Source organism: Kitasatospora sp. NPDC008050 (assembly GCF_042957465.1).
In the GTDB taxonomy this organism is placed as follows: domain Bacteria; phylum Actinomycetota; class Actinomycetes; order Streptomycetales; family Streptomycetaceae; genus Kitasatospora.
The window spans coordinates 750,376-796,205 of the sequence record NZ_JBIBIJ010000001.1 but is presented as its reverse complement, the minus strand read 5'-3'; the positions used below and the strand labels follow the sequence as shown (position 1 = coordinate 796,205).

Here is a 45,830-nt window from a genome sequence, read left to right as displayed (position 1 = left end):
GGCTCCCAGTAGACGACTGGGTTGATAGGCCGGATGTGGAAGCCCTGTAAGGGGTGGAGCTGACCGGTACTAATAGGCCGAGGGCTTGTCCTCAGTTGCTCGCGTCCACTGTGTTGTTCTGAAACAACGACCCCACACCAGGTCACGGTGTGGTGCGGTTGACAGTTTCATAGTGTTTCGGTGGTCATAGCGTGAGGGAAACGCCCGGTTACATTCCGAACCCGGAAGCTAAGCCTCATAGCGCCGATGGTACTGCAGGGGGGACCCTGTGGGAGAGTAGGACGCCGCCGAACAATCATTCAGGAAAAGCCCCGCCCCGGGAAACCGGGTGCGGGGCTTTTTCGCGTTCATGACCGGTTCGCGAAGCCGGCCGGTACCGCCCCGGCATCCGGTACCGCCCCAGGCAGCCCCTAAGGGAAATCCTCGCCTGCGAACCGCCCGCGGACACCTGTTCGGGGTTACCGTACTGATCCATGTGTGACTGCCGGATGCCGGCGGATCGGGAGGGGACCGCACAGTGAGTCAGCAGAAGACCAGCACCACGCTCGCGCCCATGGTCGAGGTCGAGGACGTCTGGCGCAGCTTCGGCAGCGGTGACACCGCCGTGCACGCCCTGCGCGGTGTCTCGTTCAGCGTTCGGCGCGGTGAACTCACCGCGCTCCGCGGCCGCTCCGGCTCCGGCAAGACCACCCTGCTCAACCTGGTCGGCGGCCTGGACGGGCCCACCTCGGGCCGGATCACGCTGGACGGCGAGAACCTCGCCGAGCTGGACGAGGCCGGCCGCCTCGGGCTGCGCCGGGACCGGATCGGCTTCGTCTTCCAGTCCTTCGGCCTGATCCCGATCCTGACCGCGGCGGAGAACGTCGGCGTGCCGATGCGTCTGCGCAAGGTCCCGACGGCCCAGCGCGAGGAGCGGGTGGCCACCCTGCTTGCTCTGGTGGGTCTGGCCGACCACGCGGAGCAGCGGCCCACTGAGATGTCCGGCGGGCAGCAGCAGCGGGTGGCGATCGCCCGAGCGCTGGCGAACGAGCCGGCCCTGATCATCGCGGACGAGCCGACCGGCCAGCTCGACTCGGAGACCGGCCGCTCGGTGATGGAGCTGCTGCGCGCCGTGGTGCGCAGCGAGGGCGTGACGGTCCTGGTGGCGACGCACGACCCGCAGCTGATGGAGTTGGCGGACCGGGTGATCGAGCTGCGCGACGGCCACATCGTGGAGTAACGCGCGGGCGCGGGCCGTCATCGAACGCGTCTGCGAGAGCCCCCATACGTCGTCAAGATGCCGCTAAATCTGCCCTCCGACCAGCCCGATCGAAGGCTGGTCCCGCCTCACCCCGTAGTCTCGACTGCGCGAACAGGCGTCCGGGGGTGGTCCCGGGCGTTGGCACGATCAAGAATGGGACGCATGGCACGCGGAAGGCTGCGGATCTACCTCGGGGCGGCCCCCGGGGTGGGGAAGACGTACGCGATGCTCTGCGAGGCGCACCGGAGGCTGGCCCGCGGCACGGACGTGGTGGTCGGCTTCGTCGAGCACCACAACCGTGCCAACACCGCGGAGCTGCTGGAGGGCCTGGAGGCCGTGCCGCGGCGGGCGATGGATCACCGCGGTGCCGAGTTCACCGAGCTCGACCTGGACGCGCTGCTGGCCCGCAGGCCGCAGGTGGCCCTGGTGGACGAGCTGGCTCATACCAACGTCCCGGGCAGCCGCAACGCCAAGCGCTGGCAGGACGTCGAGGAGCTGCTCGCGGCCGGCATCGACGTGATATCCACCGTCAACATCCAGCACCTGGAGTCGCTGGGTGACGTGGTGGAGGGCATCACGGGCGTGCGCCAGCGCGAGACGGTGCCCGACGAGGTGGTCCGCCGGGCCGACCAGATCGAGCTGGTCGACATGTCCCCGCAGGCGCTGCGCCGGCGGCTGGCGCACGGCAACGTGTACGCGCCGGAGAAGATCAACGCGGCGCTCTCCAACTACTTCCGCCCCGGCAACCTGACCGCGCTGCGCGAGCTGGCGCTGCTGTGGACCGCCGACCGGGTGGACGAGTACCTGCAGACCTACCGCGCCGAGCAGGGCATAGACAGCACCTGGCAGGCCCGCGAGCGGATCGTGGTCGGCCTGACCGGCGGTCCCGAGGGCGCCACGCTGATCCGCCGGGCCGCGCGGATCGCCGCCAAGGGGTCCGGCAGCGAACTGCTCGCGGTGCACATCACGCGTTCCGACGGCCTGGCGACCGGTGGCTCCCCGCAGGCGCTGATCGAGCAGCGGGCCCTGGTGGAGAGCCTGGGCGGCAGCTTCCACACCGTGCTCGGCGACGACCCGGCCCACGCCCTGCTGGACTTCGCCCGCGGGGTGAACGCGACCCAGATCGTGCTCGGCTCCAGCCGCCGCAAGGCCTGGCAGTACATCTACGGTCCCGGCGTCGGCTCCACGGTGGCCCGTGACTCGGGCGACATCGACGTGCACATCGTCACCCACGAGCATGTGGCGCACGGCCGCGGCGGGCGGCTGCCGCTGCGCAAGGTGACCGACCTCGGCCGGCCGCGCGCCATCAGCGGCTGGCTGATCGGCGTGGCCGGGCCACCGCTGCTCGCCGTGCTGCTGACCCAGGTGCGCGACACCGGGCTGCCCACCGACATGCTCCTGTTCTTCTCGGTGACGATCTCGGCGGCGCTGGTCGGCGGCCTCTTCCCGGCGATCGCCTCCGCGGTGGTCAGCTCCACCGCGCTCAACTACTACTTCACCCCGCCGACCCACACCCTGACCATCTCGGATCCGCAGAACATCCTGGCGGTGGGCATCTTCACGGCGGTGGGCATCGCGGTGGCCACCGTGGTGGACCTGGCCGCCCGGCGCACCCACGAGGCGGCGCGCAGCCAGGCCGAGGCGCAGACGCTCAGCGCGTTGGCCGGCACCGTGCTGCGGGCGCCCACCGGAGAGGGGCTGAGCGCCCTGCTGGACCAGGTCAAGGAGACCTTCCAGCAGGACGCGGTGGCACTGCTGGAGCGCCTGGACGAGCACGAACCGTGGACCTGCACGGCCTCCAGCGGCTCCGCGCCACCGACCCGGCCCGAGGAGGGGGATGCGGACGTCCTGCTGGGTGAGAACCTCGCGCTGGTCCTCTCCGGTCGTGTACTGCCGGCCGCGGACCGCCGGCTGCTCGGCGCCTTCGCCGCCCAGGCCTCGGTGCTGCTGGAGCGCCGCCGGCTGGCCAAGGAGGCCGCGGCCGCCCGCCGCCAGGCCGAGGGCAACCGGATCCGCACCGCGCTGCTGGCCGCCGTCTCGCACGACCTGCGCACCCCGCTGGCCGGTATCAAGGCCAACGTCTCCTCGCTGCGGGCCGAGGACGTCCAGTGGGACGAGGCGGACGAGCAGGAGCTGCTCGCGGGCATCGAGGCGGGTGCCGACCGGCTGGACCACCTGATCAACAACCTGCTGGACATGAGCCGGCTGCAGACCGGCACGGTCACCCCGCTGATCCAGGAGGTGGACCTGGACGAGGTGGTGCCCTTCGCACTCGGCGGGGTCCCGCTGGAGTCGGTGCGTCTGGAGGTGCCGGAGACCCTGCCGATGGTGCCGGCCGATGCCGGGCTGCTGGAGCGGGCGCTGGCCAACCTGATCGAGAACGCCGTGAAGTACAGCCCGCCGGACGTGAAGGTACTGGTCAAGGCCGATGTGCTGGAGCCGGTGCCGGCCAGTCGTGGGGCAGCCGATGACTGGGGGAGAGTCGAGCTGCGCGTGGTCGACCGGGGCCCCGGGGTCCCCGAGGAGGCCAAGGAGAAGATCTTCGCGCCCTTCCAGCGCTACGGCGACGCTCCGCGCGGCGCGGGTGTCGGGCTCGGCCTCGCCGTGGCCCGCGGCTTCGTCGAGGCGATGGGCGGCACCATCACGGCCGAGGACACCCCGGGCGGTGGTCTGACCATGGTGGTCTCGCTGCCCGCCGCCGAACACCCGCCCGAGCCGGGGGAGGGCTCCAAGGGCTCCGACCAGGCGCCCGATCCGCCCTCCGAACCCTCGCTGACCACCTCTTCACTGGCCCCCCGAAAGACGGAGCTCGCATGACCCGGGTCCTCGTCGTGGACGACGAACCGCAGATCGTCCGCGCCCTGGTGATCAACCTCAAGGCCCGCAAGTACGAGGTCGACGCGGCCCATGACGGCGCCAGCGCCCTCGAACTGGCCGCCGCCCGCCACCCCGACGTGGTGGTGCTCGACCTCGGCCTGCCCGACATGGACGGGGTCGAGGTGATCAAGGGTCTGCGCGGCTGGACCCGGGTGCCGATCATCGTCCTGTCGGCCCGGCACGCCTCCGACGAGAAGGTCGAGGCGCTGGACGCCGGGGCGGACGACTACGTCACCAAGCCGTTCGGCATGGACGAGCTGCTGGCCCGGATGCGCGCCGCCGTCCGCCGGGCCGAGCCGGTGGCCGGTGAGGACGACTCCCTGGTGACGACCGAGGCGTTCACCGTCGACCTGGCGGCCAAGAAGGTCAACCGGGACGGCACCGACATCCGCCTCACCCCCACCGAGTGGCACCTGCTCGAAGTGCTGGTGCGCAACGCCGGCCGGCTGGTCAGCCAGACCCAGCTGCTGCAGGAGGTCTGGGGCCCGGCGTACCGGACCGAGACCAACTATCTGCGGGTCTACCTGGCCCAGCTGCGCCGCAAGCTGGAGGTCGACCCCTCGCACCCGCGCCACTTCATCACCGAGGCCGGTATGGGGTACCGCTTCGAACCCTGAGGCGAACGGGTCAGGGGGCCTCGGTGGCGGGGGTCGAGCCGGTAGCCTTTCACCATGAGTGGTAACAGCAGCGACCAGCCGCAGGGCCGCCTGCGCCGGATGATCAACCGGCTCACCTCCAGCCCGGAGGAGCTTCAGGCCGAGGAGCTGCGCCAGGACGCCGTGGTGTGCGGCTGCACGCCGATCGCCGAGTGCGGCGACCGCGATGTGGTCACCGTGGCGGGCACCCTGCGCACCGTCACGCTCCGCCCGCGGGCCGGGGTGCCGGCGCTGGAGGCCGAGCTCTTCGACGGGACGGACGCGCTGGACGTGGTCTGGCTCGGCCGCCGCTCGATCGCGGGGATAGAGCCGGGCCGCCGGCTCACCGCCAGCGGCCGGATCAGTCATGCACGCGGGCGCCGCGTGCTCTTCAACCCTCGCTACGAGCTGCGTCCGGTGGGACAGGGGAGCGATCACCAGTGACCAATCCGCCCGGTGGCGACCACGCCGCCCCGCACACACTGATCACTGAGAACCAGCAGTTCCCCCCGGGGGTCTCGCCCGACGCGGTGCTGACCGAGGAGGAGGCCCGCGAGCGGGCCGCCCAGGACGAGGCCGCCCGCAAGGAGGCCGCCGACTCGATCATCCAGGCCTTCGGCGGCGTCCGCGGCATGATCGACATGACCTTGCCGGGTCTGGCCTTCATCGTCACGTACAACCTCACCCACCAGGTGTCCACCGCCGCCTGGGGCGCGCTCGCCCTGAGCGCGGTCTTCGTGGTGATCCGGCTGCTGCGCCGGGAGACCATCCAGCACGCCTTCAGTGGCGTCTTCGGGGTGGCCATCGGCGCGTACATCTCGATGAAGACCGGCAAGGCGGAGAACTTCTACCTGCCCGGGCTGCTCTGGAACGTCGGCTACGCCCTGGGCCTGGCGGTCTCCGCGCTGGTCCGCTGGCCGCTGATCGGCCTGACGCTGGGCCCGGTGACCGGTGAGATGTTCACCTGGCGGACCCAGAACCCCGGCCGGCTGCGCGCCTACACCAAGGCCACCTGGGCCTGGGCCGTGATCATGGGCATCAAGCCGGTGATCCTCTTCCCGCTCTACTTCACCAACAACATCAACCTGCTGGGCTGGCTCAAGGTGGCGCTCGGCATCCCGCCGATGCTGCTGGCGATGTACGTGACCTGGCGGATCCTGCTCACCGCGCCGCCGCCGATCAAGGCGGAGCAGCCCGAGGAGTCCTGACCGCACAACATTGATCGCCCAGCACCGACCGCACAGCGTGAGGGCCCGCCTCCCCGATCGGGAGACGGGCCCTCACGTCCGTTCCTGTCCTACTGCGCGCCGGAGCCCGCCGAGAGCAGCGTCTCCAGCTCCTCCTCACGCTCCTGCGCGGCGACGAAGAGCAGCTCGTCGCCGGACTCCAGGGTGTCGTCCCGGGCCGGAACCAGCACCCGGCCCTCACGGATGATCGTCACCAGCGCGGTGTCGGTCGGCCAGCTGACGTCCCCGACCCGGGTGCCGACCAGCTCGGTGTCCGGCGCCAGGGTCAGCTCGACCAGGTTGGCGTTGCCCTGGCTGAAGCGCATCAGCCGGACCAGGTCGCCGACGCTCACCGCCTCCTCGACCAGCGCGGACATCAGACGCGGTGTGGAGACCGCCACGTCCACGCCCCAGGACTCGTTGAAGAGCCACTCGTTCTTCGGGTTGTTCACCCGGGCGACCACCCGCGGCACCCCGTACTCGGTCTTCGCCAGCAGCGAGACCACCAGGTTGACCTTGTCGTCGCCGGTGGCCGCGATCACCACGTGGCAGTGCTGGAGCGCCGCCTCGTCCAGTGCGGTGATCTCGCAGGCGTCGGCCAGCAGCCACTCCGCCATCGGCACCCGCTCCACCGAGATGGAGTTGGGGTTCTTGTCCACGAGCAGTACCTCGTGGCCGTTCTCCAGCAGCTCGCCGGCGATCGACCGGCCGACCGCACCCGCTCCCGCAATCGCTACCCGCATCAGTGACCCTCCTCCGGACCCTTGGCGAACGCGGCCTCGACCGTCGCCTGATCCGCCCGGCGCAGCATCAGGTGCACCAGGTCGCCTTCCTGCACCACCATCTGGGCGGTGGGCAGCACGCCCTCGCCGAGCCGGGTGATGTACGCCACCCGCGCGCCGGCCGCCTCCTCCAGCTCCGCGACCCGGTGACCGATCCAGGACGGGGCGAAGGCCACCTCGGCCAGCTGGACGGTGCCGCTCGGGTCCTGCCACAGCGGCTCGGCGCCGGTCGGCAGCAGTCGCCGCAGCATCTGGTCGGCCGTCCACCGCACGGTGGCCACGGTCGGGATGCCCAGGCGCTGGTAGACCTCGGCGCGGCGGGGGTCGTAGATCCGGGCCGCGACGTGCTCCACGCCGAAGTTCTCCCGGGCCACCCGGGCCGCGATGATGTTCGAGTTGTCGCCGCTGCTGACGGCGGCGAAGGCGCCCGCCTCCTCGATCCCGGCCTCGCGCAGGGTGTCCTGGTCGAAGCCGACACCGGTCACCCGGCGGCCGCGGAACCCGGCGCCCAGGCGGCGGAAGGCGGTGGGGTCCTGGTCGACGACGGCCACCGAGTGGCCCTGCTTCTCCAGGGCTCTGGCAAGTGCGGAGCCAACGCGTCCGCAACCCATGATGACGATGTGCACGGTGCTCTTACCTCACCCGGTCCGTTGGGGTCTTGACCTGCGCAAACACCGTTCATCATCCTTCCGTGCCCGGCGACCGGGGGCGAGTGGGGAGCCGCGTCCGTCGATCGGGAGCGGCTCGGCAACCGGAGTGTTGCCCGTAAGTTCGTCATCCGACACGCTATCCGGTTCATCAGACAAGGTCGCGGCGGGCGTGAGGTGAGCTGTGCCGGCGACGAATGAGCCCTTACGATTTCTTAACGTGCCCAGTCTGACCGAGGTCCCCAAGCGCATTCTGATCGGCCGCGCACTGCGCAGCGACAAGCTCGGCGAGACGTTGCTGACCAAGCGCATCGCACTGCCGGTGTTCGCCTCGGACGCGCTCTCCTCGGTCGCCTACGCGCCCGAGGAGATCCTGCTCACCCTCTCCCTGGCGGGCGTTTCGGCGATCCGCTTCTCCTGGCAGATCGGCCTGGTGGTGGCCATGGTGATGCTCGCCGTGGTCGCCTCCTACCGGCAGAACGTGCACGCCTACCCGAGCGGCGGCGGCGACTACGAGGTCGCCACCGTCAACCACGGCCAGAGCGCCGGGCTGGTGGTGGCGAGCGCGCTGATGGTCGACTACGTGCTGACCGTGGCCGTCTCCACCACCTCGGGCGTGGCGAACGTGGTCTCCGCGGTGCCCGCCCTGCGCGGCCACGAGCTGCTGCTGAGCGTCACCCTGGTGCTGCTGCTGATGGCGATGAACCTGCGCGGCGTGCGGGAGTCCGGCACCGCCTTCGCCGTCCCCACCTACGCCTTCATGGCCGGTGTGCTCGGCATGGTGGTCTACGGGGTGGTGCGCCACCTGGTCCTCGGCGCCACCATGCACGCCGAGAGTGCCGGTTTCCAGCTGCAGCCGACCCCGGGCAACGAGGCGGTGACCGGCTTCGCGCTGGTCTTCCTGCTGCTGCGCGCCTTCTCCTCGGGATGCGCCGCGCTCACCGGGGTCGAGGCGATCAGCAACGGCGTGCCGGCCTTCCGGGCGCCCAAGAGCAGGAACGCCGCCACCACCCTGCTGCTGATGGCCGTCGTCGCCGTCACCATGTTCATGGGGATCATCTACCTGGCTCATCTGACCGGTACCCAGATGGCCGAGGACCCGGCCCGCCAACTGCTCGGCGCCCCCGCCGGCTACCACCAGAAGACGGCGCTGGCGCAGATCTCCGAAGCGGTCTTCGCCAACTTCACCCCGGGCTTCTACCTGATCGCCGCCGTCACCGGCCTGATCCTGGTGCTGGCCGCGAACACCGCCTTCAACGGGTTCCCGGTGCTCGGCTCGATCCTGGCCCAGGACCGCTACCTGCCGCGCCAACTGCACACCAGGGGCGACCGGCTGGCCTTCTCCAACGGCATCATCCTGCTGGCCGCCGTCGCCATCGTCTTCATCGCGGCCTTCGGTGCCGACCCCAACCGGCTGATCCAGCTGTACATAGTCGGAGTCTTCGTCTCCTTCAACATGAGCCAGTCCGGCATGATCCGGCACTGGACCCGGCTGCTGCGCACCGAGACCGACCCCAGGGCCCGGCGCCGGATGCTCCGCTCGCGCGCGATCAACGCCTTCGGCCTGGTGATGACCGCGGCCGTGCTGCTGGTGGTGCTGGTCACCAAGATCGGCCACGCCTGGATCGCGATCGCCACCATGGCGGTGCTCTTCGTGCTGATGAAGGCGATCCGGCGGCACTACGACCGGGTGGCCGAGGAGCTGACCCCCGGCCCGCAGGCCGAGGCCGCCACGCTGCCGACCCGGATCCACGCCATCGTGCTGGTCTCCCGGCTGCACAACCCGGCGCTGCGGGCGCTGGCCTACGCCGGGCTGACCCAGCCCGACGCGCTGGAGGCGGTCACCGTCGACGTGGACCCGGCCGACACCCGGGCGCTGCGCGAGGAGTGGCTGGCCCGCGAGGTGGACGTACCGCTGCGGGTGCTGGAGTCGCCCTACCGGGACATCACCGGTCCGGTGCTGGCGTACGTGAAGAGCCTGCGCCAGGCCACCCCGGGCGCGGTGGTCAGCGTCCACATCCCCGAGTACGTGGTCGGTCACTGGTACGAGCACCTGCTGCACAACCAGAGCGCGCTGCGGCTCAAGGGGCGGCTGCTCTTCCGGCCCGGGGTGATGGTGACCTCGGTGCCCTGGCAGCTGGAGTCCGCCGAGCGGCGCCGGGCACCGCGCAGCTGGTCCGCACCCGGGGACGTCCGGCGCGGCGAACCGCGGCGGCGCACGGTACCGTCGGGTTCCGTCGAGAACCCCGGTCCGGTCCAGGACCGCGGTGCCGACGCACCCGCTTCATCTGTCGCAGTCGAGGACTCCGGTTCGGTCCGGTTCCCCGGTGCGGCCCAGAATTCCGCCGAACCCAGCAAGGACACCGCTTCGTGAGTCGCAACAACCCGCCCCGCTCCTCGGGCAAGTCTGGCAAGTCGGGCAAGGCCGGTAAGGCTGGGCAGCCCGGCAAGGTCGGCCAGGTCGCCCGGCCGCGCTGGGGGGCCAAGGCGGCGCGCCCGGCCGCCACCGACCGTGAGGGCTACACGGCTCAGACCGCGCCGCTGGCCCCGGGCGAGCCGCCGCGCGAGCCGCGCGACGGGCAGGCCGGCGGCCGGCCGAGTCCGGCGCCGGTCGGCCAGGTGCGGACCGGGGCGGTGAAGGCCTCGGGCGGCGGGGCGGCGAAGAAGGCTGCCGGGGCGGCCAAGAAGGGCGGCGCCAGGGAGGGTGGCGCCAAGGAGGGTGGCGCCAAGGAGGCGCGCGCCCCCCGCGCGCAGCGGCCGTCGCGCACCGCTCGGACCGCCGCGCCGCGGGTGCCCAAGGGCCCGGGCGGCGACCCGCTGGTCGGCGAGCGCTACGAGGTCGAGATCGGCGCGGTCGCGCACGGTGGCGGACACTGCGTGGCCCGGCACGAGGGCCGGGTGCTCTTCGTGCGGCACGCGCTGCCCGGCGAGCGGGCGATCGTCGAGGTCACCGAGGGCACCACCAAGTCGCGTTTCCTGCGCGCCGACGCCGTGGAGATCCTGCAGCCCGCCAAGGACCGGATCGAGGCGCCCTGCCCGTTCTCCGGCCCCGGCCGCTGCGGTGGCTGCGACTGGCAGCACGTCAGCCCGGGCGGCCAGCGCAAGCTCAAGGTCCAGGTGCTCACCGAGCAGCTGGCCAAGCTGGCCGGCCTCACCCCGGCGCAGGCGGGCTGGGACGGCACCGTGGAGCCGGTGGGCGGCAAGCTGCAGGCCGGCGAGGTGCCCGCCTGGCGGACCCGGGTGCAGTACACGGTGGACGGCGAGAGCGGCCAGGTCGGGCTGCGCAAGCACCGCTCGCACGAGGTCCAGCTGATCGACCGCTGCCTGATCGCCGCACCCGGCGTGACCGAGCTGGGCATCGAGGCCCGGGACTGGACCGGCCTCGCCGCGGTGGAGGCGATCGCTGCCACCGGCTCCTCGGACCGCCAGCTGATCCTGCGTCCGCTGCCGGGCGAGCAGCTGCCGCTCGTCGAGCTCGACAAGCCGGTCTCGATCTCCCGGATCGACGAGCAGGAGCTGCTGCACCGGGTGCACGGGCGCAACTTCGTGCGCGAGCGGGCGGCCGGGCGGACCTGGCGGGTGACCAACGGCGGCTTCTGGCAGATCCACCCCGAGGCCCCGGACACCCTGGTCGAGGCGGTGCTGACCGGCCTCGACCCGCAGTGGGGCGAGAACGCGCTGGACCTGTACTGCGGCGTCGGGCTCTTCGCGGGCGCGCTGGCCGACCGGGTCGGTGAGGACGGTGCGGTGCTCGGTATCGAGTCCTCGAAGCAGGCGGTGCAGGACGCCCGGCACAACCTGGCCGAGCTGGAGAACGTGCAGATCGAGTGCGACAAGGTGGAGACCCTGCTGCCGCGCACCGGGATCACCACCACCGACCTGATCGTGCTCGACCCGCCGCGGGCCGGTGCGGGGCGCGAGACCGTACAGCACCTGGCCGGCCTGGAGGCCCGCCGGATCGCCTACGTGGCCTGCGACCCGGCCGCCCTCGCGCGCGACCTGGCCTTCTTCGCCGAGGGCGGCTACCGCCCGGTCTCGCTGCGCGCGTTCGACCTGTTCCCGATGACGCACCACTTCGAGTGCGTGGCGATCCTGGAGCCGGTGGCCGGGGAATGAGCTGAGCGCGGGGCCCGTCCGGCGGATTCCGGTTCCGCCGGACGGGCCTCGCCGCCCCGGTCAGCTGTCGCTGACCCGCTTGGCCAGGTGGCGCATCCGCAGCGCGGTGGCGATCTCCACCAGCCCGACCGCCAGCAGCCAGCAGCCGGCGACCACGGTCAGCACCGTGACCGAGCGGATCGGCCAGCTGACCAGCACGATCCCGGCCAGCGCGTTGATCGCGCCCAGCAGGATCAGCCAGCCGCGGGCGGGCGTACCGGGGTCCGAGGCCGCCGCCATGATCTGGGTGATCCCGCGGAACAGCCAGCCGATGCCGATCCACAGGCCCAGCAGCAGGATCGACTCCAGCGTGCCGCGGAAGCAGAACAGGCCCAGCACGATCGACAGCGCGCCGCTGATGAAGGCCATCACCCGCAGCGCCGTCGCGGTGTGCGTACCGAAGGCGGCGGCGAGCTGAACCAGCCCGCTGACCAGCAGGAACAGCCCGAAGAGCACGCCGACGACAACCAGCGTCGCGTGCGGCCAGGCCAGCACCAGCACACCGAGCACCGCGGCCGCGAGCCCCGCCAGCAGCAGCGCCTGCCAGGCGGCCCGCGCCAGCTGCCGCAGCGGGCCGGGGAGGGGTTCGTTCGGAAAGAGAGTCATACCCTCCACCGTCCGAGCAGAACGGGCCGCTCGCGACTCGGGCCGGGGGCGCACGAGGTGGCCCGGTTCGCGCCCTTGTCGAGCTAGCACAACAGCGCTAGCTTCGAGGGCATGGGTAAGAAGCAGCTCAACGTGCGGGTGGACGCCACCACCGCCGAGATGGCCCGGGAACGGGCGGAGCAGCAGGGGATCAGCATGAACCAGTACATCGAGCGACTCGTCCAGCAGGACATGGGCGAGGCCGGACTGACGTTCGTGGACGCGGCGGCCCAGTTCATGAAGGAGTTCGAGCACGAGTTCCTCGCCGAGTTCGGCGAGCGCACTGCGGCCGACGAGCGGTCCGGCGGCCGTCGTTGAAGCTGGAGGTCGACCTGTCCTGGCTGCTCATGACCGCTGAGCAGTACACCCCCGGGGACCCACAGGTGACCGACTACGGCTCGCTGCTGGCGGCCGTCGCGCGGCACCAGGCGGAGATCTTCGACATCGCCGTCTACCCCGAGCCGCAGGACCGGGCCGCCGCGCTGATGCACCAGCTGATCCGGGTGCCGGCCTTGGAGCGCACCAACGAACTGTTCGCCACCGCGGTCGCCTACGCCTATCTGGTGGCCAGCGGCTGCCATGTCGCCACCACCGCCCGGGAGGTGCGCAGCCTGGCCAGGGCGATCCGCGAGGGCAGGCTGGGCGTCGACGGGGTAGCCGAGCGGCTGGGCGGCTGGGTGGTCGACGAGGCGACGGGCGAAGGGGTGCCGGGCGAGGACGGCGACGACGACACGGAGTGACGCAGGAGCGGTCGGGGGCGGGGGTCTAAGGTAGGTCGGTGCTCCGGGACATCGAGCGGTACCTGACCTGCCCCCACTGCGCCCTCGGCCTCGCGTTCGACGAGGCCGGGCGCACCCTGCGCTGCGCCGGCGGCCACGCCTTCGACGTCGCCAAGCAGGGCTACGTCAGTCTGCTGCCCGGCGACGCGCACACCGGCACCGGGGACACCACCGAGATGGTCGCCGCCCGCGCCGACTTCCTCGCCGACGGGCACTACCAGCCGATCGCGCGGGCATTGGCCGCCGCAGCCGCAGCCGCAGCCGCAGCCGCAGCCGCAGCCGCAGCCGCAGCCGCAGCCGCCGCCGCGGCCGCCGCCGCGGACGGGTCGGGCCGTCTGGTGGTGGACCTGGGCGCGGGCACCGGCTACTACCTGGCCCAGGTGCTCGACGCGCTGCCCGGCGCCGCCGGTGCGGCGCTGGACATCTCCAAGTTCGCCCTGCGCCGCGCGGCCAAGGCGCACCCCAGGGCCGGTGCCGTGGTCTGCGACGCGTGGCGCCCGCTGCCGCTGGCCGACGGCTGCGCCGACCTGGTGCTCAACGTCTTCGCGCCCCGCAACGGCGCCGAGATCCACCGGGTGCTGCGCCCGGGCGGCAGCCTGCTGCTGGTCTCGCCCACCTCGCGCCATCTGCGGGAGCTGGTGGAGACGCTGAGCCTGCTCTCGGTCGACGAGGAGAAGGACCGGCGGATCGACCGGAAGCTCAGCCCCTGGCTGGTCCCGGTGGCGAGCGAGGTGGTGGAGTTCGAGCTGCGCCTGGGGCACGCGGCCGCGGCGGCCGTGGTCGGCATGGGGCCCAACGCCTGGCACACCGATCCGGAGCGCCTGGCCGGGATGCTCGCGCGGCTGCCCGAGCCGGTGCCGGTGACCGGTTCGGTCCGGGTCGCGCGGTACCGGCGGGCCGGCTGATCCTGAGGACTCCGGAGCCGGCAGGTGCTGACGTGACATCGGGCGTCGGCTCCGTCGACTTCTGTATCCGAGGCGGCTCCCCGATGGGATGAATCGGCGCGCGCAGGCACGTTTCTTCGGCCCATGTACTGACGTGCCGTCAGTAGGGTCGGCTCGGTGACCAGCGAAGTCGTTCAGCGCCTTGCCGCCACCGCGCCCGCCACCCCGCCCGCCACCCCGCCAGCCGCTCCCGCCGCCGATGCGGCGGCCAGAGCCAGGCCGGAGCCCCGCCCGGCGCTGCGGCCCACCGTTGAGGAACTGCGTCTCACCTCCTTCAAGTCCTACCGCCGCGCCACCCTCCCGCTCTCCTCGCTCACCGTGCTGCACGGCCCCTCGGGGGTCGGCAAGTCGAACGCGCTGGATGCCCTCGCGGTGCTCTCCCGGCTGGCACTGGGCGAGGAGATCGGGCCCTCGCTGGACGGGACGGGCGGTTCGAGCGGTCCGCTCGCCGCCCCCATCCGCGGCGGGCTGCTGGGCTGCGTCCCGCACGGGCGCAACGCGATCATCCTCGGCTGCACCGTCCGCTCCTGTGCCGGACCGATCCGCCTGGAACTGGTCATCCGCACCGACGGGCGGGTCCGGGTGGCTCGCGAGTGGCTGGCCTGCGACGGCCGGACCCTGGTGGAGACCGGTGAGCAGGACGTGGCCGGTGGCCGGGTCAACGTCAGCTGGCACAACGACACCCGGCAGGGGGACATCCGGGCGCCGTTCCCCAGCGGCAGCCTGATCACCGCCCAGCTCCCGCTCCGGGTGGCCGGCTCCTCCGCGGGCGAGCGCAAGGTGCTGACCGCCGCCGAGCAGCTGCTCACCGCCCTGCGCGAGGTCTTCCCGGTGCACCCGGTCCCGGCGCTGATGCGCGGCTGGATCCGGCCCGATCCGCAGGCCAGGCTGCTGCCGAACGCCGCCAACCTGTCCGCGGTGCTGGCCCGGCTGCAGGGCGAGTGCCCCCGCCGGTACGGCCGGCTGCTGAAGGCGGTGCAGGCCGCGGCCCCGCACCCGCTGCTCGGGCTGGACGTGGCGCGGCGCGGCACCCAGGCGCAGGAACGACTGCTCGCGGTCTTCGACGAGGGCGTGCTCGGGCGCACCGGCGCGGACCAGGCCTCGGACGGCATGCTGCGGGTGCTCGCCTTCGCGGCCGTGCTGCTCACCGGGGCCGGCGTGCTGGACCTCGACGCGGCCATCGAGGTGCCCTGGGCCAGACGGCAGTTGGCGGTGCTCGCCGAGGACCTGGGCGCCGGCCTCGGGACCGAGCAGACGGCGTCCCTGCTGCGGCTGGCCCGGGAGATGTGCGGCAAGGAGCACCTCAGGATGCTGGCGGCGCTGCAGGACCCGGCGGCGGCCCACCTGGTGGACGGGATCGAGCTGGTGGAGTGCCGGCGCGATCCGACCAGCGGTCACAGCGTGCTGCGCTCGCCGGCGCACCGGGTGCCGCCCCAGCCCGGGGGCGAGGCGGCGCCGGGGGCCGAGGATGCGGTAGACCTGGACCAGTGACCGCACCTCAAGATCCGCAGCAGCCCGCTCCCACGCTCGTCGAACTCACCGGACGCCTGGCGGGGTTCGCCGCCGCGCGCCGCTGGCAGCCGTTCCACACACCGAAGAACCTGGCGGCGGCGCTCAGCGTGGAGGCGGGGGAGCTCCTGGAGATCTTCCAGTGGCTCACTCCCGAGCAGGCCGCCGTCGTGATGGACGACCCGAAGAGCGCGCACCGGGTGCGGGACGAGGTGGCCGATGTGCTCGCCTACCTGCTGCAGTTCTGCACGGCTGTCGGGGTGGACCCGCTGGCGGCGCTGGACGCCAAGATCGACCGCAACGAGCTGCGGTTCCCGGCGGCGCCCGACGAGTGAGCCGGGCCGTCCGGCGGCATCACCGGTGCGCGCGTGGCCGGTTGGCCCGACTGTGGCTCCGCTGATCCGATGATCATGTCGCGCGGTTGTCCACAGCCCCCGGGTTGTCCACAGCTTTGCGATGGTCGGCCGCGCGGGCTCGGTTTCGGCGACACCCTCGACTCCTGACGGGCCGTTCAGCGGAACGGCCCGAGGCCCACACCGGAGTGAAGGGCAGGCCGCCGCCATGGACGCACTGCGCTTGATCAAGACCACCCGCCGCGCGCTCGCCGAGGCCCGCACCGTGCCCGACGTGCTGTCCGAGGCCTGGCAGACGGTGGCGCTCACCCAGGCGCTGGCCGAGCGGATCTGCGGTCATCCGGTGGACGAGGTGGCCACCGCTGCCCGATTGCTCGCCCACGCCGGCGGCCATGCCGTCGGGCTGCTGGCGGCCGCGGCCGACCCGCCCAAGCCGGGGGATCAGGCCTTGGCCGGTCGGGCCGACCGGCTCAGCCGGGTCGGTGAACTCGGGCCGCTGCTGGAGCAGTTGCGGCTGCTGCTCGCGGAGTCCGCCGAGGCGCTGATCGCCATCGCCGGGTCCAGCGACTCGGTGGCGCAGGGGGCCTACTGGCTGGCGATCGACGGGCTCGACGCCAGCGCCGAATGCCGCTGCCTGGTCATCGAGCTGCTCCGGGTGCTGCGCCGACTCGCCCGTGAGGAGGGCCGGGCGGCCGACGGTGAGCCGGCTGGTGAGCCCGGTGGCGATCTGCGCGGCGCCGGTCCGGGTGCGGATCCACCGCGGGGTTCGGTCGGCACGCCGCCGGGGCGGCCGCCGGGCAGGGTGCTGCGGCGGGTGCCGATGGGTGTGCCGAGCGGCCGGGCCGACGGGCCGCCGACCGGGGAGACCGCGGCGGAGGAGGAACCGCTCGCGGGCGGAGCGGTCGCGGGTGAGGCCGATGGCGATCCCGGTGGTGACGACCTGGGCGACGATGAGCCCCGGCTGGTGATCACGCTGGCTCCGCCACTGGATCGTCCGGCGCCGCCCGCAGTGGGCTACCGGTCGCCGACCCGCAGGTCGCAGGCGGCCTCGGCCGAACCCGGGCGGTCCGCGGCGAGGGCACCGGAGGGCTCCAGGCCGGTCCCGAAGTCCGCGCTCTGCGCACCCCGGGCGGAGCCGAGGGCCGGGCCGGGAGCCACGCCCGGACCGGCGAGGTCGGCCAGGTCGGCGTTGACCGAGGCGAGGAGTTCCTGGAGCTGGTCCAGCAGGCTCTTGACAGGAGCGGCGGGCACGGCGGGGTGCTGCGTTGGTGACGGGGGTTCCCCCGGCCGAAGGCTGGGGGAGGGCGCCTCGTACCTGGGCTCGGACATGAGGGGACCCTCCGGCTCGGGAGTGCGATCTGATGCGTCGGGCGGCCACGACCGTGCGACCGGGCTCCGCGGGGGCGTGTCACCCCGTCAGCTCAACGACGGCCCGGCGGGGTGGGTCACCGCCGACCACCCGATGCGGTCCACCTCCGGCCATGGGTCAGTCTCCCGAGTGATCCGGGCTTGCCCCGTCCCGGTCCCCTCGACTATGCCCCGGGCCGACGCCGGCCGCCTCGGCCCGGTGTTCCCGGCCCCCGCCCGCCTTGGCCCCGCGCTCTCGCTGCCCGACCCGTCGACGCGGCGGCCCCGGGCGTGCCGGGTGGCACGGCCGGGGCCGCGGACCTCATCTGCTGGGAGGTCAGTTGTGCGCGTGAAGATCGGCGTTCAGGCCGCCCCACGAACCGGAGCGGGCGATCACCTCGACGGCGCCGGACTGCGAGTTGCGGCGGAACAGCAGATTGTCCTGGCCGGAGAGCTCGACCGCCTTGGCGACCGTGCCGTTCGGGGTGGTGACCCGGGTGCCGGCGGTGACGTACAGGCCGGCCTCGACCACGCAGTCGTTGCCCAGCGAGATGCCGATGCCCGCGTTGGCACCGAGCAGGCAGCGTTCGCCCACCGAGACGACCTGCTTGCCACCGCCCGAGAGGGTGCCCATGATCGAGGCACCGCCGCCGATGTCGCTGTGGTCACCGACCACGACGCCGGCGCTGATCCGGCCCTCGACCATCGAGGTGCCGAGGGTCCCGCCGTTGAAGTTCACGAAGCCCTCGTGCATCACCGTGGTGCCGGAGGCGAGGTGGGCGCCCAGCCGGACGCGGTCGGCGTGCGCGATCCGCACGCCGGTCGGGGCGACGTAGTCGGTCATCCGGGGGAACTTGTCGATCCCGTAGACGGCCAGCGCACCGCCTTCGGCGCGGACCGCGAGCCGGGCCCGCTCGACCGCGTCCACCGGCACCGGGCCGATGCTCGTCCAGGCCACGTTCGCCAGCAGCCCGAAGATGCCGTCCAGGTTCTGCCCGTGCGGCTGGACAAGACGGTGGCTCAGCAGGTGCAGACGAAGGTAGACGTCGTGTGTGTCCAGCGGCTTCTCGTCGAGCGAGCCGATCGTGGTGCGCACGGCGACGACCTCGACCCCACGGCGGGCGTCGGTCCGCAGCGCGGCGCCGGCTCCCGCGCCGAGTTCGGCCTCGGCCTGCTCGGCCGTCAGTCGTTCGGTGCCCGACGGGCCGGGCTCGTCGGTCAGCGCGGGGGCGGGGAACCAGGTGTCCAGAACGGTGCCGTCGGCAGCGATGGTCGCCAGGCCGACCGCGGTGGCACCACGGAGGCGGGAGGGGGTCGTTTCAGCAGTCACACCGTGCACGGTAACCAATTCCGGCCGGCCCTGCCGAAACCGCCCATGCAGCGGACGGGTGCGGCGGCCCGCGGCAGAGCCCCCGGGGCGCGTCGGCCGGATCGGTGTGGCCTGCGGAATGGGCCGGTGCCAGCGCAAAACCATGTGCTCGGGGCCGTACGGAAGAGGAATACTCGAGCAGGTGTTCATCTCGATCTCCACCACAGGAACTGCCGGGCACCCGGCCACCGATCTGGGCTTTCTGCTGCACAAACACCCCGAGAAGGCACAGCGCTTCAGTACCTCCCATGGCGAGGCGCATGTCTTCTACCCCGAGGCGAGCGAGCAGCGGTGCACTGCGGCCCTCCTGCTGGATGTCGACCCGATCGCGCTGGTCCGGCGCAGCCGGGGCAGGGGGCGGGCCGGCTCTCCGGACTTCGCCCTCTCGCAGTACGTCAACGACCGCCCGTACGCGGCCTCTTCGCTGCTCGCGGTGGCTCTGCGCACGGTGTTCCGGACAGCGATGAAGGGCGTCTGCGAGCTGCGGCCCGGGCTGGCCGAGCGACCGCGGCCGCTGACCGTGCTGCTTGCGGCGGTGGCGGTGGGCGGCGGGGGAAGCCGACCGGACGAGGAGCTCCCGCTGGTCAACCGGCTCTTCGAGCCGCTCGGCTGGCAGGTCAAGGCTTCCGCGATCCCGCTGGACGAGGCCTTCCCCGCCTGGGGGGATTCGCGCTACCAGCGCCTGGAGCTGACCGGCACGCTGGTGCTGGCGGACGCACTGCAGCAGCTCTACGTGCTGCTGCCGGTGCTGGACGGCGCCAAGCACTACTGGGTGGCGCCCGACGAGGTCGACAAGCTGCTCGCCGCGGGCGACGGCTGGCTCGCGGACCACCCGGAGCGCGACCTGATCACCCGCCGCTACCTGCACCGGCGCTGGTCGCTGGCCACGGAGGCGCTGCGCCGTCTGGAGCTGGCCCGGCTGGCCGAGGCCGACGACCGCGAGGCCGAGGAACTGGACAACGCGGTGGTCCTGGCACCGGCCACGGCCGACGCTGCCGACGCGGCCGAGGACGCCGTAGCTGCCGAGGAGGTCGCCGAGGAGTCGAAGCCCGTCCCGCTGTCCCGGCAGCGCCGGGAGGCGATCACCGAGCTGCTGCGCCAGGAGGGCGCGGCTCGGGTGCTCGACCTCGGCTGCGGCCAGGGCGAGTTGGTCGGCGCGCTGCTCAAGGAGAAGCGGATCACCGAGATCCTCGGGGTCGACGTCTCCGTGACCGCGCTGGCGGCCGCCACCCGCAAGCTGCGGCTGGACCGGCTGCCGGAGCGTCAGGCCGCTCGGGTGCGCCTGGTCCAGGGCGCGTTGACCTACACCGACGCCCGGCTCAAGGGGTATGACGCCGCGGTGCTCAGCGAGGTCATCGAGCACCTGGATCTGCCCAGGCTCCCGGCGCTCGAACACGCGGTGTTCGGTGCGGCGCGCCCGGTGACCGTGATCGTCACCACGCCCAACGCCGAGTACAACGTCCGCTGGGAGACCCTCCCGGCGGGCCACCACCGGCACGCCGATCACCGCTTCGAGTGGGACCGCGCCGCGTTCCGCCGCTGGGCGGAGCGAGTGGCGGCGAACTACGGGTACACGGTGGAGGTCCGGCCGGTGGGCCCGGACGACCCGGAGGTGGGCCCGCCCACCCAGCTCGCCCTGTTCCGCCGCGGCACCGAACGCACCGAGCACACCGAGCACACCGAGCACACCGAACGCACCGAGCAGGCCGAACGCACCGAACGCACCGAGCAGGCCGGCACCAGCACGACCACGAACCCCGAGAGGAGCGCGAACCGATGACCGACGAGACGCAGCACACTCCTGACGGCGCCGCCAAGCCCCGGCGCCTGCCCGTCACCGACCTCTCCCTCGTCGTGTTGATCGGTACCAGCGGGTCGGGCAAGTCCACCTTCGCGCGTGAACACTTCGCGCCCACCCAGGTGATCTCCTCCGACTACTGCCGAGGCCTGGTCTCGGACGACGAGAACGACCAGTCCGCCTCCGCCGACGCTTTCGAGCTGCTGCACTTCATCGTCGGCAAGCGGCTGGCCGCCGGCCGCCTCACCGTGGTCGACGCGACCAACGTGCAGCCGGCCGCGCGCAAGCAGCTGGTCACGCTCGCCCGCGAGCACGACGTGCTGCCGATCGCGATCGTCCTGGACGTGCCGCCCGGCGTCTGCGCCGAGCGCAACCGCTCCCGTCCGGACCGCGACTTCGGCGGGCACGTCATCCCGCGTCAGCACCGCGAACTGCGCCGCTCGCTCAGCGGGCTGGAGCGCGAGGGATTCCGCAAGGTGCATCACCTGCGCGGGGTGGCCGAGGTGGCGGCCGCCGAGATCGTGCTGGAGAAGCGCTGGAACGACCTGCGCGAACGCACCGGCCCGTTCGACCTGGTCGGCGACATCCACGGCTGCCGCGCCGAGCTGGAGACCCTGCTCACCCGGCTCGGCTACCACCTCACCCGCGACGACCAGGGCCGTCCGGTCGACGCCGAGCACCCCGAGGGCCGTACGGCCGTCTTCGTCGGCGACCTGGTCGACCGCGGGCCCGACACCCCGGGCGTGCTGCGCCTGGTGATGGGCATGGTGGCGGCCGGCCACGCGCTCTGCGTGCCGGGCAACCACGAGAACAAGCTCGGCCGCGCGATGGCCGGGCGTCAGGTCACCGTCGCGCACGGCCTCCAGGAGTCGCTGGACCAGCTGGCCGCCGAGCCGGAGGAGTTCCGCGCCGAGGTCCGGGCCTTCATGCGCGACCTGGTCAGCCACTACCTGCTGGACGGTGGCCGGCTGGTGGTCTGCCACGCGGGTCTGCCGGAGAAGTACCACGGCCGCAACTCGGGGCGGGTCCGCTCGCACGCGCTGTACGGCGACACCACCGGTGAGACCGACGAGTTCGGCCTGCCGGTCCGCTACCCGTGGGCGGAGGAGTACCGGGGCAAGGCGCTGGTGGTCTACGGCCACACCCCCGTCCCGGTGGCGAGCTTCCTCAACAACACCATCTGCCTGGACACCGGCTGCGTCTTCGGCGGCAGCCTCACCGCGCTGCGCTACCCGGAGCGCGAGGTGGTCAGCGTCGCGGCCGAGCAGGAGTGGTACGCGCCGGTGCGGCCGATGCTCACCGACGCCCCGGGCGCCCGGGAGGGCCGCCCGCTGGACCTCGCCGATGTGGCGGGCCGCCGGGTGGTGGAGACCTCGCTGCACGGGCGGGTCTCGGTCCGCGAGGAGAACGCCGCCGCCGCGCTGGAGGTGATGAGCCGCTTCGCCCTCGACCCGCGCGTGCTCAGCTACCTGCCGCCCACCATGGCGCCGAGCGCCACCTCGCGCCGCGAGGGATACCTGGAGCACCCCGAGGAGGCCTTCTTCGCCTACCAGGCCGACGGCGTGCGCCAGGTGATCTGCGAGGAGAAGCACATGGGCTCGCGCGCCGTGCTGCTGGTGGCCCGCGATCCGCAGGCGCTGGAGAAGCGGTTCGGCCTGGCCGGGCCGGGTGCCATCTGGACCAGGACGGGGCGTGCCTTCCTCGGCGACGAACAGCTGGCCGAGGCGCTGCTGGACCGGGTACGGGCCGCCGCCGAGCGCTCCGGTCTCTTCGCCGAGCTGGCCACCGACTGGCTGCTGCTGGACGCCGAGCTGCTGCCCTGGTCGCTCAAGGCGGTCGAGCTGCTGCGCCGCCAGTACGCCGCGGTGGGTGCCGCGGCGCGTTCGGCGCTGCCCGAGGTACTGGCCGCGCTGGAGCGCACCAGCACCCGCGGCATCGACGGACTGGCCGAGCTGACCGAGCGTCATCGGCGTCGGGTGGCGGACGCGGAGGCGTTCAGCGCCGCCTACCGCCGCTACTGCTGGCCCACCGAGGGCCTCTCCGGGGTCCGGCTGGCGCCCTTCCAGGTGCTGGCCGCCGAGGGTGCCAATCTCGCGGTCCGGCCGCACGACGATCACCTCGCCTGGTTGGACCGCCTGGTCGCGGCGGACGAGCAGTGGGTGGACGGGCAGCAGGGGCAGGGCGGAGCGCAGAGCGGGCAGCGGCCCGAGCCGCTGCTGCGGGCCACCGGCCGCCTCCTGGTGGACACCGGGGACGAGGCCTCGATCGCCGCCGGCGTCGCCTGGTGGGAGGAGCTCACCGCCGCCGGCGGTGAGGGCATGGTGGTCAAGCCGCTCGCCTCCCTGGTGCGCACCGCGCCCGGCGAGGGGCGGCCCGGCGGTCTGGTGCAGCCGGGGCTGAAGGTCCGCGGCCGGGAGTACCTGCGGCTGATCTACGGTCCGGACTACACCGAGCACCTCGATGCGCTGCGCCAGCGGGCACTCGGCCACAAGCGCTCGCTCGCCCTGCGCGAGTACGCGCTGGGCCTGGAGGCGCTGGACCGGCTGGCCGGCGGCGAGCCGCTCTGGCGGGTGCACGAGCCGGTGTTCGCCGTCCTCGCACTGGAGTCGGAGCCGGTGGACCCGCGGCTGTAGCGGAAGGCCGGCCCGTCACCCTCCGGGCGGCGGGCCGGCGCGGTTCCGGGTGGTGCGACAGAACCGGCTGCATATAAATTCGAGTATTCGTATACTATTGCCAGGTCCCTCGTCTGTCACCCGTCCCGTCATCCCAGGAGCCCGGCATGGCCTTGAACCTCAGGAACCGGCACTTCCTCAAGGAACTCGACTTCACGGCCCAGGAGTTCCGCCTCCTGCTCGACCTCGCCGCCCAGCTCAAGGCCGCCAAGTACGCCGGCACCGAGCAGCCGCGCCTGCGCGGCAAGAACATCGCGCTGATCTTCGAGAAGACCTCGACCAGGACTCGCTGCGCCTTCGAGGTCGCCGCCGCCGACCAGGGTGCCGCCACCACCTATCTGGACCCGTCCGGTTCCCAGATCGGCCACAAGGAGTCGGTCAAGGACACCGCCCGGGTGCTGGGCCGGATGTTCGACGGCATCGAGTACCGGGGACACGGTCAGGCGATCGTCGAGGAGCTGGCCGAGTTCGCCGGAGTCCCGGTCTGGAACGGACTCACCGACGAGTGGCACCCCACCCAGATGCTGGCCGACCTGCTCACCATCCAGGAGCACACCGACAAGCCGCTGACCGAGGTGACGCTCGCCTACCTGGGCGACGCCCGGTACAACATGGGCAACTCCTTGCTGGTCACCGGCGCGCTGCTGGGTATGGACATCCGCATCGTCGCCCCCGAGGCGTACTGGCCGACCGAGGAGATCCGCGCGTCGGCCGAGCAGCTGGCGGCGGTGAGCGGCGCCCGGATCACCCTCACCGAGGACGTGTCGAGCGGCGTGGCCGGCGCCGACTTCCTCTACACGGACGTCTGGGTGTCGATGGGGGAGCCCAAGGAGGTCTGGGCCGAGCGGATCGAGCAGCTGCTGCCCTACCAGGTCTCGATGGACACCGTCCGGGCCACCGGCAACCCGCGGGTCAAGTTCCTGCACTGCCTGCCGGCCTTCCACGATCTGGGGACGGCGGTCGGCCGGCAGCTGTTCGAGAGCACCGGCCTGGCCGAGTTGGAGTGCACGGACGAGCTCTTCGAGTCGTCGCACTCGATCGTCTTCGACCAGGCGGAGAACCGCCTGCACACCATCAAGGCGGTGCTGGTCGCCACCCTGGGCAGCTGAGCCGCTCTCTGGTCCTGACCCCTCTCATGGCCCTGACCCCTCTCATGGCCCTGACCCCTTCTCATGGTCCCGACCCCTCCTACCCGTCGGCGGCAGGCTTCGCGGCCGCCGACGGTCTGATCCCCCGGATCTCGCAGCGCGGCCCGCTGGCCCGGCTCAGTCGCAGGTCGGCGGTGACCAGCGGTGCCCCGAGCAGCTCCGCGACCGCGACGTAGGCGGCGTCATCGGGGGTCAGGTTGTCCTTCAGCTCCCAGATCCGGCCCAGCAGCGGCGCCAGCTCCACCTTGCGGAACACGATCGCGGGCAGCTCGGCGGCCACCTCGGCGACCTGCGCGGCACTGTTCTCGCCGGCCAGGTAGCGGCCCCGGAGCGACTGCATCACCTCGATCAGCAGGTGCTCCGGCGCGGCCCACTGCGAGTCCGCCGCGAGCGCGGCCCGGGCCGCCGTGCCGCGCTCACCCTGGTCCGCCAGCGCGAGCACCAGGGCGGAGGCATCCACAACGATCATGGGGGCTACGGTAGCGGGTCGGGCGGCTCCCGATGCCTGCCCGAACCGCGCCGGTGGGCGCCGGAACGCGGACGCGCCAAGGGGGTGCCTGAGGGCGCTCCGTGTCCACCCATGCACTATGGTTTATCTCGACATCGAGATAACTCCGCACTATGATTTATCTTGACGTCAAGATAACTGCCGAGAGGCGATCCGGGCTTCAGCGCGTGGTCCACCCGAGCCCATGCAGCCGCAGGAAGCACCTAGCACGAAGCACCTAGAAGGAGTCAGTCGTGTCCGCGAACAGCTTCGACGCCCGCAGCTCGCTGCAGGTGGGCGACGAGTCGTACGAGATCTTCAAGCTCTCCGCCGTCGAGGGTTCCGAGCGGCTGCCGTACAGCCTCAAGGTGCTGCTGGAGAACCTGCTGCGCACCGAGGACGGCGCGAACATCACCGCCGACCACATCCGCGCCCTCGGCAACTGGGACCAGAGCGCCGAGCCGAGCGAGGAGATCCAGTTCACGCCGGCCCGCGTGATCATGCAGGACTTCACCGGCGTGCCCTGCGTCGTCGACCTCGCCACCATGCGTGAGGCCGTCAAGGAGCTGGGCGGCGACCCGGCCAAGATCAACCCGCTGGCCCCGGCCGAGCTGGTCATCGACCACTCGGTGATCGCCGACAAGTTCGGCACCAAGGACGCCTTCACCCAGAACGTCGAGATCGAGTACGGCCGCAACAAGGAGCGCTACCAGTTCCTGCGCTGGGGCCAGACCGCGTTCGACGAGTTCAAGGTCGTCCCGCCGGGCACCGGCATCGTGCACCAGGTGAACATCGAGCACCTGGCCCGCACCATCATGGTCCGTGGTGGCCAGGCCTACCCCGACACCTGTGTCGGCACCGACTCGCACACCACCATGGTCAACGGCCTGGGCGTGCTGGGCTGGGGCGTCGGCGGCATCGAGGCCGAGGCGGCCATGCTGGGCCAGCCGGTCTCCATGCTGATCCCGCGCGTGGTCGGCTTCAAGCTCAACGGCCAGCTGCCGGCCGGTGCCACCGCCACCGACCTGGTGCTCACCATCACCGAGATGCTGCGCAAGCACGGTGTGGTCGGCAAGTTCGTCGAGTTCTACGGCGCCGGCGTCACCGCGATCCCGCTGGCCAACCGCGCCACCATCGGCAACATGTCGCCGGAGTTCGGCTCGACCTGCGCGATCTTCCCGATCGACGCCGAGACCATCAACTACCTCAAGCTCACCGGCCGCGACGAGCAGCAGCTCGCCCTGGTCGAGGCCTACGCCAAGGCCCAGGGCCTGTGGCACGACCCGTCGCACGAGCCGGTCTACTCCGAGTACCTGGAGCTGGACCTGGCCACCATCGTGCCGTCGATCGCCGGCCCGAAGCGCCCGCAGGACCGCGTGATCCTGGCCGAGGCCGCCGCCAAGTTCGCCGAGGTGCTGCCGTCCTACGCGGCGCAGGCCTCCAAGCCCACCCCGGTGACCGCCCCGGACGGGACGAGCTACGAGCTGGACAACGGCGCGGTCGTGATCGCCTCGATCACCTCCTGCACCAACACCTCCAACCCCTCCGTCATGCTGGGCGCCGCCCTGCTGGCGAAGAAGGCCGTGGAGAAGGGCCTGCACGTCAAGCCCTGGGTCAAGACCACCCTGGCCCCCGGGTCCAAGGTCGTCATGGACTACTACGAGAAGGCCGGCCTGCTCCCGTACATGGAGAAGCTGGGCTTCAACCTGGTCGGCTACGGCTGTGTCACCTGCATCGGCAACTCGGGCCCGCTGCCCGAGGAGGTCTCGGCCGCCGTCAACGCCTCCGACCTCGCGGTGGTCTCGGTCCTCTCCGGCAACCGCAACTTCGAGGGCCGGATCAACCCGGACGTCAAGATGAACTACCTGGCCTCCCCGCCGCTGGTGGTCGCCTACGCCCTGGCCGGCAACATGAACGTCGACCTCACCCGCGACGCGCTCGGCAAGGACGCGGACGGCAACGACGTCTTCCTCGCCGACATCTGGCCGACCGAGCTGGAGATCGAGGAGACCGTCGCCCGCTCCATCGACCAGGACATGTTCGCCAAGGACTACGCGGACGTCTTCGCCGGTGACCACCGCTGGCAGTCGCTGTCGATCCCGACCGGCAACACCTTCGAGTGGGACACCGAGTCCACCTACGTCCGCAAGCCCCCGTACTTCGAGGGCATGGCCAAGACCCCGAGCCCGGTGAGCGACATCGCCGCGGCCCGCGTGCTGGCCAAGCTGGGCGACTCGGTCACCACCGACCACATCTCCCCGGCCGGCAACATCAAGGCCGGTACGCCCGCCGCCCAGTACCTCACCGAGCACGGTGTGGAGAAGCGCGACTTCAACTCGTACGGCTCGCGCCGTGGCAACCACGAGGTGATGATCCGCGGCACCTTCGCCAACATCCGCCTGCGCAACCAGATCGCGCCGGGCACCGAGGGCGGCTACACCCGCGACTTCACCCAGGCCGACGCGCCGGTGGCGTTCATCTACGACGCCGCGCAGAACTACCAGGCCGCCGGCACCCCGCTGGTCGTGCTGGCCGGCAAGGAGTACGGCTCCGGCTCGTCCCGCGACTGGGCCGCCAAGGGCACCGCGCTGCTCGGCGTCAAGGCCGTCATCGCCGAGTCCTACGAGCGCATCCACCGCTCGAACCTGATCGGCATGGGCGTGCTGCCGCTGCAGTTCCCGGCCGGCCAGAGCGCCGACAGCCTGGGCCTGACCGGCGAGGAGACCTTCTCCTTCACCGGCGTGACCGAGCTGAACGAGGGCCGCACCCCCAAGACCGTCAAGGTCAAGGCTGTCGCGGCGGCCGGGAACGCTGTCGAGTTCGACGCGGTCGTGCGCATCGACACCCCCGGCGAGGCGGACTACTACCGCAACGGCGGCATCCTGCAGTACGTGCTGCGCAGCCTGATCGGCTGACCGTAGCCGGTCGCACCTGAACGAAGGCCGCGCTCCTCCTCCGGAGGGGCGCGGCCTTCGTCGTTTCCGGGGGATCTGGTTCGAACCTGTTGACCGGCGGGAAGAAACGGCGGGAAGAAACGGGTGGCCGAGCGGATGAGCCCCTGCGGACGCCGCTGGAAGCGCGCGGGAACACCGAGCCGGATGCGCAAAGCTGCTCGTTTCTATGTTCAAACGAGCAAAACGACGCTAATGTCTTGATCCACGGTGCATCAGACGGCGCGTGGCGCAAATATGCAGGCTCCCTGAACATTGCACATGCTGCACCGCCGACAACGCTTTGAGTGCTGCGGGCCGTTACCAATGGGGAGACTATTGCCGCCGGGTGAACAGTGGACTATACCTTTGCGCATCGACAAAACCCCCTCCTGACCGGCACCTTCGCCGCGAGGCACGGTTAAGGCACGGTTGAGGGAACAAGGTTGACGATCCATCAGATCTGACGCCGGGATCGTCGGTCGACCCGAAATCTTCGTCCGCGCGGCCAACCACTGTGGCCCGACGCGGAGTTCAACGCACCGTCGCTCCATCTGGACACTGAGGGGTTAGGGCACACATGGGCTCTGCAACTGAGTACAACCGCCGCGACATCTTCAAGCGCGCGGCCGCTGTCACCGTCATGGCAGCCGCCGGCGGCCCGCTGCTGGCCGCCTGCGCCGCCGGTGGCGGCAGTGGCAGCAACAGCGGTGTCGGCGCCACCGCCACCGGCTCCGCCACCAACCCGTTCGGGGTCAAGTCGAGCGACCCGCTGGACGTCGTCATCTTCAACGGCGGCTACGGCGACGACTACGCCAAGGCCATCGAGGGCATCTACAAGGCCACCTACACCGGTGCCACCATCGCCCACCTGGCCACCCAGGAGATCAGCGGCAAGCTCCAGCCGCGCTTCAACGCGGGCAACCCGCCGGACGTCATCGACGACTCGGGCGCCCAGCAGATGAAGATCGACGTGCTGGAGAAGGCGAGCCAGCTCACCGACCTCACCGTGCTGCTCGACGCGCCCTACCGGGACGACACGTCGAAGAAGATCCGCGACGTGCTGCTGCCGGGCACCATCGACCAGGGCACCATCGACGGCAAGATGTACTCGCTGAACTACGTCTACACCGTCTACGGCCTGTGGTACTCCAACAAGCTCTTCAAGGAGAAGGGCTGGACCCCGCCCAAGACCTGGGACGACTTCATCACCCTCTGCGGCACCATCAAGGCCGCCGGCATCGCGCCCTTCTGCCACCAGGGCAAGTACCCGTACTACGCCAACTACCTGATCCTGGACCTGATCGCCAAGCAGGGCGGCCTGGACCTGGTGAAGCGGATCGACGCGCTCGACCCGAGCGCGTGGGATGATCCGGCCGCGCTCGCGGGCGTCAGCGCGTTCTTCGAGATCATGCAGAAGGACTACCTGCTCACGGGCACCAACGGCATGACCCACACCGAGTCGCAGACCGCCTGGTGCCAGGGCAAGGCCGCCTTCATCCCGTGCGGGTCCTGGCTCGAGAACGAGATGATCAAGATCACCCCGGCCGACTTCGACATGGCCTTCCTGCCGGTGCCCTCGCAGAGCGGCGACAAGCTGCCGCAGGTCGCGGTGCGGGCCGGCGCGGGTGAGCCGTTCATCGTGCCGAGCAAGGCCAAGAACCAGGCCGGCGGCCTGGAGTTCCTGCGGATCATGCTGACCAAGGAGGCCTCGGGCAAGTTCGCCGCGGCCGCCAACTCGCTGACCGTGCTGAAGGACGGCATCGGCCCCGACGTGGTGCTCAAGCCGGGGACCAAGTCCTCGGCGACGGCGGTCACCGCGGCCGGCACGAACACCTTCAACTTCACCTACCCGGACCTGCAGACCGCCTTCGACCAGGCGCTGCAGAACGCCACCAACGAGCTGGTCAACAGCCGGATGACCCCGCAGCAGTGGATCGCCGCGGCCAAGGCGGCGACCTCCAAGAAGGTCTGACAGTCCCTGAGGCCCGAGCGGTCATCGGGCCGACGAGAGATGTCCACGGACACCGGGGGCCGCGACGCGGACCCCGGTGCTTCGGACGCTCTCGGGTGATACCCGCGGTACCAAAGCCTGTCTGACACAGGCTGTGGCGGACAGGAGCAGGCGCATGCGTCACCGCAAATACCCCTTCATCGTGGGGTTCCTCATCATCCCGGTCGTGCTCTACATGGTGCTGGTCATCTGGCCGTACCTGCAGACCTTCGGCTACTCCCTGACCGACTGGTCCGGGGTCTCGCAGACGATGCACTTCGTCGGCCTGCAGAACTACACCAAGCTGTTCGGCGACAGCGTCTTCCTCACCGCACTGGAGCACAACCTGCTCCTGCTGATCGTGTTGCCGGTCGTCACCATCGTGCTGGCGCTGTTCTTCGCCTTCATGCTCAACGTCGGTGGCCGGGGCGGCACCGGCGGCGTGCAGGGCGTGCGCGGCGCGGCCTTCTACAAGGTGGTCTTCTTCTTCCCGCAGGTCCTGTCGGTGGCCATCCTCTCGGTGCTCTTCCAGGCGGTCTACCGCACCGACGACGGCGGTCTGCTCAACGGCGTGCTGGTCAAGCTGGGCCTGGAGGACGCCGACCACCCCTTGCAGTGGCTCTCCGACCCCAACCTGACCCTGTGGTGCATCGTCGGGGTGCTGGTCTGGTCGGGCGTCGGCTTCTACCTGGTGCTCTTCTCGGCCGCGATGCAGAACATCCCCAAGGACATCTACGAGGCGGCGCTGCTGGACGGCGCCGAGCGCACCCAGACCTTCCTGAAGATCACTCTCCCGCTGCTCTGGGAGACCGTGCAGACCGCGTGGGTGTACCTGGCCATCGCCGCCATGGACGCCTTCGCACTGGTCTCCACCATGACGCCCGGCGCCTACTACGGCGGTGGTCCCAACAACCACTCCGAGGTCATGGCGACCTACCTGATGCGCAACTTCATCACCTTCGGCAAGGCCGGCTACGCCTGCGCCATGGGTGTGGTGATCTTCTTCATCACCATGATCCTGTCCGTCGTCTCGCTGCGTCTCACCCGCCGCGAGCGGATCGAGTTCTGAGCGGGGCCAGCCATGACCACCAAGACTGACGAGACCGGCACCAAGGTCCCGGCCCAGCGCGGCGGCGCCCCGGGCGCCGGGCGACCGGCCAAGGAAGCGCGGTTCGCCGACGGCGGAGGCGTGCTCAACGTCTTCTCGCACGGCTTCCTGGCCCTGTGGGCCCTGATGATCATCGCCCCGCTGGTCTGGATCGTGATCAGCTCCTTCAAGACCAACGCGCAGATCGGCGGCAGCGCCTGGAGCTGGCCCTCGCACTGGAGCTTCCGGGCCTTCGCCAGCGCCTGGGACAAGGGCATCGCCAACTACTTCCTCAACACCCTGATCGTGCTCGTGGGTTCGGTCACCCTGACGATGCTGCTCGGCGCGATGGCGGCCTATGTGCTGGCCCGCTACGAGTTCCCGGGCAACCGGATCATCTACTACTTCTTCGTGGCCGGCGCCATGTTCCCGGTCTACCTGGCGCTGGTGCCGCTCTTCTTCATGGTGAAGAACCTCGGCGACATCAGCCCGCTGCTCGGCCTGAACAGCTACCTGGGCCTGATCCTGGTGTACGTCGCCTACTCGCTGCCGTTCACCGTCTTCTTCCTGTACTCCTTCTTCCGTTCGCTGCCCACCGCCGTGCACGAGGCGGCGATGATCGACGGCTGCTCGCACACCCGGGCCTTCTTCCAGGTCATGGTGCCGATGGCGAAGTCCGGCCTGATCAGCGTCGGCATCTTCAACGTGCTCGGCCAGTGGAACCAGTACCTGCTGCCGGTGACCCTGATGCAGCAGCAGCACGGTGGCGATCCGGACCGCTCGATGCTGACCCAGGGGCTGCTGAACCTCGCCCAGCAGACCGGCTACGCCAGCGACTTCCCGGCGCTCTTCGCCGGCATGACGATCGCTATGCTGCCGGTACTGGTGGTCTACCTCTCCTTCCAGCGCCAGGTGCAGGCCGGTCTCACCTCGGCCACCCTGAAGTAGCTTGCCTGACACAGCCCATGACGAACGGCCCGCCCCCACCAGGGGAGCGGGCCGTTCGGCGTCAGGCCGTGCCGACCGATCAGGCCCGGTCGGCCGCCTGCGCCCGCAGCGCGCGGGCCAGTTCGTCGCGGGACTCCAGCACCAGCCGACGCAGCGCGGGCGCCGCGTCCTGGTGGTCCGCCAGCCAGGTGTCGGTGGCGGCCAGCGTGGCGTCATCGGTCTGCAGCCGCGGGAAGAAGCCGCCCACGAAGCGCATCGCGATCTCGATGCTGCGCTCGGCCCAGATGGCCTCCAGCAGCTCGAAGTACCGCGCCGCGTACGGCGCGATCAGCTCGCGCTGCCCGGCCTGGGCGAAGCCCGCGGTCTGCGCGCTGACCATCGCGTTGGGCAGCGAGTCGTCGTCGACCACGGCGGACCAGGCCGCGGCCTTGGCCTCGGCCAGCGGCCGGGCGGCCAGCGCCTGGGTGGCCTTCTGGTTGCCGCTGGCGGTGTTGTCCCGCTGCCGTTCGGCGGCCAGCTGCCCGGCGTCGGCCCGACCCGCGGCGGCCAGCGCGATCCACAGCGACCAGCGCAGGTCCTGGTCCACCTCCAGGCCGTCGATCCGGGCGGTTCCGGCCAGCAGACCCTCCAGCAGGGCCCACTGCTCCGCGTCGTGCGCGGTGCTCGCCAGGAACCGGGCCCAGGCGAGCTGGTGGTCGCTGCCCGGTGCGGCCGCGCGCAGCTCACGCACCGCGCAGTCGGCCAACTGCCGTGCGCTCTCGGCGTGGTGGGCGGGGGCGACGAAGAGGTCGAGGGCCAGCTTGGCCTGGGCGTGCAGCGTCTGCAGCACCCCGACGTCCGACTCGCGGCCGGCGAAGCGCAGCACCAGGTCGAGGTAGTCGCGAGCCGGCAGCAGCGCGTCCCGGGTCAGGTTCCAGCAGGCCGACCAGGCCAGCGCACGGGCCAGGGTGTCCTGGATGTCGCCGAGCGAGGTGCGCACGGTAGCCAGCGAGTCCGCGTCGAAGCGGATCTTGCAGTAGGTCAGGTCGTCGTCGTTGACCAGCACCAGCGCCGGGCGCGGGCGGCCGGCCAGCTCCTCGACCACGGTGCGGGGCCCGCTGACGTCCAGTTCGACCCGTGCGGTGCGCAGCAGGGTGCCGTCCGGCTCACGGTCGTAGAGGCCGACGGCGATCCGGTGCGGGCGCAGCGTCGCGCCGTCCTGGAGCACGGCCAGCTCGGTGATCCGGCCCTCGGCGTCCACGGTCAGCTGCGGGGTGAGCGCGTTGACGCCGGCCGTCTGCAGCCAGGCCCGGGACCACTCGGCCATCGCCTGCTCGCCGCGGCCCGAGGTGACGGCCAGCACCTCCAGCAGGTCGCCGAGCACGGTGTTGCCGAAGGCGTGCTGCTGGAAGTAGCGCCGGGCGCCCTCGAAGAAGGCCTCCCGTCCGGCGTAGGCGACCAGTTGCTTGAGGACCGAGGCGCCCTTGGCGTAGGTGATGCCGTCGAAGTTGAGCTTGGCGTCCTCGACGTCGCGGATGTCCGCGGTGATCGGGTGGGTGGTCGGGTACTGGTCCTGGCGGTAGGCCCACGCCTTGCGCTGGTTGGCGAAGGTCACCCAGGCGGCCTGGTACTTGGTGGCCTCGCGCAGCGCGAAGGAGCCCATGAAGTCCGCGAAGGACTCCTTCAGCCACAGGTCGTCCCACCACTTCATGGTGACCAGGTCGCCGAACCACATGTGCGCCATCTCGTGCAGGATGACGTTGGCCCGGCCCTCGTAGGCGGCCTCGGTGACCTTCGAGCGGAACACGAAGTCCTCGCGGAAGGTCACGCAGCCCGGGTTCTCCATCGCGCCGATGTTGTACTCCGGCACGAAGCACTGGTCGTACTTGCCGAACGGGTACGGATAGTCGAACTCCGCGTGGAAGAAGTCCAGGCCCTGCTTGGTGACCGTGAAGATCTCCTCGGCGTCGAAGTACGGCGCCAGCGACTTGCGGCAGGTGGCCGCGAGCGGGATCTCCAGGGTGCTGCCGTCGGGCAGTTCACGGCTCCAGTGGTCGCGTGCCACGTGGTACGGGCCGGCCACCACGGCGGTCAGGTAGGTGGAGATCGGCTTGGTCTCCAGGAAGTGCCAGGTCCTGACGCTGCCCTCGCGGGTCTCCTGCTCGGTGACCTCGCGCTCGGCGGCGTTCGCGTAGACGTCCCACGCGGCCGGGGCGGTCACGGTGAAGAGGTAGGGCGCCTTGAGGTCCGGCTGCTCGAAGTTGGCGAACACCCGGCGGGCCTCGGCGGGCTCGTAGTGGGTGTAGAGGTAGGTCTCGCCGTCCGCCGGGTCGGTGAACCGGTGCAGGCCTTCGCCGGTACGGCTGTAGGCGCAGTCGGCGTCCACCACCAGCAGGTTCTCGGCGGCCAGGTCCTCCAGCGCCACCCGGGCGCCGTCGAAGACCACGGCCGGGTCGAGTGCGCGGCCGTTGAGGGTGACGGCGCGCACGTTCGGCGCGAGCAGGTCGGCGAAGCTGTCGGCGCCCGGTTCGGCACAGCGGAAGCGGATCGTGGTGGTGGAACGGAAGGTCGCGTTGGCGGCGTGCGGAGCGCCGCTGACGTCGAGGCGAACCTCGTAGCCGTCCACGCTGAGGATGCCGGCGCGCGCGTGCGCTTCGTCCCGGCTGAGGTTCTTGCCCGGCACTGCGGTACTCCTTTGTCCGGCTCGCACGGTGCTGTGCAGGTGGCGGGGCAGATCCTGCCCCGGGGCATCCTTTCACGCGCCTGTGCGGGCGGGACTGGCCGGTTGCCCGCGGCCCCGGACCCGCCCGCACGGCCGCTCGGCGCACCGCGGTTGCCCGCGCCGCCCGCGGTTAGCCGCCCGCCGTCAGCCGCGCGCGGCCACCCGGCGCTGGCGCCAGTAGCCGGCACCGCTGAGCACGACCACCAGCACCCCGGCCGCGTACAGCTGGGCACGGTCGGCGGGCGTGGTGGTCATCAGCGCCAGCACCCCGACCACGGCCGCGAGCGCGATCCAGGTCAGGTACGGGTAGGCCCACATCCGCACCGTCAGCAGCTCGGGGCTCTCGCGCTCCAGCCGCTTGCGCATCCGCAGCTGGGCCACCGCGATGAAGACCCAGACCACCAGGATCGCCACGCCCGTGGTGTTCATCAGCCAGCTGAAGACGGTGTCCGGCCACCAGTAGCCGGCCAGCACGGCCGCGAAGCCGAACGCGCAGGAGGCCAGCACCGCCAGCCGCGGCACGCCGCCGCTCACCTTCGCCAGCGCGCGCGGGCCCTGGCCGCGGGAGACCAGTGAGAAGGCCATCCGGGAGGAGCCGTAGATGTTCGCGTTCATCGCGCTGAGCAGCGCGATCAGCACCACGCCCTGCATCACCTGGGCGGCGCCCGGCACGTGCAGGAACTGCAGCACCGTCACGTACGGGCCCAGCTTGACCACGTCGGGGTCGTTCCACGGCACCAGGGTGACCACCAGGGCCATCGAGCCGATGTAGAAGATGGCGATCCGCCACACCGCGGTACGCACCGCGTTGGCCACGTTGCGCCGCGGGTCGTCGGACTCGGCGGCCGCGATGGTCACCGTCTCCAGGCCGCCGTAGGCGAAGACCGAGGCCAGCAGGCCCGCGACCAGGCCGCTGCCGCCGTTGGGCAGGAAGCCGCCGTGCCCGGTCAGGTTGCTCGCGCCGGGCGCGCCGGAGCCCAGCACCCCGCAGACGCCGAGCACGCCGAGCACCAGGAAGGCCACGATGGCGGCGATCTTGATCGCGGCGAACCAGAACTCGAACTCGCCGAAGTTCTTCACCGCGGTCAGGTTGCTGGCGCAGAAGAAGGCCATGAAGACCCCGACCCAGGCCCAGCCGGGCACCGAGGGCAGCCAGGAGTTCATGATCGAGCCGGCCGCGGTGGCCTCGGCGGCCACTCCGCAGCAGAGCATCACCCAGTACATCCAGCCGGCCGTGACACCGGCCCAGGGGCCGATCTCCCGCTCGGCGTGCACCGAGAAGGAGCCGGAGGCCGGGTGGGCGGCCGACATCTCGCCGAGCATCCGCATGATCAGCATGACCAGCAGACCGGAGAGGGTGAAGGCGAGGATCACCGCGGGGCCCGCGGCGGCGATGCCGGCGCCGGAGCCGACGAACAGGCCCGCCCCGATCACGCCGCCGAGCGCGATCATCGAGAGGTGACGCTGCTTCAGGCCGTGGCTCAGCTGCGGACTGCCGGCGGGGGCCGTCGCCTCGGGGGCGGTGGGGGCCGCCGGCGGGGCGGTGGGAGTGGGCATCGAGCGGATCCAGACGTTCGGTAACCGGACTACCCATCTCACTATCCGGTTCGAGGGGGGTCGACGCCAAGGAGCTTCCCGATGGGCTCACCATCCGGAACGAACGGTGACGCACAGTGATGGGATACGTTCGTACAGCCGTTCCGCTGAGGAACCGTTCGACTACCGAAGACGACCAAGACGTAGGAGTCCCTGATGGCCCTCGCCACCGCGATACCGTCCCGCGCCGTGCTGGCCGACCTGCTGCCCGCCGCCGACAGCCGGCTCGGCGCCGCCCTGCGCGAGCTGAGCCTGGTGGCCGGCGGTGCCGCGCTGACCGGGCTGGCCGCCCAGCTCTCGCTGCCGGTGCCGGGCTCGCCGGTGCCGGTCACCGGCCAGACCTTCGCCGCCCTGCTGGTCGGCACCGCGCTCGGCGCCCGGCGCGGCGCGGCCGCGCTCGCCCTCTACCTGCTGGCCGGCGCCTCGGGGCTGCCCTGGTTCGCCGAGCACAGCTCCGGCTGGGCGCTGCCGACCCTGGGCTACGTGCTCGGCTTCGTGCTGGCGGCCGCCCTCACCGGACTGCTGGCCCGGCGCGGCGGGGACCGCACCCCGCTGCGGGTGGCCGGCGTGATGGTGCTGGGCAACCTGGCGATCTACGCGGTGGGCGTGCCGTACCTGGCCGCCTCGCTGCACGTCCCGCTGGCCAGGGCGGCCGACCTCGGCCTCTACCCCTACCTGCTGGGCGACGGCCTGAAGGTGCTGCTGGCGATGGGCGCGCTGCCGCTGGGCTGGCGGCTGCTGGGCGAGCGGCGCTCCTGAAGCCCGTACGTCGCGAACCGGTACGTCGCAGCGACGGACCTGACGTCGTACCGGCCCTTCAACGGCCCAGGGGCACGCGCATGCCAGACTTCTCCTCATGCGCGTGTACCTGGGTTCCGACCATGCCGGATTCGAACTGAAGAACCACCTTGTCGCGTGGCTCAAGGAGGCCGGCCACGAGCCGATCGACTGCGGCCCGCACATCTACGACGCGGTGGACGACTACCCGCCGTTCTGCCTGCGCGCCGCCGAGCGCACCGCGGCCGACCCCGAGGCGCTCGGCGTCGTGATCGGCGGCTCGGGCAACGGCGAGCAGATCGCCGCCAACAAGGTCAAGGGCGTGCGCGCCGTGCTGGCCTGGAGCGAGCAGACCGCCGCGCTCGGCCGCGAGCACAACAACGCCAACGTGATCAGCGTCGGCGGCCGGATGCACACCGAGGCCGAGGCGACCCGCTTCGTCGGGGTCTTCCTCAACACCCCGTACAGCAACGAGGAACGGCACACCCGCCGGATCGAGATGCTGACCCGCTACGAGGCCACCGGCGAGCTGCCGCCCATTCCCGAGGGGCACCCGCAGGGCTGAGCGTTTCGCCCCGCCTGCCGCACGGGCCGTCAGAACCCGTGCGGCAGCCAGGGCGCCACGTCCCAGGCGAAGGCCGCGGAGGCCTCGGCCAGCGCGCCGGGGCGCAGTTCGCGCACCAGCCCGGCCCCGGCCAGCGCCGCCAGCGTGCGGCCGCCCAGGTAGGCGGAGCCCAACTCCCGCACCGAGAGCGCCAGATCCGCCGGGGCGTCGGTCGGCTCGCAGACCGCCCCGGCCTGCCGCCCGGCACTGCGCAGCCGCCAGTGCCCGGCGTTCCACGGACAGAACTCGTCCGTGACCGCCAGCACCACGTCCACCGGCGCCGAGTACCGCCGGGAACCGAGCGCGTCGCCGACCTCCACCAGTCGCACGAAGAGCGAGTCGGAGAGCTGGGAGCTGAGCCGGCGCGGGTCGGAGACCAGGTGCAGCAGCGGGTCGTCCACCGGCAGGTTGGCCGCCTCCACGGTCTCGGTCAGGTCGAGCTCCAGCAGGTAGCCCCAGAGCGCGGCCGCCGCCTCGGGGTCGGCCGCCGTCACCTCGCGTACCCGCACCTGCCCGGCCGGCCCCGTGTGCTGCCAGGCCGCGCGGACCGAGTAGCGCGCGTAGCCCAGCAGTTCGCCGTCCCGCCGGTCCTCGGCCAGCACGCACTGCAGCGCGGTGTGCCCGTCCCGCTCGTCGGGGGCGTCCAGCAGTGGCAGTCGTTCCCAGCCGGAGCCGCGGGCCAGCATCCCGGGGCGCAGCGGCACCCGCCGCGCGTACAGCCGCTCGCAGGCCGCCGAGGCGCGCGCCGGATCGGCCAGCCGCAGCCGGATCCGGTCGTCCTGCGCCCCGGTGCGCACCACCCGCACCCGGGCCCGGTCGATCCGCACCGCGAGCTGCCAGGTGGCCAGGCCGTAGCCGTACCGGCCGTAGATCGCCGGCTGCGAGGCGGTCAGCACCGCCAGTGACTCGCCGCGCTCGTGCACCTCGTCCAGCTGGTGGCGCATCAGCGCGGTGAGCACCCCGCGCCGGCGGTGGGTGGGCAGCACGCCGACCATGGTGACCCCGGCGGTGGAGAGCAGCGCGCCGCCCGGCACCGACATCCGGAACGAGAAGGCGCCGGCCGAGCCGACCGCCGTACTGCCGTCCCAGACCCCGAGTGAGCGGTCCACCTCGGTCAGTGTCCGCCACAGCGCCCGGCGCTCGGGCGACTCCGTCTCGCCGAAGGCCACCTCCAGCGCGTCGTACCAGGCGTCCCAGTCGGCCGCGGCGAGCGGTCGCAGGCTGAGCGCTTCATGGGCGTCGGCAGGCTGTGTCATATGCCACAGCTATCACCCGGGCCCGAACGGTGCGAGCCGATTCTCGGACGGCGCGCTGGCGAATGCCCGCGCGCCCGGCGCACACTGCGGGGACGCGCCCCTGACCGCTTCGCTTGCCACAGAGGTGAGCCCCCACGTCGGCTCACCTCCCGGCCGAAAGCAAGCGCCCGCGCAGCCGAAATCGAGCCCCTGCGCAGCTCGTGGCGCACCGCCCGTCGACGTGGGCCGTCAACGCTGGATAGGGTCAAGCCCCATGGCTGGCACCACGCCGGGCACATCGCCCCAGACGAGTGCGACGGGGACCGCCGCGACCACGGCCGCGGACCCGCTGACGGCCCGGTTGCGCAAGCGCCTCTACCGGGCCCGCCGCACCCTGCGCCGCACCGGGGTGGACTACTTCCGCGGCGACGCCGCCGACTGGCTCGCCTTCGCGGTGCTGCTCCTGCTGGTCCCGCTGCTGGTCGCGTTCAACGTCTGGATCCCGGCCTGGGTCCCGCCCACCGCGCTGGTGCTGCCGATCCTGGTCGGCGCGCTGCTGCTGCGCCCGGTCTCGCTGGTGCTGCTCTACGCAACCGCCGCGCTGGGCCTGTCCACCGAGTCGGTGATCCACACCGGCGAGCGGGCGGCCAGCCGGCACCCCGACGCCTACGTCTTCGGCGTCACGCCGGGCGCGGCCCTGGTGGTCGGCGCGGTCGGGGTGGCCGGGCTGCTGCTGGCCCAGTTCCGCAGCCGGGTCGGCGTGCCCTGGCGCGGCGGCGGCTCGATGCTCTTCGACCTGCGCGAGCGGCTCAAGGTGCAGAGCCGGCTGCCGAATCTGCCCGAGGGCTGGCACGCGGACATGGCGCTGCGCCCGGCGGGCGGCCAGTCCTTCTCGGGCGACTTCGTGGTCGCGGCCCGCACCGGCGCCGGCCGGCGGATGCTGGAGGTCGTGCTGGCCGATGTCTCGGGCAAGGGGATGGACGCCGGCTCGCGGGCCCTGCTGCTCTCCGGCGCCTTCGGCGGCCTGCTCGGCTCGCTGCCCCCGCACGAGTTCCTGCCCGCCGCCAACGGCTACCTGCTGCGCCAGGACTGGGACGAGGGCTTCGCCAGCGCCGTCCACCTCGCCCTCGATCTGGACACCGGGGAGTACGAGCTGCTCTCCGCCGGCCACCTGCCGGGCATGCAGCGGCTGGCCGGGGCCGGGCGCTGGGAGGTCAAGGAGGCCACCGAGGGGCCGCTGCTCGGCCTCTACGACGGCGCCAAGTTCGAGGGCGTGCGCGGCCGGCTCGGCCCGGGCGACGTGCTGATGCTCTGCACCGACGGCATGGTCGAGGCACCGGGGCGGGACCTGTCCGAGGGCATGGACCGGCTGATGGGCGAGGCCGACCGGCTGGTGGCCGGCGGCCAGTTGGGCAGCGGCAGCGTGGGCGCGGCGGTGCGGCTGATCGAGACGGTGGCCAAGGACATCAACGACGACCGGGCCGTGCTGCTGCTCTGGCGGGCCTGAGACGGCCGAAACCGGCCCGCCGCACGGCCCCGCCCGCGGGACCGGGAGCGGCGGCGGTGTCAACGATCAACGGTGATCTTCGGCCAATTCGGTTCGGCCCGGCCGGCGGGTGTTCGGTGGACGAACGGCCCAGCTGGGAGAGGGGGCCGACGCGGCGTCAACTCCGGTGGGCTATCGTCTCGTCCGGCGGAAACTCGTCTCACATCGCAGAATGTTGGCCACAGGTCAGCGGCAAGTCCTTTACGCAGTCGGCACGGTCGACCACACTGAGTCGGGGCGGGACTGGCCGGATCTCGGGGGAACGGAGGTGGCGGCGGGTTGCGTCTCGGGACCGTCGGACAGGCCGGGGTCCGTTCCGCCACGACACGAGGAAGTGAGTCCGGGTGGCACTCTCCGTCTCCGCGCTGGTCCTGTTCGGCATCATTCTCATCATCTTCATCCGCAACAAGCAGATCAAGGTGCCGCACGCGATCCTGGCCGCGCTCTTCGGGTTCATGCTGAACCAGTCCACCGCCGCCAAGCCGATTCAGGACTTCCTGAATCAGGTGGCCAAGACCCTCTCCAACATCGGGACCTGACGCCCGGGCAGCCGACCGCGGCGCGGGCCACCGCCCCGCCGGACGGGCCACCCAGAGCTCAACTCCCGGCGCGCCTGGTCCGCCACCAACGGCCGATCGCCGCACGCCGCCGTGCCATCAGGCCGGCGGCGGCGGGGGAGTGCGCCCGCGGGTATGCCGCCGGCAACAGCAGCGGGTCCTCGGCCGGACGGTCCGTCACCGGCTCCTGCCCGTCGGCTGCCAGCAGGACGAACAGCCGCGCCCAGCAGAACCGTTCGGCGCGCGGCCAGTCCAGGCTGCCCAGCGCCCGGGAGGCGTCGTGCGCCACGGTGCCGTTCACCCGGACCTCGGCCACCTCGTCGCCGGACCGGCCGCCGAAGAAGAGCTTCACGCCGTTCAGCCGCTCGTCGGTCAACTCCCCGGCCAGTGACGGCGCCAGCTCGGCCAGCAGCTCTCGCTCGCCCAGCCAGCCGGACAGCCGCGCGCTCTGGAAACCGAAGACGGTGGCCGGCCCCTGCACCGCCTGCCAGCCCGGCAGCGCCGCCAACCGCAGGTGGTCGCCGTGCCGGCCCTGGCGCTCCAGGTGCTCGATCACCGCGGCGGCCGTGGTCGAGGCCCACATCCGCACCGCGCTGTCGAGCTTCTCCTCCTCCGTGGTGCCCAGGCCCGCCGTGCAGTCCCAGAGCACCGGCGCCTCCGCGCTGCCCAGGCGCAGCACGAAGCCGAGGTCGACATGGCCGCCGCCCTGGCCCGGGTGCTCGCGCAGCGCCACGGCGGTGCCGCCCGGGCCGTGCACCAGGGTGCCGTCCACGGTGAACTCCCGCCCGTATCGCGCCATTTCCCGCACCACGCCGCGCTGTATGACCGCCAGCCGCTGCTCGGGGTCCACCCGCCCTCCTTCTGTGTCGCACCGGGCATGCCCACGCACCCGGGCATGCCAAAGGCCCCGGCTCGCGAAAGCCGGGGCCTTGGTGACAGAGCGGGCGACGAGAATCGAACTCGCGTGACTAGTTTGGAAGACTAGGGCTCTACCATTGAGCTACGCCCGCATACGCGTCCGCACCCGGCCGATCGGCCGGGCTGGACGGGGATCAGCGTACCTGGTCGGGCGACCCGCGCGCACGTGACATCCCCCGAGCCACTCGCCCGGTGCCCACCACCTGAAATATCGCCGAGCGGAGCGGCCTCGGCGTGTACGCTTCCTCTCGCGAAGTGCGGGGTGTGGCGCAGTTTGGTAGCGCGTCCGCTTTGGGAGCGGAAGGCCGTCGGTTCGAATCCGGTCACCCCGACCATCACTGATTATGGTCTCGATCACGGCCATCGATCACAGCCATCTGCGATGTGGCTTTGTGGTACCGGTAGGATGGGCCGCTGGCGGAAGAGCCACCGCCCCTTCCCGCGCGAACCAGCCGGGGACGGGCCGCTCGCCGTCCACCCCATACGGGAGATGCCGCACCAGGTGGCTCATCACCCGTCTGCCCGGCCCGCGGCCCGTAAGGGCAACGGTCCGGATGCAGACAAGCCGACCGCAAGCCCCATAGGAGACCCAACCGTGAAGAGCGCCGTCGAGACTCTGAACCCGACCCGGGTTCGACTCACCGTCGAGGTGCCCTTCGAGGAGCTCAAGCCCAGCCTCGACGCGGCGTACAAGAAGATCAACCAGCAGGTCACGGTTCCCGGCTTCCGCAAGGGCAAGATCCCGGCCCGGGTCATCGACCAGCGCTTCGGCCGGGCCGCGGTTCTCGAGGAGGCCGTGAACGACGCGCTGCCGCGCTTCTACACGCAGGCCGTCGACGAGGGCAAGATCGAGGTCCTCGGCCAGCCCGACATCACCGACATCAAGGGCGTGGAGGACCTGGCCGCTGCCGGCCTGACCTTCACCGCCGAGGTGGACGTCCGTCCGGAGATCACCCTGCCGGAGTTCTCCGAGATCTCCGTCGAGGTCGACCCGATCGAGGTCACCGACGAGGACATCGAGAAGTCCCTCGAGCAGCTGCGCGAGCGTTTCTCCTCGGTCAAGGACGTCGAGCGCGCCGCGGCCGCCGGCGACATCGTGGTGATCGACCTGGAGGCCAAGGTCGACGGTGAGGTCCCCGAGGACGGCACCGCCACCGGCGTGAGCTACGAGATCGGCTCCGGTCGTCTGCTGGACGGCATCGACGAGGCCGTCGTCGGCCTGTCCGCCGGCGAGTCGAAGACCTTCGACACCGAGCTCAAGGGCGGCACCCAGGCCGGCAAGACCTCCGAGGTGACCGTCACGGTCACCACCGTCCAGGAGAAGGAGCTGCCCGCGCTGGACGACGAGTTCGCCCAGCTGGCCAGCGAGTTCGACACCCTGGAGGAGCTGCGCGGCGACTCGCGCAAGCGCCTGGAGCGGATGAAGGAGTTCGACCAGGCCACCCAGGCCCAGGAGCGCGTCCTGGACGCCCTGCTGGAGAAGGTCGAGATCGAGTACCCGGGCAAGCTGCTCGCGGACGAGGTCGAGACCCGCAAGCACAACCTTGAGCACCACCAGCTGGAGCCGATCGGCCAGAACCTGGAGGGCTACCTCGCCGCGCAGGGCAAGACCCGCGAGGAGTTCGACCAGGAGACCGAGGAGCAGGCGAAGAAGGGCATCAAGACCCAGTTCGTGCTGGACGAGATCGTGGCCAAGGAGGAGGTGGGCGTGAACCAGGAGGAGCTCACCGAGCACCTCATCCGCCGCGCCGCCGGCTCCGGCCTGACCCCGGACCAGTTCGCCCAGCAGGTCGTCCAGGGCAACCAGGTCTCGCTGCTGGTCGGCGAGGTCGCCCGCGGCAAGGCGCTGGCGCTGGTCGTCGAGGCCGCCACGGTCGCCGACACCACGGGCAAGGTCATCGACTTCGACGAGGAGGAGGAGACGGTCGAGGCCGTTACCGCCGAGACCGCCGAGACCGAGACCGCCAAGACCGAGGGCACCGAGCAGGCCTGATCCTGCCAGACCCCCTGTGACGGGCCCGGACGCCGACGTGCGTCCGGGCCCGTTCGTCTTCCTCGGCTTCCCCCGCCGCTACCCTGCGCTCACAGCGAACAGTTCAGCGTGGGGGATGGTCGGGCCCTACCTGCGCGTTAGGGTCAACGAGAGCAAGCATCAACAGCGTGGGCGGGGCGGCTCGACGTGGGTCCAGGCCCAGGAAGCCCAGCCCCGGACCCATATGTGACGTAGCGACGGTCGAAATAGAGGAACCGTCCGAATCGACTGAGCAGGTGGCTAAGTGACGTTCCCGCAGATGCAGATGCCTGGCCTCATGGCGCCGCGCGCCGCCGGTGGTGACGTGCTCGGCGGACTGGGCGACCAGGTCTACAACCGGCTGCTCAACGAGCGCATCATCTTCCTCGGCCAGCAGGTGGACGACGAGATCGCCAACAAGATCACCGCCCAGCTGCTGCTTCTGGCCGCCGAGCCGGACAAGGACATCTACCTCTACATCAACTCCCCGGGCGGCTCGATCACGGCCGGCATGGCGATCTACGACACCATGCAGTACATCAAGAACGACGTGGTCACCATCGCGATGGGCATGGCGGCCTCGATGGGCCAGTTCCTGCTCACCGCCGGCACTCCGGGCAAGCGGTTCTCGCTGCCGAACGCCAACATCCTGATGCACCAGCCCTCCGCGGGCCTCGGCGGCTCGGCCACCGACATCAGGATCCAGGCCGAGCAGCTGCTGCGCACCAAGCAGCGGATGTCCGAGCTGATCGCCAGCCACAGCGGCCAGACCTTCGAGCAGATCACCAAGGACTCCGACCGCGACCGCTGGTTCACCGCCGAGCAGGCCAAGGAGTACGGCCTGATCGACGACATCATGCACAGTGCCGCAGACGTCCCCGGCGGCGGTGGCACCGGGGCCTGAGCGCCCGCCCCGCACCCCATTACACGTCGGCACGCTTCCGGAGGCAGACCCGCAATGAACCCCCTTTACACCCCCCGCGGCGAGTACCAGGGCGCCCGCACCGAGTTCACTGCCCCGCGGGCAGAAGGTCGCTACATCGTCCCGCGTTTCGTCGAGCGCACCTCGCAGGGCATCCGTGAGTACGACCCGTACGCCAAGCTCTTCGAGGAGCGCATCATCTTCCTGGGTTCCCAGGTGGACGATGTCTCGGCGAACGACATCATGGCCCAGCTGCTCTGCCTGGAGTCGATGGACCCGGACCGCGAGATCCAGATGTACATCAACTCGCCCGGCGGCTCGTTCACCGCGCTCACCGCGATCTACGACACCATGCAGTACGTGAAGCCGGACATCCAGACCGTGTGCATGGGCCAGGCGGCCTCCGCCGCGGCCGTGCTGCTCGCCGCCGGTACCCCCGGCAAGCGGATGGCGCTCCCCAACGCCCGGATCCTGATCCACCAGCCGTACACCGAGACCGGCCGCGGCCAGGTCTCCGACCTGGAGATCCAGGCCAGGGAGATCTTCCGGATGCGCGAGCAGCTGGAGGAGATGCTCTCCAAGCACTCCAAGAAGCCGGTCGAGCAGGTCCGCGAGGACATCGAGCGCGACAAGATCCTCACCGCCGAGGAGGCCCTGGAGTACGGGCTGATCGACCAGATCATCTCGACCCGCAAGGCCTCGCTCACCGACTGAGTCCCGCCGCGGATCCGGGCGGAGCGTACCGACGAGTACGCTCCGCCCGCCGGGCTCCGGCCCACAGACTTCGCTCGGCCCGCCGGCATCTGTTCGGTATCAATTCGCCCAGGGCGTAGGGCAGAGCTGTCGAAGACGACGGATTCTGCGAGGTGGCAGAGTACCGTCGGTACCGAGACCTGCCGCCGCCTGTGGCGGCCGCGGTCCACAGCACCAGGCCCCGGACCCCCGCGGGGCCCCTGGCGAAGGGGAAGCACCTCGTGGCACGCATCGGAGACGGTGGCGACCTGCTCAAGTGCTCGTTCTGCGGCAAGTCGCAGAAGCAGGTGAAGAAGCTCATCGCCGGCCCAGGCGTGTACATCTGCGACGAGTGCATCGACCTGTGCAACGAGATCATCGAGGAGGAACTCGCCGAGTCCTCCGAGGTGCGCTTCGAGGAGCTTCCGAAGCCGCGCGAGATCTACGAGTTCCTGGACCAGTACGTGGTCGGCCAGGACCTCGCCAAGAAGGCGCTCTCGGTCGCGGTCTACAACCACTACAAGCGGGTGCAGGCCGGCGAGGCGGGGCGCGGCAGCGGCCGCGAGGACGCCATCGAGCTGGCCAAGTCCAACATCCTGCTGCTCGGCCCCACCGGCTCCGGCAAGACGCTGCTCGCGCAGACCCTGGCCCGGATGCTGA

The 45,830-nt window shown here is 71.4% G+C and carries 37 protein-coding genes, 2 tRNA genes, 2 rRNA genes and 1 pseudogene (1 of these 42 running past the window's edge); 31 read left to right on the top strand and 11 right to left on the bottom strand.

Annotated features, from left to right (window positions below; translation table 11 throughout):
* The 7 genes from ACFZB9_RS03455 to ACFZB9_RS03425 all read left to right on the top strand — a co-directional run.
* Positions 1-93: ribosomal RNA gene (locus ACFZB9_RS03455) — 23S ribosomal RNA — on the top strand; the annotation flags it as partial.
* An 83-nt stretch (positions 94-176) separates the two neighbouring features.
* Positions 177-293, top strand: a 5S ribosomal RNA gene (rrf, locus tag ACFZB9_RS03450).
* Positions 294-553: 260 nt separating this feature from the next.
* Positions 554-1,219: an ABC transporter ATP-binding protein gene (locus tag ACFZB9_RS03445; RefSeq protein WP_391443330.1), complete on the top strand. Its 666-nt coding sequence runs from the start codon at positions 554-556 to the stop codon at positions 1,217-1,219.
* A gap of 183 nt (positions 1,220-1,402) precedes the next feature.
* Positions 1,403-4,057 (top strand): ATP-binding protein, encoded by a 2,655-nt coding sequence (locus tag ACFZB9_RS03440; RefSeq protein ID WP_391443294.1) that lies wholly within the window; start codon positions 1,403-1,405, stop codon positions 4,055-4,057.
* Positions 4,054-4,734, top strand: coding sequence for a response regulator (locus ACFZB9_RS03435; RefSeq protein WP_327069175.1), 681 nt, complete (start codon positions 4,054-4,056; stop codon positions 4,732-4,734). The genes ACFZB9_RS03440 and ACFZB9_RS03435 overlap by 4 nt, the downstream gene beginning before the upstream one ends.
* A 54-nt stretch (positions 4,735-4,788) precedes the next feature.
* The gene (locus ACFZB9_RS03430) at positions 4,789-5,196 is read left to right on the top strand and encodes an OB-fold nucleic acid binding domain-containing protein (protein ID WP_391443293.1); all 408 of its coding nucleotides are present in this window, start codon (positions 4,789-4,791) and stop codon (positions 5,194-5,196) included.
* The gene (locus tag ACFZB9_RS03425) at positions 5,193-5,960 is read left to right on the top strand and encodes a DUF3159 domain-containing protein (RefSeq protein ID WP_391443292.1); all 768 of its coding nucleotides are present in this window, start codon (positions 5,193-5,195) and stop codon (positions 5,958-5,960) included. The genes ACFZB9_RS03430 and ACFZB9_RS03425 overlap by 4 nt, the downstream gene beginning before the upstream one ends.
* Positions 5,961-6,049: 89 nt before the next feature.
* Here the strand turns inward: ACFZB9_RS03425 and ACFZB9_RS03420 are convergent, their stop codons facing one another.
* Together ACFZB9_RS03420 and ACFZB9_RS03415 are read right to left on the bottom strand one after the other, a co-directional pair.
* On the bottom strand, positions 6,050-6,721 hold the full coding sequence (locus tag ACFZB9_RS03420; protein WP_391443291.1) for a potassium channel family protein: 672 nt from the start codon (positions 6,719-6,721) through the stop codon (positions 6,050-6,052).
* Positions 6,721-7,386 (bottom strand): potassium channel family protein, encoded by a 666-nt coding sequence (locus ACFZB9_RS03415; protein WP_391443290.1) that lies wholly within the window; start codon positions 7,384-7,386, stop codon positions 6,721-6,723. Before ACFZB9_RS03415 ends, ACFZB9_RS03420 begins: the two co-directional genes overlap by 1 nt.
* A gap of 241 nt (positions 7,387-7,627) precedes the next feature.
* On the opposite strand from ACFZB9_RS03415, the gene ACFZB9_RS03410 reads away from it, so the two are divergent.
* A complete protein-coding gene (locus tag ACFZB9_RS03410) occupies positions 7,628-9,781 on the top strand; it encodes an APC family permease (RefSeq protein WP_391443289.1) in 2,154 nt (717 codons plus the stop codon).
* A gap of 416 nt (positions 9,782-10,197) precedes the next feature.
* Entirely contained in the window at positions 10,198-11,523 is a 1,326-nt protein-coding gene (locus tag ACFZB9_RS03405) for a class I SAM-dependent RNA methyltransferase (protein ID WP_391443329.1), read from the top strand.
* A gap of 60 nt (positions 11,524-11,583) precedes the next feature.
* Here ACFZB9_RS03405 and ACFZB9_RS03400 read toward each other — a convergent pair whose 3' ends face one another.
* Positions 11,584-12,168, bottom strand: coding sequence for an HdeD family acid-resistance protein (locus ACFZB9_RS03400; protein ID WP_391443288.1), 585 nt, complete (start codon positions 12,166-12,168; stop codon positions 11,584-11,586).
* A 111-nt stretch (positions 12,169-12,279) separates the two neighbouring features.
* Here ACFZB9_RS03400 and ACFZB9_RS03395 point away from each other — a divergent pair, with 111 nt between their 5' ends.
* The 6 genes and pseudogenes from ACFZB9_RS03395 to ACFZB9_RS03370 all read left to right on the top strand — a co-directional run.
* Positions 12,280-12,525, top strand: a complete 246-nt coding sequence (locus ACFZB9_RS03395; protein WP_391443287.1) for a toxin-antitoxin system HicB family antitoxin — start codon at positions 12,280-12,282, stop codon at positions 12,523-12,525.
* A complete protein-coding gene (locus ACFZB9_RS03390; protein ID WP_391443285.1) occupies positions 12,522-12,947 on the top strand; it encodes a fic family toxin-antitoxin system, toxin component in 426 nt (141 codons plus the stop codon). The genes ACFZB9_RS03395 and ACFZB9_RS03390 overlap by 4 nt, the downstream gene beginning before the upstream one ends.
* A 38-nt stretch (positions 12,948-12,985) precedes the next feature.
* Positions 12,986-13,891, top strand: a complete 906-nt coding sequence (locus tag ACFZB9_RS03385; protein ID WP_391443284.1) for a putative RNA methyltransferase — start codon at positions 12,986-12,988, stop codon at positions 13,889-13,891.
* A 156-nt stretch (positions 13,892-14,047) separates the two neighbouring features.
* Complete coding sequence (locus tag ACFZB9_RS03380) at positions 14,048-15,421, top strand: AAA family ATPase (protein ID WP_391443282.1); 1,374 nt, start codon at positions 14,048-14,050, stop codon at positions 15,419-15,421.
* Positions 15,418-15,774, top strand: coding sequence for a nucleotide pyrophosphohydrolase (locus tag ACFZB9_RS03375; protein ID WP_391443281.1), 357 nt, complete (start codon positions 15,418-15,420; stop codon positions 15,772-15,774). The genes ACFZB9_RS03380 and ACFZB9_RS03375 overlap by 4 nt, the downstream gene beginning before the upstream one ends.
* Before the next feature lie 121 nt (positions 15,775-15,895).
* Positions 15,896-16,435, top strand: a pseudogene (locus tag ACFZB9_RS03370) (DUF6099 family protein); the annotation flags it as partial.
* 371 nt (positions 16,436-16,806) lie between these two features.
* Here the strand turns inward: ACFZB9_RS03370 and ACFZB9_RS03365 are convergent.
* Positions 16,807-17,043, bottom strand: a complete 237-nt coding sequence (locus ACFZB9_RS03365) for a hypothetical protein (protein WP_391443279.1) — start codon at positions 17,041-17,043, stop codon at positions 16,807-16,809.
* Between the two features lie 433 nt (positions 17,044-17,476).
* A complete protein-coding gene (gene dapD / locus ACFZB9_RS03360) occupies positions 17,477-18,469 on the bottom strand; it encodes a 2,3,4,5-tetrahydropyridine-2,6-dicarboxylate N-succinyltransferase (protein WP_391443278.1) in 993 nt (330 codons plus the stop codon).
* 181 nt (positions 18,470-18,650) lie between these two features.
* Here dapD and ACFZB9_RS03355 point away from each other — a divergent pair, with 181 nt between their 5' ends.
* The 3 genes from ACFZB9_RS03355 to argF all read left to right on the top strand — a co-directional run bounded on the left by ACFZB9_RS03355 (position 18,651) and on the right by argF (position 24,087).
* A complete protein-coding gene (locus tag ACFZB9_RS03355) occupies positions 18,651-20,288 on the top strand; it encodes a 3' terminal RNA ribose 2'-O-methyltransferase Hen1 (RefSeq protein ID WP_391443276.1) in 1,638 nt (545 codons plus the stop codon).
* Positions 20,285-22,939 carry a polynucleotide kinase-phosphatase gene (locus tag ACFZB9_RS03350; protein WP_391443275.1) on the top strand — a complete coding sequence of 885 codons (2,655 nt, stop codon included), beginning with the start codon at positions 20,285-20,287 and terminating at the stop codon, positions 22,937-22,939. The genes ACFZB9_RS03355 and ACFZB9_RS03350 overlap by 4 nt, the downstream gene beginning before the upstream one ends.
* A gap of 146 nt (positions 22,940-23,085) precedes the next feature.
* Positions 23,086-24,087 (top strand): ornithine carbamoyltransferase, encoded by a 1,002-nt coding sequence (argF, locus tag ACFZB9_RS03345; RefSeq protein WP_391443273.1) that lies wholly within the window; start codon positions 23,086-23,088, stop codon positions 24,085-24,087.
* A gap of 79 nt (positions 24,088-24,166) precedes the next feature.
* Here argF and ACFZB9_RS03340 read toward each other — a convergent pair whose 3' ends face one another.
* Positions 24,167-24,595 (bottom strand): type II toxin-antitoxin system VapC family toxin, encoded by a 429-nt coding sequence (locus tag ACFZB9_RS03340; protein ID WP_391443272.1) that lies wholly within the window; start codon positions 24,593-24,595, stop codon positions 24,167-24,169.
* A 272-nt stretch (positions 24,596-24,867) separates the two neighbouring features.
* On the opposite strand from ACFZB9_RS03340, the gene acnA reads away from it, so the two are divergent.
* The 4 genes from acnA (at position 24,868) to ACFZB9_RS03320 (ending at position 31,571) form a co-directional block, all read left to right on the top strand.
* Positions 24,868-27,528, top strand: coding sequence for an aconitate hydratase AcnA (gene acnA, locus ACFZB9_RS03335; protein WP_391443271.1), 2,661 nt, complete (start codon positions 24,868-24,870; stop codon positions 27,526-27,528).
* Between the two features lie 595 nt (positions 27,529-28,123).
* Complete coding sequence (gene ngcE / locus ACFZB9_RS03330) at positions 28,124-29,518, top strand: N-acetylglucosamine/diacetylchitobiose ABC transporter substrate-binding protein (RefSeq protein ID WP_391443269.1); 1,395 nt, start codon at positions 28,124-28,126, stop codon at positions 29,516-29,518.
* A 154-nt stretch (positions 29,519-29,672) separates the two neighbouring features.
* Entirely contained in the window at positions 29,673-30,605 is a 933-nt protein-coding gene (locus ACFZB9_RS03325) for a carbohydrate ABC transporter permease (protein ID WP_391443268.1), read from the top strand.
* Between the two features lie 12 nt (positions 30,606-30,617).
* The gene (locus ACFZB9_RS03320; RefSeq protein ID WP_391443266.1) at positions 30,618-31,571 is read left to right on the top strand and encodes a carbohydrate ABC transporter permease; all 954 of its coding nucleotides are present in this window, start codon (positions 30,618-30,620) and stop codon (positions 31,569-31,571) included.
* A gap of 79 nt (positions 31,572-31,650) precedes the next feature.
* On the opposite strand, the gene pepN is transcribed toward ACFZB9_RS03320, so the two are convergent.
* Positions 31,651-34,233, bottom strand: coding sequence for an aminopeptidase N (gene pepN / locus ACFZB9_RS03315; RefSeq protein ID WP_391443264.1), 2,583 nt, complete (start codon positions 34,231-34,233; stop codon positions 31,651-31,653).
* Positions 34,234-34,416: 183 nt separating this feature from the next.
* Positions 34,417-35,829 (bottom strand): amino acid permease, encoded by a 1,413-nt coding sequence (locus tag ACFZB9_RS03310; RefSeq protein ID WP_391443263.1) that lies wholly within the window; start codon positions 35,827-35,829, stop codon positions 34,417-34,419.
* A gap of 192 nt (positions 35,830-36,021) precedes the next feature.
* On the opposite strand from ACFZB9_RS03310, the gene ACFZB9_RS03305 reads away from it, so the two are divergent.
* Positions 36,022-36,627 (top strand): biotin transporter BioY, encoded by a 606-nt coding sequence (locus ACFZB9_RS03305; protein WP_391443328.1) that lies wholly within the window; start codon positions 36,022-36,024, stop codon positions 36,625-36,627.
* Positions 36,628-36,724: 97 nt separating this feature from the next.
* The gene (locus tag ACFZB9_RS03300; RefSeq protein WP_391443262.1) at positions 36,725-37,210 is read left to right on the top strand and encodes a ribose-5-phosphate isomerase; all 486 of its coding nucleotides are present in this window, start codon (positions 36,725-36,727) and stop codon (positions 37,208-37,210) included.
* Between the two features lie 29 nt (positions 37,211-37,239).
* On the opposite strand, the gene ACFZB9_RS03295 is transcribed toward ACFZB9_RS03300, so the two are convergent.
* Positions 37,240-38,505: a GNAT family N-acetyltransferase gene (locus ACFZB9_RS03295; protein ID WP_391443260.1), complete on the bottom strand. Its 1,266-nt coding sequence runs from the start codon at positions 38,503-38,505 to the stop codon at positions 37,240-37,242.
* 253 nt (positions 38,506-38,758) lie between these two features.
* Here ACFZB9_RS03295 and ACFZB9_RS03290 point away from each other — a divergent pair, with 253 nt between their 5' ends.
* Together ACFZB9_RS03290 and ACFZB9_RS03285 are read left to right on the top strand one after the other, a co-directional pair.
* Positions 38,759-39,991 (top strand): PP2C family protein-serine/threonine phosphatase, encoded by a 1,233-nt coding sequence (locus ACFZB9_RS03290; RefSeq protein ID WP_391443258.1) that lies wholly within the window; start codon positions 38,759-38,761, stop codon positions 39,989-39,991.
* A gap of 383 nt (positions 39,992-40,374) precedes the next feature.
* The gene (locus ACFZB9_RS03285) at positions 40,375-40,569 is read left to right on the top strand and encodes a hypothetical protein (RefSeq protein ID WP_184935279.1); all 195 of its coding nucleotides are present in this window, start codon (positions 40,375-40,377) and stop codon (positions 40,567-40,569) included.
* A 58-nt stretch (positions 40,570-40,627) separates the two neighbouring features.
* Here the strand turns inward: ACFZB9_RS03285 and ACFZB9_RS03280 are convergent, their stop codons facing one another.
* Entirely contained in the window at positions 40,628-41,437 is an 810-nt protein-coding gene (locus tag ACFZB9_RS03280; protein WP_391443257.1) for a DUF6348 family protein, read from the bottom strand.
* A gap of 89 nt (positions 41,438-41,526) precedes the next feature.
* A tRNA-Gly gene (locus ACFZB9_RS03275) sits at positions 41,527-41,597 on the bottom strand.
* A 166-nt stretch (positions 41,598-41,763) separates the two neighbouring features.
* On the opposite strand from ACFZB9_RS03275, the gene ACFZB9_RS03270 reads away from it, so the two are divergent.
* The 5 genes from ACFZB9_RS03270 to clpX all read left to right on the top strand — a co-directional run.
* Positions 41,764-41,840: transfer RNA gene (locus ACFZB9_RS03270), tRNA-Pro, on the top strand.
* 260 nt (positions 41,841-42,100) lie between these two features.
* Positions 42,101-43,498, top strand: a complete 1,398-nt coding sequence (gene tig, locus ACFZB9_RS03265; RefSeq protein ID WP_391443255.1) for a trigger factor — start codon at positions 42,101-42,103, stop codon at positions 43,496-43,498.
* A gap of 304 nt (positions 43,499-43,802) precedes the next feature.
* Positions 43,803-44,420, top strand: a complete 618-nt coding sequence (locus ACFZB9_RS03260; protein ID WP_391443327.1) for an ATP-dependent Clp protease proteolytic subunit — start codon at positions 43,803-43,805, stop codon at positions 44,418-44,420.
* A gap of 54 nt (positions 44,421-44,474) precedes the next feature.
* Complete coding sequence (locus ACFZB9_RS03255) at positions 44,475-45,152, top strand: ATP-dependent Clp protease proteolytic subunit (protein ID WP_391443254.1); 678 nt, start codon at positions 44,475-44,477, stop codon at positions 45,150-45,152.
* 260 nt (positions 45,153-45,412) lie between these two features.
* A protein-coding gene (clpX, locus tag ACFZB9_RS03250; RefSeq protein WP_327069206.1) for an ATP-dependent Clp protease ATP-binding subunit ClpX crosses the window boundary here: on the top strand, positions 45,413-45,830 show its 5' portion. The gene runs 866 nt beyond the window's last position; the window shows 418 of its 1,284 coding nt (coding positions 1-418); its start codon is at positions 45,413-45,415; its stop codon lies beyond the right edge, outside the window.

Bases quoted from the DNA above. Each gene is read 5' to 3' on its own strand.
- ACFZB9_RS03310 (WP_391443263.1), bottom strand. From the start codon at position 35,829: ATGCCCACTCCCACCGCCCCGCCGGCGGCCCCCACCGCCCCCGAGGCG.
- ACFZB9_RS03420 (WP_391443291.1), bottom strand. From the start codon at position 6,721: ATGCGGGTAGCGATTGCGGGAGCGGGTGCGGTCGGCCGGTCGATCGCC.
- ACFZB9_RS03295 (WP_391443260.1), bottom strand. From the start codon at position 38,505: ATGACACAGCCTGCCGACGCCCATGAAGCGCTCAGCCTGCGACCGCTC.
- ACFZB9_RS03400 (WP_391443288.1), bottom strand. From the start codon at position 12,168: ATGACTCTCTTTCCGAACGAACCCCTCCCCGGCCCGCTGCGGCAGCTG.
- ACFZB9_RS03430 (WP_391443293.1), top strand. From the start codon at position 4,789: ATGAGTGGTAACAGCAGCGACCAGCCGCAGGGCCGCCTGCGCCGGATG.
- ACFZB9_RS03440 (WP_391443294.1), top strand. From the start codon at position 1,403: ATGGCACGCGGAAGGCTGCGGATCTACCTCGGGGCGGCCCCCGGGGTG.
- ACFZB9_RS03260 (WP_391443327.1), top strand. From the start codon at position 43,803: ATGCCTGGCCTCATGGCGCCGCGCGCCGCCGGTGGTGACGTGCTCGGC.
- ACFZB9_RS03395 (WP_391443287.1), top strand. From the start codon at position 12,280: ATGGGTAAGAAGCAGCTCAACGTGCGGGTGGACGCCACCACCGCCGAG.
- ACFZB9_RS03255 (WP_391443254.1), top strand. From the start codon at position 44,475: ATGAACCCCCTTTACACCCCCCGCGGCGAGTACCAGGGCGCCCGCACC.
- ACFZB9_RS03445 (WP_391443330.1), top strand. From the start codon at position 554: ATGGTCGAGGTCGAGGACGTCTGGCGCAGCTTCGGCAGCGGTGACACC.
- ACFZB9_RS03290 (WP_391443258.1), top strand. From the start codon at position 38,759: ATGGCTGGCACCACGCCGGGCACATCGCCCCAGACGAGTGCGACGGGG.
- ngcE (WP_391443269.1), top strand. From the start codon at position 28,124: ATGGGCTCTGCAACTGAGTACAACCGCCGCGACATCTTCAAGCGCGCG.
- ACFZB9_RS03435 (WP_327069175.1), top strand. From the start codon at position 4,054: ATGACCCGGGTCCTCGTCGTGGACGACGAACCGCAGATCGTCCGCGCC.
- ACFZB9_RS03350 (WP_391443275.1), top strand. From the start codon at position 20,285: ATGACCGACGAGACGCAGCACACTCCTGACGGCGCCGCCAAGCCCCGG.
- ACFZB9_RS03340 (WP_391443272.1), bottom strand. From the start codon at position 24,595: ATGATCGTTGTGGATGCCTCCGCCCTGGTGCTCGCGCTGGCGGACCAG.
- ACFZB9_RS03320 (WP_391443266.1), top strand. From the start codon at position 30,618: ATGACCACCAAGACTGACGAGACCGGCACCAAGGTCCCGGCCCAGCGC.
- ACFZB9_RS03325 (WP_391443268.1), top strand. From the start codon at position 29,673: ATGCGTCACCGCAAATACCCCTTCATCGTGGGGTTCCTCATCATCCCG.
- argF (WP_391443273.1), top strand. From the start codon at position 23,086: ATGGCCTTGAACCTCAGGAACCGGCACTTCCTCAAGGAACTCGACTTC.
- ACFZB9_RS03300 (WP_391443262.1), top strand. From the start codon at position 36,725: ATGCGCGTGTACCTGGGTTCCGACCATGCCGGATTCGAACTGAAGAAC.